51 protein-coding genes (1 of these 51 only partly in view) are annotated in these 55600 nt (G+C 73.2%); 22 read left to right on the top strand and 29 right to left on the bottom strand.

The genetic code is table 11. From position 1 onward, the window contains the following. Window positions 1–54: 54 nt before the first annotated feature. Window positions 55–429 (top strand): hypothetical protein, encoded by a 375-nt coding sequence (locus OIE51_RS11595; protein WP_326597494.1) that lies wholly within the window; start codon window positions 55–57, stop codon window positions 427–429. A gap of 483 nt (window positions 430–912) precedes the next feature. Here OIE51_RS11595 and OIE51_RS11590 read toward each other — a convergent pair whose 3' ends face one another. From OIE51_RS11590 to OIE51_RS11575, 4 genes are all read right to left on the bottom strand, one after another. After that, the gene (locus OIE51_RS11590) at window positions 913–2958 is read right to left on the bottom strand and encodes a beta-galactosidase (protein ID WP_326597492.1); all 2046 of its coding nucleotides are present in this window, start codon (window positions 2956–2958) and stop codon (window positions 913–915) included. A 159-nt stretch (window positions 2959–3117) separates the two neighbouring features. Further along, window positions 3118–4455: an ABC transporter substrate-binding protein gene (locus OIE51_RS11585; protein WP_326597490.1), complete on the bottom strand. Its 1338-nt coding sequence runs from the start codon at window positions 4453–4455 to the stop codon at window positions 3118–3120. A gap of 52 nt (window positions 4456–4507) precedes the next feature. Then, a complete protein-coding gene (locus OIE51_RS11580; RefSeq protein WP_326597488.1) occupies window positions 4508–5446 on the bottom strand; it encodes a carbohydrate ABC transporter permease in 939 nt (312 codons plus the stop codon). Between the two features lie 5 nt (window positions 5447–5451). Then, a complete protein-coding gene (locus OIE51_RS11575) occupies window positions 5452–6369 on the bottom strand; it encodes a carbohydrate ABC transporter permease (RefSeq protein WP_326597486.1) in 918 nt (305 codons plus the stop codon). 175 nt (window positions 6370–6544) lie between these two features. Here OIE51_RS11575 and OIE51_RS11570 point away from each other — a divergent pair, with 175 nt between their 5' ends. The 4 genes from OIE51_RS11570 to OIE51_RS11555 all read left to right on the top strand — a co-directional run bounded on the left by OIE51_RS11570 (window position 6545) and on the right by OIE51_RS11555 (window position 10617). Beyond that, on the top strand, window positions 6545–7588 hold the full coding sequence (locus OIE51_RS11570; RefSeq protein WP_326600602.1) for a LacI family DNA-binding transcriptional regulator: 1044 nt from the start codon (window positions 6545–6547) through the stop codon (window positions 7586–7588). A 285-nt stretch (window positions 7589–7873) separates the two neighbouring features. Continuing rightward, entirely contained in the window at window positions 7874–8929 is a 1056-nt protein-coding gene (gene galT, locus OIE51_RS11565; RefSeq protein WP_326597485.1) for a galactose-1-phosphate uridylyltransferase, read from the top strand. Between the two features lie 97 nt (window positions 8930–9026). Next, window positions 9027–10166 (top strand): galactokinase, encoded by a 1140-nt coding sequence (gene galK, locus OIE51_RS11560; RefSeq protein ID WP_326597483.1) that lies wholly within the window; start codon window positions 9027–9029, stop codon window positions 10164–10166. 298 nt (window positions 10167–10464) lie between these two features. After that, window positions 10465–10617, top strand: a complete 153-nt coding sequence (locus tag OIE51_RS11555; RefSeq protein ID WP_326597482.1) for a hypothetical protein — start codon at window positions 10465–10467, stop codon at window positions 10615–10617. Window positions 10618–10895: 278 nt separating this feature from the next. Here the strand turns inward: OIE51_RS11555 and OIE51_RS11550 are convergent, their stop codons facing one another. Then, window positions 10896–12557, bottom strand: a complete 1662-nt coding sequence (locus OIE51_RS11550) for a DNA repair helicase XPB (protein ID WP_326597480.1) — start codon at window positions 12555–12557, stop codon at window positions 10896–10898. Between the two features lie 112 nt (window positions 12558–12669). On the opposite strand from OIE51_RS11550, the gene OIE51_RS11545 reads away from it, so the two are divergent. Next, the gene (locus OIE51_RS11545) at window positions 12670–13311 is read left to right on the top strand and encodes a VanZ family protein (protein WP_326597478.1); all 642 of its coding nucleotides are present in this window, start codon (window positions 12670–12672) and stop codon (window positions 13309–13311) included. Window positions 13312–13641: 330 nt separating this feature from the next. Here OIE51_RS11545 and OIE51_RS11540 read toward each other — a convergent pair whose 3' ends face one another. Continuing rightward, window positions 13642–14457, bottom strand: coding sequence for a M23 family metallopeptidase (locus OIE51_RS11540; protein WP_326597476.1), 816 nt, complete (start codon window positions 14455–14457; stop codon window positions 13642–13644). Window positions 14458–14538: 81 nt separating this feature from the next. Next, a complete protein-coding gene (locus OIE51_RS11535; protein WP_326597474.1) occupies window positions 14539–16923 on the bottom strand; it encodes a helicase-associated domain-containing protein in 2385 nt (794 codons plus the stop codon). Window positions 16924–17124: 201 nt separating this feature from the next. Between OIE51_RS11535 and OIE51_RS11530 the strand changes: the two genes are divergently transcribed. Further along, window positions 17125–17979, top strand: coding sequence for a helix-turn-helix domain-containing protein (locus tag OIE51_RS11530; RefSeq protein ID WP_326597472.1), 855 nt, complete (start codon window positions 17125–17127; stop codon window positions 17977–17979). Between the two features lie 80 nt (window positions 17980–18059). Further along, on the top strand, window positions 18060–18290 hold the full coding sequence (locus tag OIE51_RS11525; protein WP_326597470.1) for a DUF397 domain-containing protein: 231 nt from the start codon (window positions 18060–18062) through the stop codon (window positions 18288–18290). Here OIE51_RS11525 and OIE51_RS11520 read toward each other — a convergent pair. Beyond that, window positions 18263–19258 carry a hypothetical protein gene (locus OIE51_RS11520; protein WP_326597469.1) on the bottom strand — a complete coding sequence of 332 codons (996 nt, stop codon included), beginning with the start codon at window positions 19256–19258 and terminating at the stop codon, window positions 18263–18265. The two genes, OIE51_RS11525 and OIE51_RS11520, sit on opposite strands and share 28 nt — an antisense overlap. A 363-nt stretch (window positions 19259–19621) precedes the next feature. Between OIE51_RS11520 and OIE51_RS11515 the strand changes: the two genes are divergently transcribed. Beyond that, complete coding sequence (locus tag OIE51_RS11515) at window positions 19622–20416, top strand: response regulator transcription factor (protein ID WP_326597468.1); 795 nt, start codon at window positions 19622–19624, stop codon at window positions 20414–20416. 158 nt (window positions 20417–20574) lie between these two features. Beyond that, complete coding sequence (locus OIE51_RS11510) at window positions 20575–20898, top strand: hypothetical protein (RefSeq protein ID WP_326597467.1); 324 nt, start codon at window positions 20575–20577, stop codon at window positions 20896–20898. Here the strand turns inward: OIE51_RS11510 and OIE51_RS11505 are convergent. The 5 genes from OIE51_RS11505 to OIE51_RS11485 all read right to left on the bottom strand — a co-directional run bounded on the left by OIE51_RS11505 (window position 20895) and on the right by OIE51_RS11485 (window position 26444). Beyond that, on the bottom strand, window positions 20895–22439 hold the full coding sequence (locus OIE51_RS11505; RefSeq protein WP_326597466.1) for a hypothetical protein: 1545 nt from the start codon (window positions 22437–22439) through the stop codon (window positions 20895–20897). The two genes, OIE51_RS11510 and OIE51_RS11505, sit on opposite strands and share 4 nt — an antisense overlap. 192 nt (window positions 22440–22631) lie before the next feature. Continuing rightward, the gene (locus OIE51_RS11500) at window positions 22632–23597 is read right to left on the bottom strand and encodes an ABC transporter substrate-binding protein (RefSeq protein ID WP_326597464.1); all 966 of its coding nucleotides are present in this window, start codon (window positions 23595–23597) and stop codon (window positions 22632–22634) included. After that, entirely contained in the window at window positions 23594–24427 is an 834-nt protein-coding gene (locus OIE51_RS11495; RefSeq protein ID WP_326597462.1) for an ABC transporter ATP-binding protein, read from the bottom strand. The genes OIE51_RS11500 and OIE51_RS11495 overlap by 4 nt, the downstream gene beginning before the upstream one ends. After that, entirely contained in the window at window positions 24424–25470 is a 1047-nt protein-coding gene (locus OIE51_RS11490) for a FecCD family ABC transporter permease (protein ID WP_326597461.1), read from the bottom strand. Before OIE51_RS11490 ends, OIE51_RS11495 begins: the two co-directional genes overlap by 4 nt. Beyond that, window positions 25467–26444 (bottom strand): FecCD family ABC transporter permease, encoded by a 978-nt coding sequence (locus tag OIE51_RS11485; RefSeq protein WP_326600601.1) that lies wholly within the window; start codon window positions 26442–26444, stop codon window positions 25467–25469. Before OIE51_RS11485 ends, OIE51_RS11490 begins: the two co-directional genes overlap by 4 nt. 156 nt (window positions 26445–26600) lie before the next feature. Here OIE51_RS11485 and OIE51_RS11480 point away from each other — a divergent pair, with 156 nt between their 5' ends. After that, complete coding sequence (locus tag OIE51_RS11480; protein WP_326597459.1) at window positions 26601–27248, top strand: HAD family hydrolase; 648 nt, start codon at window positions 26601–26603, stop codon at window positions 27246–27248. Here OIE51_RS11480 and OIE51_RS11475 read toward each other — a convergent pair. Next, a complete protein-coding gene (locus OIE51_RS11475) occupies window positions 27227–27478 on the bottom strand; it encodes a hypothetical protein (RefSeq protein ID WP_326597457.1) in 252 nt (83 codons plus the stop codon). The genes OIE51_RS11480 and OIE51_RS11475 overlap by 22 nt on opposite strands. A 164-nt stretch (window positions 27479–27642) precedes the next feature. Here OIE51_RS11475 and OIE51_RS11470 point away from each other — a divergent pair, with 164 nt between their 5' ends. Further along, window positions 27643–28026: a cold shock domain-containing protein gene (locus OIE51_RS11470; RefSeq protein WP_326597456.1), complete on the top strand. Its 384-nt coding sequence runs from the start codon at window positions 27643–27645 to the stop codon at window positions 28024–28026. 1 nt (window position 28027) lies between these two features. On the opposite strand, the gene OIE51_RS11465 is transcribed toward OIE51_RS11470, so the two are convergent. The 4 genes from OIE51_RS11465 to OIE51_RS11450 are packed head-to-tail and all read right to left on the bottom strand — an operon-like array spanning window position 28028 to window position 31679. Then, window positions 28028–28912, bottom strand: coding sequence for a 1,4-dihydroxy-6-naphthoate synthase (locus OIE51_RS11465; RefSeq protein WP_326597455.1), 885 nt, complete (start codon window positions 28910–28912; stop codon window positions 28028–28030). Continuing rightward, complete coding sequence (locus tag OIE51_RS11460; RefSeq protein ID WP_326597454.1) at window positions 28873–29646, bottom strand: futalosine hydrolase; 774 nt, start codon at window positions 29644–29646, stop codon at window positions 28873–28875. Before OIE51_RS11460 ends, OIE51_RS11465 begins: the two co-directional genes overlap by 40 nt. Window positions 29647–29663: 17 nt before the next feature. After that, window positions 29664–30254 carry a hypothetical protein gene (locus tag OIE51_RS11455; protein ID WP_326597453.1) on the bottom strand — a complete coding sequence of 197 codons (591 nt, stop codon included), beginning with the start codon at window positions 30252–30254 and terminating at the stop codon, window positions 29664–29666. A 27-nt stretch (window positions 30255–30281) separates the two neighbouring features. Next, a complete protein-coding gene (locus tag OIE51_RS11450) occupies window positions 30282–31679 on the bottom strand; it encodes an MFS transporter (protein WP_326597452.1) in 1398 nt (465 codons plus the stop codon). 268 nt (window positions 31680–31947) lie between these two features. On the opposite strand from OIE51_RS11450, the gene OIE51_RS11445 reads away from it, so the two are divergent. The 3 genes from OIE51_RS11445 to OIE51_RS11435 all read left to right on the top strand — a co-directional run bounded on the left by OIE51_RS11445 (window position 31948) and on the right by OIE51_RS11435 (window position 36757). Next, a complete protein-coding gene (locus OIE51_RS11445) occupies window positions 31948–32751 on the top strand; it encodes a DUF3027 domain-containing protein (protein WP_326597451.1) in 804 nt (267 codons plus the stop codon). Between the two features lie 71 nt (window positions 32752–32822). Then, window positions 32823–35972: a sacsin N-terminal ATP-binding-like domain-containing protein gene (locus tag OIE51_RS11440; protein ID WP_326597449.1), complete on the top strand. Its 3150-nt coding sequence runs from the start codon at window positions 32823–32825 to the stop codon at window positions 35970–35972. Window positions 35973–36016: 44 nt separating this feature from the next. After that, window positions 36017–36757 carry an endo alpha-1,4 polygalactosaminidase gene (locus OIE51_RS11435; RefSeq protein WP_326600600.1) on the top strand — a complete coding sequence of 247 codons (741 nt, stop codon included), beginning with the start codon at window positions 36017–36019 and terminating at the stop codon, window positions 36755–36757. A gap of 40 nt (window positions 36758–36797) precedes the next feature. On the opposite strand, the gene OIE51_RS11430 is transcribed toward OIE51_RS11435, so the two are convergent. Continuing rightward, complete coding sequence (locus OIE51_RS11430) at window positions 36798–37073, bottom strand: DUF2530 domain-containing protein (RefSeq protein ID WP_326597447.1); 276 nt, start codon at window positions 37071–37073, stop codon at window positions 36798–36800. Window positions 37074–37163: 90 nt separating this feature from the next. Here OIE51_RS11430 and OIE51_RS11425 point away from each other — a divergent pair, with 90 nt between their 5' ends. Then, window positions 37164–37607, top strand: a complete 444-nt coding sequence (locus OIE51_RS11425; RefSeq protein ID WP_326597445.1) for a MarR family winged helix-turn-helix transcriptional regulator — start codon at window positions 37164–37166, stop codon at window positions 37605–37607. 89 nt (window positions 37608–37696) lie between these two features. Next, the gene (locus OIE51_RS11420) at window positions 37697–39031 is read left to right on the top strand and encodes an MFS transporter (protein ID WP_326597444.1); all 1335 of its coding nucleotides are present in this window, start codon (window positions 37697–37699) and stop codon (window positions 39029–39031) included. Here OIE51_RS11420 and OIE51_RS11415 read toward each other — a convergent pair. After that, entirely contained in the window at window positions 39021–39527 is a 507-nt protein-coding gene (locus OIE51_RS11415; protein WP_326597442.1) for a GNAT family N-acetyltransferase, read from the bottom strand. The two genes, OIE51_RS11420 and OIE51_RS11415, sit on opposite strands and share 11 nt — an antisense overlap. 36 nt (window positions 39528–39563) lie before the next feature. Between OIE51_RS11415 and thpR the strand changes: the two genes are divergently transcribed. Beyond that, window positions 39564–40115 (top strand): RNA 2',3'-cyclic phosphodiesterase, encoded by a 552-nt coding sequence (gene thpR, locus OIE51_RS11410; RefSeq protein ID WP_326597441.1) that lies wholly within the window; start codon window positions 39564–39566, stop codon window positions 40113–40115. Between the two features lie 166 nt (window positions 40116–40281). Here the strand turns inward: thpR and OIE51_RS11405 are convergent, their stop codons facing one another. Continuing rightward, window positions 40282–41262, bottom strand: a complete 981-nt coding sequence (locus OIE51_RS11405; protein WP_326597439.1) for an aldo/keto reductase — start codon at window positions 41260–41262, stop codon at window positions 40282–40284. A 90-nt stretch (window positions 41263–41352) separates the two neighbouring features. Between OIE51_RS11405 and OIE51_RS11400 the strand changes: the two genes are divergently transcribed. Next, window positions 41353–42432, top strand: coding sequence for a hypothetical protein (locus tag OIE51_RS11400; RefSeq protein WP_326597437.1), 1080 nt, complete (start codon window positions 41353–41355; stop codon window positions 42430–42432). Between the two features lie 168 nt (window positions 42433–42600). Here OIE51_RS11400 and serC read toward each other — a convergent pair whose 3' ends face one another. From serC to OIE51_RS11370, 6 genes are all read right to left on the bottom strand, one after another. Further along, window positions 42601–43719, bottom strand: a complete 1119-nt coding sequence (serC, locus tag OIE51_RS11395; RefSeq protein ID WP_326597435.1) for a phosphoserine transaminase — start codon at window positions 43717–43719, stop codon at window positions 42601–42603. A 71-nt stretch (window positions 43720–43790) separates the two neighbouring features. Further along, on the bottom strand, window positions 43791–45038 hold the full coding sequence (locus tag OIE51_RS11390; RefSeq protein ID WP_326597433.1) for a cytochrome P450: 1248 nt from the start codon (window positions 45036–45038) through the stop codon (window positions 43791–43793). Continuing rightward, on the bottom strand, window positions 45035–45646 hold the full coding sequence (locus OIE51_RS11385; protein WP_326597431.1) for a GTP-binding protein: 612 nt from the start codon (window positions 45644–45646) through the stop codon (window positions 45035–45037). The genes OIE51_RS11390 and OIE51_RS11385 overlap by 4 nt, the downstream gene beginning before the upstream one ends. After that, entirely contained in the window at window positions 45627–45986 is a 360-nt protein-coding gene (locus tag OIE51_RS11380; RefSeq protein ID WP_326597429.1) for a DUF742 domain-containing protein, read from the bottom strand. The genes OIE51_RS11385 and OIE51_RS11380 overlap by 20 nt, the downstream gene beginning before the upstream one ends. Further along, complete coding sequence (locus tag OIE51_RS11375) at window positions 45983–46420, bottom strand: roadblock/LC7 domain-containing protein (protein WP_326597427.1); 438 nt, start codon at window positions 46418–46420, stop codon at window positions 45983–45985. Before OIE51_RS11375 ends, OIE51_RS11380 begins: the two co-directional genes overlap by 4 nt. After that, window positions 46417–48042: a sensor histidine kinase gene (locus OIE51_RS11370; RefSeq protein ID WP_326597425.1), complete on the bottom strand. Its 1626-nt coding sequence runs from the start codon at window positions 48040–48042 to the stop codon at window positions 46417–46419. The genes OIE51_RS11375 and OIE51_RS11370 overlap by 4 nt, the downstream gene beginning before the upstream one ends. Before the next feature lie 184 nt (window positions 48043–48226). On the opposite strand from OIE51_RS11370, the gene OIE51_RS11365 reads away from it, so the two are divergent. Further along, window positions 48227–51034, top strand: a complete 2808-nt coding sequence (locus tag OIE51_RS11365; RefSeq protein ID WP_326597423.1) for an FAD-binding and (Fe-S)-binding domain-containing protein — start codon at window positions 48227–48229, stop codon at window positions 51032–51034. Between the two features lie 396 nt (window positions 51035–51430). Here the strand turns inward: OIE51_RS11365 and OIE51_RS11360 are convergent, their stop codons facing one another. Then, entirely contained in the window at window positions 51431–52522 is a 1092-nt protein-coding gene (locus OIE51_RS11360; protein ID WP_326597421.1) for a citrate synthase 2, read from the bottom strand. Window positions 52523–52721: 199 nt separating this feature from the next. Here OIE51_RS11360 and pdxH point away from each other — a divergent pair, with 199 nt between their 5' ends. Together pdxH and OIE51_RS11350 are read left to right on the top strand one after the other, a co-directional pair. After that, a complete protein-coding gene (gene pdxH / locus OIE51_RS11355; RefSeq protein ID WP_326600599.1) occupies window positions 52722–53345 on the top strand; it encodes a pyridoxamine 5'-phosphate oxidase in 624 nt (207 codons plus the stop codon). Between the two features lie 454 nt (window positions 53346–53799). Then, complete coding sequence (locus OIE51_RS11350; protein ID WP_326597419.1) at window positions 53800–55179, top strand: PAS domain-containing protein; 1380 nt, start codon at window positions 53800–53802, stop codon at window positions 55177–55179. Window positions 55180–55191: 12 nt separating this feature from the next. Here OIE51_RS11350 and OIE51_RS11345 read toward each other — a convergent pair whose 3' ends face one another. Further along, on the bottom strand, window positions 55192–55600 hold the 3' portion of the coding sequence (locus OIE51_RS11345; RefSeq protein WP_326597418.1) for an SIS domain-containing protein. 347 nt of this gene lie beyond the right edge of the window; the window shows 409 of its 756 coding nt (coding positions 348–756); its start codon lies beyond the right edge, outside the window — the gene reads right to left on this strand; it ends in the stop codon at window positions 55192–55194.

Below are 55600 nucleotides of genomic sequence, written 5' to 3'. Positions count from 1 at the left end.
GACACCGTGTCCCGGGCACCGGGAAGCACACCCAATCGAAAGGAACCACCGATCATGGCCAACCTCGAAGCCTCATTGAAGGAAGCGCTGACAGCCATTGAGGGCAGCATCGGGGCCGCCGTCGTCGACTACACCAGCGGGATGGCCCTGGGTACGGTCGGTGGTGGCAAGGAGCTGGACCTGACGGTCGCCGCCGCGGCCAACACCGACGTCGTCCGCGCCAAGGTGCGCGCCATGGAACTCCTCGGCCTCAAGGACGAGATCGAGGACATACTGATCACCCTGGGGAGCCAGTACCACCTGATCAGACCGCTCCCCGGGCGCGCGGGCGCGGGCCTGTTCTTCTACCTGGCGTTGGACAAGGGCCGGTCCAACCTCGCGATGGCCCGGCACCAGCTCCGGAAGATCGGGCAGGAGCTGACCGTCTGACGGATAAGGGTCCCCGGCGGCACCGGCCTCGTTCCTCATGGCCGGTGCCGCCGGCGGCGTGGCGGGAGACCCATCCCGCCGACGCCGAGCGGGTTCCGCGGTGGCTTCGTCCGGGCGATATCGACTGGCGGAGCTCTTGATATCAAGACCGTGGGTCCCCTCCGCGGAGCCGAACAGATGCGACCCGCCACGCCATGATGTGCGAGTGGTACAGCCGCTCGCGGCGCGGGATCGCGCCTTTCTCCCCGTGAGGGGCCATGTCGCACGTGGCGACGATCCTCAGCTTGTACTCCGCCGGGGAAGTCCGCCGTTTCGGGCGCGGCGCCGGTCCTGGTCGGGGTTGGTGGTAGCGGCCATGCCGGGGTCTGCTCCTGTCTCGCCCCTCCAGACCGTCCCGGCACACCGGGCGTCTCGGCCGAGCGCGTTCGGCCCGAGCGTTGGTGCTGGGTAGATCCTGGTCGGTCCGGGTCTGTGAGGACTCTTCTATCCGGTCGGCCGTCGCAGCACGGTCACGCCGCGTGGCGTGAGGGCGAGTGGACCTCCGGGGGACCGCGTGCCTCCGGCCAGCACGTCGCCGGTGACGTCCGGGAGCGTGACCGGCTCGTCGGTGCGGTTCACCAGGAACCAGTAGTCCGCGTCGCGGCCGGCGCGGACGGCGAGTTCGACCCGGCCGCGGGCGTTCGGGGGCAGCTCGCTGTTCACTCCCGCCTTCTCGCACAGCCGGGTGAGGAGGGCGGGAAGCTGCTGCGGGCCGAGCCGGGTCGAGATATAGGAGGCCGAGCCGCCGCCCGCCGGGCGGCGGGTGATCGCGGGCCGCCCGGCGCGGGCGCCAGTGGCGTAGCGGGCGAGCACGTCGACGGTCGGGTCCGTGACGGTGATGTCGTCGGTCCACAGCGTGCCGGTGGCGCCGTCATCGAGCTGGACGGTCTCCTTCTCCAGCAGCGGGGCGAACTCCTCGATGCGGATGCCGAGCAGGTGCCGCAGGGGGCCGGGGTAGCCGCCGAGCCAGACGTGGTCGTTCTCGTCGACGATGCCGGAGAAGTAGGTGGTGACCAGGTGCCCGCCGCCTTCCACATAGCGGGTCAGCTCCTTGGCGAACGGCTCGGGTAGCACGTGCAGCACGGGTGCGACGAGGAGGTCGTAGCCGTCCAGGGAGGTGCCGCGCGGGATGACGTCGGCGCGCACGCCCAGCGCGAGGAAGGCGGAGTACCAGTCCAGCGCCTCCTGGTGGTAGCACAGCAGGGAGGTGGGGTGGGAGTCCTGCTCGCTGGCCCACCACGACTCCCAGTCGAAGAGGATCGCCGCTCGGGCCGGCCGGCGCGCCGACTCCGCGACCGGGGCGAGGTCACGCAGGGTGCGGCCGAGTTCGGTGACCGAGCGGAACACCTCGCTGTCGGGACCGGCGTGCGGGACCATGGCGGAGTGGTACTTCTCGGCGCCGGCGGCCGACTGGCGCCACTGGAAGAAGCAGACGGCGTCGGCGCCGTGGGCCACGTGCAGCAGGGAGTCGCGGGCCAGCTCGCCCGGTTCCTTGGCCCGGTTGACGGGCTGCCAGTTGACGGCGCTGGTGGAGTGCTCCATGAGGAACCAGGGCCGTCCCCCGGCGAGGTTGCCGGTGAGGTTGGCGGAGAAGGACAGCTCGTCCAGGGCCTGCGCCCGGGGGACGACGTAGTGGTCGTTGGAGACGAAGTCGACCTCGGCGGCCCAGTCGGCGTAGTTCATACCCTTGGCCGCGACCACCATGAAGTTGGTGGTGGCCGGTACGTCCGGGGTGATGGCGCGCAGGATGTCGCGTTCGGCCCGCAGGTAGTCCTTCAGGGCGTCGGAGGAGAAACGCTTGAAGTCGAGCTGCTGGGTGGGGTTGGGGTGGGTGGCCGCGAGCCGTGGCGGGAGTATCTGGTCCCAGTCGGTGTAGCGCTGGGACCAGAAGGCGGTGCCCCAGGCGTGGTTGAGCGCGTTGAGATCGCCGTATCGGGTGCGCAGCCACTGCCGGAAGGCGCGGGCGGCGTCATCGGAGTAGTCGTAGACGTTGTGGCAGCCGAGCTCGTTGGAGATGTGCCAGGCGACCAGGGCGGGGTGGTTCGCGTAGCGCTCGGCCATGACCGTGACCAGCCGCAGCGCGTGTTCGCGGAACACCGGGGAGGTGGGCCGCCAGTGCTGGCGGGCCCCGGGCCACAGGACGCTGCCGTCCGAGGTGACGGGCAGGATCTCGGGGTGTTCGGTGGTCAGCCACGGCGGAGGTGAGGCGGTGGCGGTCGCCAGGTCGACGCCGATGCCGCCGGCGTGCAGCAGATCCATCACCTCGTCGAGCCAGGCGAAGTCCCAGATATCGCGCTCGGGCTGGATACGCGCCCAGGAGAAGATCGCGAGGGAGACGATGGTGACGCCGGCCTCGCGCATCAGGCGGATGTCCTCGTCCCAGACCTCGCGTGGCCATTGGTCCGGGTTGTAGTCGGCGCCGTAGGCCAGCCGCGGTGCGGTGTCGTCGGCGTGCCGGCGCAGCCAGCGTGGCGTCGAGACGCGGGACATCAGATTCTCCTTGGGTGGTGGGTGACGGATGCGCCGGCCGACGAGGGGCTCAGGGCGGCGCCGGGGAGGGCCGTGGGGCGCGGTCCCCCGGGACCGCTCGGGTCCCGGGGAGCCGTGGGGCCGATCTGGCCCGGCTTGGGCGACGTGCCTTGAGGCCGGCTAGTCGCGGACGTCGAAGCCCTGTTGGCCGCCGTACTCGATGCTTTCCGCCTGCCAGGCGGCGAGCCCTTCGGCGAAGGTCGTGTGGGAGACATACGCCTGGCCGACGGTGTCGTTGAAGATCGAGTTGGCATATGCCTGATAGGGCAGCCACGACCAGTCCTCACGGATGTTCGCGGCGGATTCGGCGAAGATCTCGTTGGCCCGCTGGCCGCCGAAGTACGCGAACTCGGTGGCGAGGAACTCCTCGGAGTCCAGGATCGCGGTGGCGGCCGGGAAGGCACCGGCGTCGACGCGGGTCTGCACTCCGTCGCCCGCCAGGGCGTAGTCGAGGAAGGCGTAGGCAAGCTCCTTGTTGTCGCTGGCCGAGGGGATGGCGAGCGAGCTGCCGCCCATTTCGGCGCTCGCGTTCGCGCCTTCCTCCCACTGCGGTGCGGGGGCGACCCGCCACGAGCCGGCGCCGTCCGGCACGCCCGACTCCAGGTTGGGCGGCATCCAGGCGCCCATGACGAGCGTGGCGATGCTGCCGTCGTTCAGGCCCTGGTACCACTCGTCGCTCCACGCGGTGATGGGCGCGAGCAGGTCGTCGTCGACGAGCTGCTGCCAGGTCTCGGCGAACGCGGTGGAGCCCGCGTCCGTGAAGTCGACCGTCACCTCGGTGCCCTCGACGGTGTAGGGCCGACCGCCCGCCTGCCAGATCATGCTGGTGCTGAGGGGGGCGTCCCCGGTGTCGGCCCCGATGTACACGTCGGGGTCCGCCTCATGCAGCGCGCGGCCCGCCTCGACGTACTCCTGCCAGGTGGTCGGGACCTCGATGCCGTGCTCGTCGAAGACGTCCTGGTTGTAATAGAGGGCGATCGGCCCGAAGTCCATGGGCAGTCCGTGGATGCCCTCGCCCTGGTGGACGGCGGCCCAGGGACGCGGGGCGTAGGCGCCCTCCAGATCGGCGGCTCCCATGGACGTCAGGTCGGTGAGCGAGTCGGAGATGGCGAACTGGCTCAGCGCGTAGTACTCGATGTGCACCACATCGGGCACACCGGATCCGGCCGATATCGCGTTCTGCAGCGCGGTGTACTCGGTGGTGTTGACTCCGGCGTTGACCAGGTTCACCTTCACGTTCGGGTACTCGGCCTCGAAGTCCTCCACGACCTGTTCGAGGGTCGGCTCCCAAGCCCACACCGTGATCTCGCCGCCCTCCGCCAGGGCCGCCCGTACGTCGTCCGGCGACGCGCCGCCGTCCGACGCGCCGCCGCCGGAGGAGCCGCACGCCGTCAGACCGAGCAGCAGAACGCATGCCAGGCCGGCGCCGCGTATGAAGGGGCGTGCTGTCGTCATCATGATGGTTCTCTCACTTCGTTGTCAGAGCGGGACGGGGACAGGGGAGGGGTTCTCATTCCTTGACGCTCCCGGCGGCCAGCCCCGACTGCCAGTAGCGCTGGAGCAGCAGGAACGCGGCGACCAGCGGCACGATGGTCAGTAGCGAACCGGCGATGACGAGGTTGAAGACCGCCTCGCCGCCGACCGTCGAGGCTTGGGCGTTCCAGGAGTTGAGCCCGAGGGTCAGCGGATACCAGTCGGGGTCCTTGATCATGATCAGCGGCAGGAAGTAGTTGTTCCACGTGGCGACCATGGTGAACAGCGAGACGGTGACGATTCCCGGGGCCAGCAGGGGCAGGACGACGCGGAAGAACGTCCGCAGCTCGCCGGCGCCGTCGATGCGGGCGGCTTCGAGGAGTTCGGTGGGGACGGCCTCGGTGGTGAAGACCCACATGAGATACAGGCCGAAGGGGGAGATCAGGGACGGGATGATCACCGCCCACGGGGTGTTGGTCAGGCCCATCTTGCTGAACATCAGGAAGGTGGGCACGGCCAGCGCGGTGCCGGGGACGGCCACCGCGCCGATCACGACGGCGAAGACCGCCCGTCTGCCGGGGAAGTCGAACTTGGCCAGCGCGTAGCCGCCCATCACCGCGAGGAACGTGGCGCCGCCCGCGCCGAGCACCACGTAGAGCACGGTGTTGAGTAGCCAGCGCGTGAAGATGCCATCGTCGTAGGTGAGTGTGTCCCCGATGTTGTCGAAGAACGCGAAGTCGCCGCTGAACCACAGTCCGAAGGAGTTCAGGAGGCTCTCCTGCGTCTTGGTCGCGTTGATGACCAGCCACACCAGCGGGACAAGGGCGTAGAGGAGGACCAGTCCGGTGAGCAGCGTGAGCGGCACGCTGCGCCGGGGTTGGCGGGCGGTGTCCGCGGCACGGCGGGGCTGCCGGAGCCGGCCGGCGGGAGAACGGTGAGTGCCGACGGGCCGGGTGGTGGTGGCTGATGTGCTCATCGCGCTCACCGTTCCTTTCGCATGCCGCGGAGCTGAACGACATACGCGACGATCATGGTGAGGACGCCCATGACGATCGCGACCGTCGCCGCGTAGTTGTGCTGTTGTCCGGCGAACGACAGCGAGTAGGTGAGGAGGTTGGGAGTGAAGTCGCTGTTGATGGCGTTGGGGGCCAGGCTGCGCAGAATGCTCGGTTCGTTGAAGAGCTGGAACGACCCGATGATCGAGAACATCGTCGCGATCACCAGCGCGCCGCGGATCGCCGGCAGTTTGATCGCCGTGATCACGCGCCACTCCCCGGCGCCGTCGAGTTCGGCGGCCTCGTAGAGCGAGTGCGGGATGACGCGCAGGGCCGAGTAGAAGATCAGCATGTTGTAGCCGACGAACTCCCAGGTCACGATGTTGCCGATGGCGGCCAGGACCCAGTCGGGGGAGAGCGGATTGGGCAGGGAGGTGCCGAGCGTGTCGTTGATGCTCCCGACGAGTCCGAACCGGGGGCCGTACATGAAGCCCCACATCAGGGCGGCGACCACCGCGGGGACGGCATAGGGCAGGAAGATGGCGATGCGGCAGAAGTCCTTGCCGTAGAGACGTCCGCTGTCCAGGGCCAGGGCGACCAGGAGCGCGATGAACAGCATGATCGGTACCTGGATGGCGAGGAACAGGCCCACCCGGCTCACGGAGGACCAGAACGCCGCGTCCTCCAGGGCTCGTTGGTAGTTGTCGAGGCCGACGAACGACGTGCCGCCGATGAGCTGGTCCCGGTAGAGGCTCAGGTAGATCGAGTAGCCGATCGGGGCCAGGAAGACGAGGGCGAAGACCGCCATGAACGGCCCGATGAACGCCGGCCCCGCCCAGCGACGCCTGCGGTGATATGCCCGGGATGGGGCCCGGTGCCTCGGGGATATCGACAACGTTGTCATGCGCGTCCCTCGCTCATCGGTCGGCTCCGACAGGATGGGTACGGAAACTCCGGGCATGTGAAGCCGGTATGTTTACGTAAACATCGATGTGGCGTGATGTTTGCATTGCTCTGGCGTGAGCGTCAAGAGGTGAAGAGGATGTCGTCGGATGGGTGAGAGGGCGGGGGCGGGTCACATGGGGCAGGGTGCCGACGCGGATGGCACGGCACAGCGGAAGCGCGTGTCGATGGCGGATGTCGCCCGCCTGGCGGGGGTCTCCTCGCAGACCGTCTCCCGCGTCTCGAACGGTCACTCCGCGGTGGTGGAGGCGACGCGGCAACGGGTTCTCGCCGCGATGGCGGAGCTCGGCTACCGGCCCAACAGCGCGGCCCGCGCCCTGAAACGGGGTGAGTTCCGCACCATCGGCGTGATCCTGTTCAATCTCTCGTCCACGGGGAATGTGCGCACGCTGGAGGCCATCGCGGACTCCGCCGTGCGGGAGGGCTACGCGATCACCCTGCTGCCGGTCGCCGTCCCGACCCAGGACGAGATGCGCGGCGCCTTCACGCGACTCAGCGAGATGGCCGTCGACGCGTGCATCGTGATCATGGAGAGGCACCTGCTGGACGCCGCGACGGTCTCCCTGCCGCCGAGGGTGCACGTCGTGGTCGCCGACTCCGACGCCGGTGACCGCTACAGCGTCGTCGACATCGACCAGGTCGGCGGCGCCACGGAGGCCGTGCGGCACCTGCTCGATCTCGGGCACCGTACGGTCTGGCACGTCGCCGGCCCCGAGGAGTCGCTCGCCGCCCAGCGGCGCGCCGAGGCGTGGCGGACCGCGCTGCGCGAGGCGGGACGGGTCGTGCCCGCGCTGGTACGGGGCGACTGGTCGGCCGAGTCCGGCTACCGCGCGGGTCTCCGACTGGCCGACGAGCCGGACTGCACGGCGGTGTTCACGGCCAATGACCAGATGGCGCTGGGCCTCCTCCGCGCCCTGCACGAAAAGGGCAGGGTCGTGCCGCGCGACATCAGCGTCGTCGGGTTCGACGACATCCCGGAGGCCGGGTCGTTCATTCCCCCACTCACCACCATCAACCAGGACTTCGCCCAGGTGGGCCGTCTCCTGGTGGCAGGTGTGCTCCGGAAGATCCGGGGGCGGTCCACCGAACGTGAGATGACGCTCGTGCCCGCCCGGATCGTGATCCGTGACAGCACCGCTCCGCCGCCCGGGCGCCGGTGACCGCACCGGTTGTCTCCGGCGTCGCCCCCCTCGTGCGACGGGTGCGGACAGGTCCGTCGTGCGGGTGCGGGTGCGGGTGCGGGTGCCGTGCCTGACTGACCGACCACGTCGGTCGGTCGGCGTGCCATCCGACCCGGCTACGGGACATCCGGCACGGCCGGCTCGGCCGTGGGCGGCGGGCCCTGCTGCCGCCGACGTTGACAGTCATCTCCCGGCGTGCTTCATTATGTTTGACTCTGTTCGATACTGCTGATCTCTGTCGGCTTGATGCTGAGGCTCTGGGAAATGAAGAGGACCACGACTCGGCTGGCCGACGGCCGTGAGCTGATCTACTACGATTCCGCGGACGACGCGCCGGACCGTGACGTGCCCGATCGTCGGCCGCTCGCCCCCGTCGCCGCCATGTCCGAGGTGCGGCGTGATCCGTTGCGTGACGAGCTGGTGGGTTATGCGGCGCACCGGCAGTCCCGTACGTATCTTCCGCCGGCCGATCAGTGTCCGCTGTGTCCGTCGCGGGGTGACCGGCTCGGTGAGATACCGGCGGGGGATTACGAGGTGGCGGTCTTCGAGAACCGCTTCCCGTCCTTCGGCGGCGCCGCGGGCCGTTGCGAGGTGGTGTGCTTCACCTCCGACCACCACGCGTCGTTCGCGGGGCTGTCCGGGGAGCGGGTCGCGCTGGTGCTGGACGCCTGGACCGACCGCACTCGTGACCTGGCCGGGCATCCCGGTGTTCAGCAGGTGTACTGCTTCGAGAACCGCGGCGCCGAGATCGGTGTCACCCTGGCCCACCCGCACGGCCAGATCTACGGCTACCCGTACATCACGCCGGTGACGGCCCGGGCCCTGCGCTCGGTCGCCGCCCACAAGCGGGCGACCGGCGGGGCCAACCTCTACGACGACCTGCTGGCCGCCGAGCGCGCCGACGGCCGGCGCGTGGTGCTGGAGACGGAGCGTTGGACGGCGTTCGTGCCGCGTGCCGCGCGCTGGCCCTACGAGGTGCACCTCTATCCCCGGCGCCGGGTCCCGGACCTGCCCGCGCTGGACGACGCCGAGCGGGCCGGGTTCCCCGGCGTCTATCTGGAGCTGCTGCGGCGTTTCGACCGCCTCTTCGGCCCCGATGCGCCGCCGACGCCGTACATCGCCGGCTGGCACCAGGCCCCGGTCGGGATCGGCGCCGAGGCGCGCGGGGACTTCGCGCTGCGCCTGGAGCTGTTCACCGTCCGCCGCAGCTCCGACAAGCTGAAGTATCTCGCCGGCTCGGAGTCCGGTATGGGCGCGTTCGTGAGCGACGTACTGCCGGAGGCCGCCGCCGACCGGCTTCGAGAGGTGGCGACCCGGTGAGCGGGTACGCGGTGACCCGTGGCGCGGGGAATCCCGGGAAGATCGTGCCGGCGGAGTCCGGAGTTCCGGCCGCCGCCCTGCCCGAGGACCAGGGGCGATGGTGAGGCACGAGGAGCTGTACGGTGCCGAGCCCGACGGCCTGTGGGCGGCCCCGGGCCGGGTCAACCTGATCGGCGAGCACACCGACTACAACGACGGTCTGGTCCTGCCCCTGGCCCTGCCGCACACCACCAGAGCCGCCGTCTCCCGCCGCGCCCACCGCCGACTGCGCCTGTACTCCGCGCAGATGCCGGCCGCCGGCCCGGTCGACCTCGACCTCGACGCGCTGACCGTCGGCGCGGTGACCGGCTGGGCGGCCTACCCCGCGGGAGTGGCCTGGGCGCTGCGCGAGGACGGCCACGACCTCGGGGGCCTGGACATCCTCTTCGACTCCGACGTCCCCGTCGGCGCGGGCCTGTCCTCCTCCGCCGCGCTGGAGGTCGTCACCGCCCTGGCGCTGAGCGACCTCTTCGGTCTCGGCCTGGCACCCGATGCCCTGGCCCGCGTCGCCCAGCGCGCGGAGAACGACTTCGCCGGCGTCCCCAGCGGCATCCTCGACCAGATGGCCTCCGCCTGCTGCACCGCCGGACACGTCCTGCGTCTGGACACAAGGGACTTGGGCATGCGCCAGGTCCCCTTCGCCATGGCTCGGGAGGGCCTGCGGCTGCTGGTGGTCGACACCGGCGTGCGCCACGCGCACGCCGAGGGCGCCTACGCCGGCCGCCGCGCCGAGTGCGAAACGGGCGCGGCGGCTCTCGGCGTCCCGGCGCTGCGCGACGTTCCGTACGAGGGACTGGACGAGGCCCTGACCCGGCTGCCCGACGAGACCCTCCGCCGCCGCGTCCGGCACGTCGTGACGGAGAACCACCGGGTGGAACGGGTCTCCGCGCTCCTCGACGCGGGCCGCGCCCGCGAGATCGGGCCGCTGCTCACCGCCGGACACGCCTCGCTGCGCGACGACTTCGAGGTCTCCTGCCCCGAACTCGACCTCGTCGTCACCACCGCCACCTCCGCCGGCGCGCTCGGCGCCCGCATGACCGGCGGCGGCTTCGGAGGATCAGCCATCGTGCTGGTGGACGCCGACGCCACCGAGGCGACCGGCAAGGCTGTCCTGGACGCCTTCACGGGAGTCGGCCATCACCCACCGCGCGTCTTCGAGGCGATCCCCTCATCCGGAGCCCAGCGGCTCCCGATGTGACGGTTCCGTGCCCGATGGGGCGCCTCGACGGGACAGCCCGAAGCACCTCGCATGAGGACTTCCTCGCCGAACCGCGCGGGGAGGGCACGGGGCCGTGAGCAAGGTCGAATGGCTGCCACAGGCCCCGTCCGGCAAGGCTGAGCTTCCGCCGCGATCCGCCGCCGCAGGCGCCTGACCTCCGGGTCGCCCGCCGTCGTCCCCTAGGGGATCGGTGATCCGGAGGGCTGAGGCGCGGGGGCGGGCCGATCAGTCCGTGGGCCGATGCCGTGCGGGGGTGGCCAGGAGCAGCCTTGATGCCATGACCACCGTATCCGTGCACCCATCCGCCGCCCCCTCCGCGCACCACGCCCGGCACGCGCTGGGCAACGCCCTGCGCACCGTCCGCGTGGTCGCGGGCGTCACGTTCGAGGTCGTGATCCTCGGCCGCGTCGACCCCCGCGAGCCGCGCTAGCTCAGACCGACGCGGCCGGCCTTCAACGCGGCGAGAAGGGCCGCGAGGCGAGCGGAGTCAGTGGGGAGGGCCGCTTGGGGCCCCTGGCCTTCGCGGAGGAGAGCAACGCATCGCCCCCGGCCGGGAACTCCACGCATGCGCCGCTCCCCGAACCACCGTTTGAAGCTGGACTTCTGCCACGTCAGGTCCCGCATCGCCGCCTTCCCGCCGGCCGTACAGCAGGTGCCGTCGCCGCCAGGTCCGGCGGATCGCCCGGGGATCACGACGTCGTGTCCGTGTCAGACCTCGTCCATCTCCTCGCCCGGGGACGTCAGTTCGCCCGCGTCCATGATCCGGTAGGCGTAGCCCTGTTCGGCCAGGAAGCGCTGGCGGTGGGCCGCGAACTCCTGGTCGACCGTGTCGCGGGCCACCACCGAGTAGAAGCGCGCCTCGTGACCGTCCGCCTTGGGGCGCAGGACGCGGCCGAGGCGCTGGGCCTCCTCCTGGCGGGAGCCGAACGTGCCGGAGACCTGGATGGCGACCGTGGCCTCCGGGAGGTCGATCGAGAAGTTCGCCACCTTGGAGACGACCAGCACCTGGAGCTCGCCCGCGCGGAACGCCTCGAACAGCTTCTCGCGCTGCGCGTTGCTCGTCTCGCCCTTGATCACCGGGGCGCCCAGCAGCTCGCCCAGCTCGTCCAGCTGGTCGATGTACTGGCCGATCACCAGCGTCTGCTCGCCCAGGTGGCGGCGGACCAGCGACTGGGTGATGCGCCGCTTGGAGTCGGTCGTCGCGCAGAAGCGGTACCGCTCCTCGGGCTCGGCCATGGCGTACGCCAGCCGCTCCGACTCGGTCAGGTCGACCCTGACCTCCACGCAGTCGGCGGGCGCGATGTACCCCTGGGCCTCGATCTCCTTCCACGGCGCGTCGAACCGCTTGGGCCCGATCAGCGAGAAGACGTCCGACTCGCGGCCGTCCTCCCGTACCAGCGTGGCGGTCAGCCCGAGCCGGCGGCGGGCCTGGAGGTCGGCGGTGAACTTGAAGACCGGCGCGGGCAGCAGATGCACCTCGTCGTAGATGATCAGGCCCCAGTCACGGGAGTCGAACAGCTCCAGGTGAGGGAAGACGCCCTTCCGTTTGGTGGTCAGCACCTGGTACGTCGCGATGGTGACCGGCCGGACTTCCTTGCGGGCGCCGCTGTACTCGCCGACCTCGTCCTCCGTCAGCGACGTGCGGCGCACCAGCTCGGCCTTCCACTGCCGGGCCGAGACGGTGTTGGTGACGAGGATCAGTGTGGTCGAACGCGCCCGCGCCATCGCCCCGGCGCCGACCAGCGTCTTGCCCGCGCCGCACGGCAGCACGACGACGCCCGAGCCGCCGTGCCAGAAGCCGGTGACAGCCTGTTCCTGGTACGGCCGCAGCTTCCAGCCGTCCTCCCGCAGGTCGATCGGGTGCGCCTCGCCGTCCACATACCCGGCGAGGTCCTCGGCCGGCCAGCCCAGCTTGAGCAGCGCCTGCTTGATCTGGCCGCGCTCGGACGGGTGAACGGCGACCGTGTCCGGGTCCAGGCGGGCGCCGACCAGCGGTTTGACGCGCTTGGAGCGCAGGATCTCCTCCAGCACCGGCCGGTCGGTGGACTGGAGGACCAGACCGTGCGCCGGGTGCTTGAAGAGGCTGAGCCGCCCGTAGCGGGCCATGGTCTCCGCCACGTCCACCAGAAGGGCCTGTGGCACGGGATAGCGGGAGTACGTGACGAGCGCGTCCACGACCTGCTCGGCGTCGTGCCCGGCGGCGCGGGCGTTCCACAGGCCGAGCGGGGTCACCCGGTAGGTGTGGACATGCTCGGGCGCCCGCTCCAGCTCGGCGAACGGCGCGATGACCCGGCGGCAGTCCTCGGCCTGCTCGTGGTCGACCTCAAGCAGCAGCGTTTTGTCGCTCTGCACGATGAGCGGACCGTTCACGTGATGCCTTCCTTCGCGGTGCGGTGCCGTGCGGCGGGGCCAAACCACCAGTGTCCCGCATCGGGCGGCGGGTAGGCGGTCGGAGATGGGCTGTCGGCCGAAGGGGGTAACGATGTCGCGTCTGACGCTGTTCCGGTCGGCGCGGAGCGAGGAGCCCGGGACCCGTGCCGCCGGGCCCGTGCTGCAACGGGGATCGTGGGGGGCCGTCCTCGCGCGGGCCGCGGTGCTGGCGGTGGCCTTCGTGTGCATGGTCGCGTTCGCCGTGGCGCTCGCCCAGGTCACGCTCGTGCCCTCGCCCGGCTCGGCGGAGCTGGTCCACTCCAACCTGCGGCCCGGCCATTCGATCCGCACCTATCTCGACCAGCCCTCCCGGTTCGACACCGTCCGGCAGATCGGCGGCAACGTGCTGCTCGGCCTGCCGTTCGGCGTCCTGCTGCCGATGCTCTTCCCGCGCACCCGGGGGCTGCTGCGGGTGGTCGTGGTCACAGCGCTGGTCATGGTGATGGTGGAGATCTCGCAGGGCCTGATCGTCGAGGGCCGCACCTTCGACATCGACGACGTGATCCTCAACACGACGGGCGCGCTGATCGGCTATCTCCTGCTCGGCCGGCGGCTGGGCCGGGCGCTGCATCCGCGCCGTCACCACTGGTGGCACGCGTGGACCCGGCGGCCGGGGCGGGCTCCGGGGTCGGGGTCCGGGTCGGGGTCCGGGTCGGGATCGGAGCGGGGGGCGGAGCGGGCCGCCGGGGAGTGAGGCAGCGGCGGGCGAGCAGCCGTGCCGCGAGGAGGACCGGGTCGGGCTCGCCGGCCGTCTCGTCGTCGCCCGGCGGCTGGAGCTCGAGCGCCGCCGGGAAGCCGTCGGCGCGGACCACCGGGACCACGCGGGCGGCCATCCCGGGCCGGCACGCACCGGTCGCGGTGAGCTTCCAGCGCGTCATCGTCCACTCGGCCAGCCCGGGGCAGCCCGGAGATCCAGGCGCGGTCGGCTTCGCCGTCGAAGTGGGCGTGGTACGCGGCCAGTTCGGCCGGAACGGTGATCGGACTCAAGATGGCGCTGGCACTCGTTCGGCTGTTCGTTCGCGGCTCAGCAGTCGGGGATGACCGTGCCGTTGTTGTCCCTGGCCTCGTCGTTACCCCACCGGCTGAGGAAATAGGCGGGAACGTAGGCCCCGCGTCCGTTCCCGCCGGGATAGGTCTCGTCCAGATCGGTGCGCAGCCACCAGTGGTTGTATCCGTAGGCGCCGCTGTAGTTCTCTCCCCAGACCTTGCAGTACACGTAGTTGGTGCCCGCGTAGAGGGCGCCCTGCGGCGAGGTGGTGGAGGCGGTGGCGTAACCGTCGGTCCGGGCGAAGGTGTCCACCCAGTACTTGGCGGTGCTGCCGCCGCAACCGTTGTCGCTGGTCAGGTAGTTGACGTAGTACGAGGACGGATACGGCAGCGACTGGCCGTTGATCACGATGTTCTGGCCGACGCCGTTGTAGAGCTGTTCGTAATGGATGTGCGGGCCGCTGGAGTTGCCGGTCGATCCGGTGGTGCCGATCTGCTGGCCCTGGTTGACGAACTGGCCGGTGGCGACGGAGTAGGCGTTGAGGTGGAAGTAGTAGGTCTTCCAGCCGCCGCCGTGGTCGATGACGATGTACTGCCCCGCCCCGCCGGGCTGGTTGTAGCGGGTGGCGGTGCCGGCGGCGGAGGCGAGAACGGGGGCGTTGTTGGTGGTGCCGCCGTCGCCGCGGACGAAGTCCAGCGCGCGGCGCACCTCGGCCGAGTGGTGGCTGTAGGTCCACTGCTGCCCGCAGGCGAACGGCGCCTTGAAGGTGGGCGCGGCCTGGGCGGGCGGCGCGGTCAGCACGGTGGCGAACAGGGCTCCGAGTGCGAGCAGGGCGACTCGTATCGAGCGCATGGGGGTCCTCCCGCGTAGATCCAAGGGGCGAGACGGATCTACCCGGAGTGCTCATGACACATGCCCGGGACCCGGCGGCCCCTACTCCCGGAGCGTGATGCCGCCCGTGATCCGGTGCAGGGGGTACGTGCGGATCTCGTCCGCCGTGTGGTCGAACGCCGTGACGAAGCCGGCTTCCACCCGAACGGGGGACAGCACGCGCTGCGTGGCCACCCCGTCCGCGCCGACGTAGCCGATCCACACCAGCGCGCCGTCGCCCGCCGCCGCGCGGAGGGTGGTCAGGGTCTCCTCCGGGGGCGTGCGGGGCGGTGGGCCGGTGGGCTCCGGCACCCGTCCTCCCGACGGGCGGGGGGCCTCGCCCCGCGCGTGGTCGCCGGCCCGGATCGCCCGCACGGCGGCGGTCAGCAGCGTGTCGTCGGCCGGCGGTGGGCTGTCCGGGGCCGGCTCGGGGGCGGTGCGCGGCGGCGTGCGGCGGGTCCGCGGGCGCAGTGACAGCACGGTGCCCTCGACCGACTCGGCGGCCGGGGCGAAGCCGATCTCGCGCAGCCGTTCCAGCAGGATGTCGGGCCGGGAGGCGGAGATCGCGACGGTCGGCGCGAGGCGGCGCAGCCGCAGCGGCTCGGCGCGGCGGTCCGCGAGGAGCTGGGTCAGCAGCGCCTCGTCGTCGCAGCGCACATAGCTCGACGCGGCCCCGACGCGCAGCCGCCCGTGCCGTCGCGCCATGTCGTCCACGAGATACGTCAGGGGTTGCGGCACGGGGGTGCGGGAGTGGTCGGCGAGGAACGTGTGCAGGTCGTCGGACGTCCATCCGGCGTCCAGCGCGCGGCGCACCGAGCCGGGCGTGAACCGGTAGACCGTCGCGCCGCCCCGGGACTCCACGTCGGCGGCCACCGCCATCGCCTGGCGCAGCTCCCGGCACAGCGGCCCGGGGGCGATCGCGGTCAGATCGGCCTGGACCAGGATGTGGTCCACGGCCTCCGGCAGGAGCGGGGCGAGCCGCTCGGCCGCGTCCTCCTCCCCGGGCGCGGTGTCCAGCAGCGGGCGGACGAACGACGCCAGCGCGCCGCGTCCGGTGACGCCCAGGTACTCGGCCTCGGCCACCACGGCCCCGCACAGCAGCGTCCGCGAGTCCTCCGGCAGCCGGCGCGGCAGCTCCCAGCGGACGCGCTCCTGCACGTCCCCGGGGCGTGGGGCGCCGCCCTCGGGCAGGGAGGCGAGCAGGTCGAGCACATGGCGGCGCACCTCGACGGTCGGTCCGCGGTCGAGCCCGGGGCCGAGCGCCGCCAGCAGCCGGCCCTTGCTGTCACGGGTGCCGACCAGGCCCGGGACGCGGGTCGCGGTCAGCCAGGCGGTCGCCAGCCGCGTCCACCGCGCCGCGGGCGACAGCTCCAGCCAGGCGTCGTACGCGGGGGTCGGCGCGTACCGCTCGTCCACCTCGCCGTCGGCGGCCAGCAGCCCGGCCGCGTAGGTGAGCTCCACCCAGAACGCGGCCTCCGGCTCGGGCATGTCCAGGGTCACGGCCAGGCGCTTGAGGTCGCGCACGGCCAGCCCGCCGGTGCGCATGACGGACGGCGCCTCCGTTTCCCACGAGGTCAGCAGCTCCTCGACGACCGTCAGCGCCGAGTAGGCCGCGCCGCCCGCCGCGGCGTCGACGGCCGGCGGCGGGAGCTGGGCGCGCAGGGCCGGCCACGGCGGGTGGGGCCGCAGCTCGCGGTGGGCGTGGCCGCCGCGCAGGTGCAGCGCGACCTCGCGGGGCAGGACGACGGTGCCGGGGGCGGCGGGCATCAGCAGGCCGCGGTCGAGGAGCAGGCGCACGTGCGGTCCGGGGCGGTGGGAGACCTCGCCGTAGGGCGGGCCCCAGGCCAGGCGGTCCAGGACGGCGCGGGCCTGGGGTCCGGCGTCCTCCAGCAGCGCGCCCAGCCGGGTCCGGTCGGTGAACAGCCCGGCGAGCGCCGACAGCGCGCTGACCGGGTCGTGGCTCGGCGGCAGTCCGGCGTTGACCAGCAGCTCCTGCATCCGGCTGGGCGAGATGCCCGCCGCCGCCTCCGCGAGGGTGGGGCCGAGGCCGGTCCCGCTGGGTCTGGCGGCGGTGGGCGCGAGCAGCTCCTGCGCGGTGCGCACCAGCCGCAGCGCCTCCGGCCTGCCCCACAGCAGGGCGCGGGCGCGCAGCGTGGCCAGCGCGTGCGGCAGCCGCTCGGCGCCGCCGGGCAGCAGGGCGGCGAGCGCGGGATACGGGCACGGGTGCGGCGCGACGGCCAGCGCCTCGGCGGTCTGGAGGGTGAACGTGTCGAGCCGTTCCAGCGCGCGTGTCACCGACGCCCGGGTCCCGGCGCGGGTCGCGAGCTGGGACAGGTCGCCGGGCAGCGGCGAGAGCAGGTCCGCCCTGGCGCGCAGCAGTCCGGCCAGCTCGGCGTCGGAGCGCGAGCGCAGCTCGTCGGCGAGGGTGCGGGGGCCGGTGCTGGTCATCCGACCAACGGTAGCGGTACCCAGGTCCCGTACGCACCGGATGAACAGAACATGCCGCTGAACAGCGCTCTACGCCCCCGTGACATGGGGGGCATTATTGCACCGGGGCAACTGTGCAAAGGGGGAAGCGTAGGCGAGTGGACTCGGGGGGTGAGGGGGCGGCAGACTCGGGGACCAGCCGACGGAAGGACAGAACAGACGATGCCGCCGAGGGAGAATCCGACCGCCCGCCAGGCGCGGCTGGGCGCGGAGTTGCGCAAACTGCGCGAGCGGGCGGGCAGAACGGCCAGGGAGGCCGCGGGCATGCTCGGCACCGACCAGGGGAAGATCAGCCACATAGAGTCGGGGCGGATCGGCGTCAGTGAGGAGCGCATCCGGAAGCTGGCCACCTTCTATTCCTGCTCCGACCAGGCCCTCCTGAACACCCTCTGCGCCATGGCCCGGGAGCACCGGGGGCAGTTCTGGTGGGATGAATACCGTGGCATCCTTGCTCCCGGATTTCTCGATGTCGCGGAAATGGAGTACCACGCGGTATCGATGCAGTTCGTGCATACCGTGTCCGTTCCCGGCCTGTTCCAGACCGAGGACTACGCGCGGGCGCTGTTCCGGGGCGTCTTCCCGGAGCTGCCGTCGGAGGAGGCCGAGGCCCGCACCGAGCTGCGGATGCGGCGGAAGATCGTCCTGGAGCGGGAGGCACCGCCGCCGCTCGACGCCTTCATCCACGAGGCCGCGCTGCGCATGCGCTTCGGCGGCCGGAAGGTCGTCCGGGCGCAGCTCGAACACCTGATGGCGCTCAGTGAGCGACCCCATGTGACCGTGCGGGTCATCCCGTTCACCAATGAGGACTTCTTCGAGGCCACCCAGCCCGTCACCTACGCGGCCGGGCCGGTGCCGCAGCTCGACACCGTGCAGGTCGACACGCCCCGGGGCGGCGGCTTCCTCGACACGGACGCCGAACTGGCGGGATACCGGATGTTCTTCGACCGCGCCGGCAAGGTGACACTGAACCCGGAGGAGTCCCGGCAGCTCATCCACCACATCGCGCGCGAACTGTGAGCACGGGAGAGCGGTGAGTCCCATGGAGCCGGTGAGACCCGTGAGATCCACGCGATCCACGCGAATGCTGAGGGGCGATGATGACCTCTGTTCCGACCCGGTGGCAGCGCTCCTCCTTCTCCAGCGGCGCGGAGGGCACCTGTGTGGAGCTGGCCCAGCATGACGCCGGGCTGCTGTTGAGGGAGAGCGACGCGCCCCGGTCCGTCGTCATGACCAGCGCGGCCCGGCTGGCCGCGCTGCTCGGCGGGGTGAAGGGCGGACGGTTCGACGGCCTGAGCGCACGTCAGGAAGCGTCGGCCGGCGGGCGGTGACGCCGGGCGCGGTAGAAGAGGAACGACGCGCTGGCGACGGCCGCGCCGCGCAGCAGCCAGGGGAAGTGGTCGGCGAACAGCTCTTGGGCCTGTCCGTCCGCCAGCGTGGCGCCCCAGTACCCGCCCGTCCGGCCGGCGAGCCAGGCCGCGTAGCCGCCGGCGATCAGCGCGGGCATGCCCAGCGTCGCCCATCGCGCCTCGCGGCGGCTGAGCCGTGGCGACCAGTACGCCGCCGCCCAGCCGAGGCCGAGCACCACGACCGAGCCCACCACCGTGCCCGCCAGCAGCAGCGCGACGCCGAGCAGCTCGACCGGCCCGCCGACGCGCCTGCCGCGCAGCGCCGCGCCGGCCAGCCGCCGCGCGGGGGACGGCCCCTTCCCGACGATCGGCCCGGGTCCGGCACCGGACGCCTCCCCGGCCTCCTGCTCCGGCCCCCCTTCCTCCCGCTCCCGCTCCTTCTCCGGCTCGGGCTCGGGCCTCGGGCGGAGCACGTCGGGGTTCTCGATGCCGCCCCGGAAGGCGCCGATCGGTCCATCCGGCCAGAATCCGTCCGGTCGCCCGAGCCAGCCGGAGTCCCCTCCGAACGGTCCGCCGGCCGGCGTCTCGAACGGCGTCTCCAACGGCGTGCCGGGCGCGGCCGACGCCCCGGCCCGGCCCGGGCCGGGCGACCCCACGGGCGCGCGCGGCCCCGGCACGGGCGCGGACGGACCGGGGGCGGACCGACCGGGGGCGGGGGGGTCGGAGACGGCCTCGGCCACCAGGTCCTCCGGCCGTCCCATCCGCCCGAGGATGCGCCGCACGGCGGCCTGACTCTCGGCACCGCCGGCGGCGGCCCGCTGCTTGCCGATCTCGTCGCGCAGCCGGTTCACGAGCGTCGCCCGCTGAGCCGCCGACATGCTCGTGCCGTGGGCGAGATCGCCGACACGGCTCAGATAGTCGAATACGAGCTTTTCACCTTCGATGCCCACACCAACTGCCCCTGCGTCCACCGGTCCGGAACCCGATGCACGATGCTACGGCCCTCCCGCCCCCGCTGACCACGGCGTCACCCGGACCGTGCCGTCCGCCCGCCCCGCCGCCGCCCGAACACCCGCCCGGTCAGGCTTCCTTCACCCGCCCACCCCCCGCGCGCAGGGGGGCGGGCAAGGCCGATCGGGCCCTGGCACCGGGGGGAACGCCGTTGTTCATCGCGGGTTCACCGAAGGCCGTACAACCCGCTACCCGAGGCTCGTTACATGGTGAACGTCCTTGACGGACCCCGACACCACGCCCCGGGAGCCGCACCTTGGCAACTGGCCTTACTGCCGCGACCGACAGCGAGGGAGAGCGCCATGGGCGCCTGGTTGAGCACCACGCGACCGAGAAGTGCGTCCGCCGCGGACGAGCTGGTGGATGACCCGGCGGGCGAGCATGTCGTTCCGGCGCGGACCCGGATACCGCTCGGCTCCGACCCCGTCGTGCTCCTCGCGGACGCCGACGAACGGATCCGGCAGGGGCTGTCCGCCCAGCTCGCCAAGTATCAGGTGTCGGTGGTGCACTGCGCGGACGGGGCGACCGCGCTGCTGGAGGCGGGGCTGCGCAAGCCCGACGTGCTGCTCGTCTCCGCCGACCTGCCGGTGATCGACGGCGCGACCGTGCTGCGGCTGGTGCGGCGGCGGCTGTCCATCCCGGTGGTGCTCGGCGTGGGCCCCGACGACACGGCCCAGGTCGCGCCCGCGCTCGCCGCCGGCGCCAGCGCCTGCGTCGCCCGCCCCTACCGCCCGCGCGAGGTCGCGCAGTTGCTCAGCCTGGCCGACCGGGGCGCGCGCGGCTGGGACCAGCCGCTGGTCTGCGGCCCGCTGACGCTGGACCCCAGCACGTACGAGGTGCGGATGCACGGGATGTCCACGGCCCGGCTGCCGCTGCGCGAGTTTCAGCTCCTGCATCTCCTGATGCTGCACGCGGAGAAGGTCATCACCCGCGACCGCATCCGCGCCGAGCTGTGGGGTGAGGGCGCCCGGCGGTCGAACACCATCACCGTTCACATTCGCCGCCTTCGCGAGCGCCTCGGTGACGACCCGCATCACCCCGAGATCATCCAGACCGTGCGGGGTGTCGGTTACCGTCTCGTACCGCCCAGTAGCTGATCAGAGCCACCCGGCCCGGTGGACGACCACCGGGCCGGGCGGCGTCCGGCCCGGCCCTCTCACGGTCTCTTCCCGGGTGTGCGCTCGGGGCCGGCCCCGACGGCCTCTGGTACGTCAACCCGTCCTACGCGCCGCGCGACGGCCTGGCGACGGCCCGGGTGGTCAACGAGGACGGCACCCCGATCGAACCGACCCTGGCCGCCACCGCCGCCGCCTGTGAAGAGGCGGAGATCCCGGACGACTTCCCGTTCTCCATCGATGACATCGGCGGCGACGGCTCCCCGATCACGGGCGCCAACTGGGTCCTCGCCTATGAGTGCGGCCACGGCAACGACACGGCCGACGTCCTGCGCGACTTCTGGGCCTGGGCCCCGACCCCGTCCGGGGGACCCCCATGCGCCCGAGGACGGTCCGGCGGCTTGCGATCGCACGCGCCGGACGCCGTGGGCGGTCGGACGCCCCCCTTCGAAGACGGGCCCTAGACGTCGGTGCCGCCGCCCGGCAGCAGGTCGTCCTCGGTGATGTAGGAGCAGTAGGTGTAGATGTAGTCGGGGTCGAACGAGTCGGCCTCGGCCAGGTGCCGGGTCTCCTCGCCGGGTGAACGGTGCAGGAAGTAGTAGTCCCCGGCCGGGAGTTCCAGGGTCGTGCTCGGGTAGTCGACGCCGCTCTCCGAGCAGGCGCTGTCCCCGGGGTCGCCGGGGTAGAGGGAGCAGTCGCCGCACGCCGCCACCCGCTCGGAGCCGGTGCGCGGGCCGGTGAAGAGCAGCTCCAGCTCGTACGGGGAGTCGTTGAAGACCTCCAGGGTGATCACGGCACCGCCCGTCGAGCCGGAAGTCGGTGGCAACTCCTCGCCCGCCGAGGGCAGTTCTTCCGCGATCTCGGCCGCGATCAGGATGTCCCCGGCCCGGTCGACCCGTTCGTGGTCGGGGTAGTCGTCCACCAGCTCGGTGAGCACGTCCCCGGCGCCGCCGAAGTCGCCGGCGAGGAAGCTGGTGGTGCCGCACTGGTACAGGCCCTCGGGCACGGGCTCCGCGCCGTCGGCGGCCATCTCGCCGAACGCGGCGCCCGGGAGGTCGCCGAACAGCTGGTTGAGGGACCGCAGTCGCTCCAGCGCCTCGCAGGGCGCGTCCCCGCCGAGGGCCTCGATCACGTCGCGCTGCCGCTCGCCCAGCTCGTCGGGGAGCGCCGCGGCGTACTCCGACTCGGCGTGGTCCTGGAGCAGTTCGGTCAGCGGTGCCCTGGCCGCCGACACGTCGGACCGTTCGGCGCGCAGCAGCCCGCAGCCGTGCAGCGGCTCGGGCAGCTCCCCCCGCGCCCGCTCCGCCAGCCGCTCCGCCTCGGCGTCCTCGAACTCGTCCGGCAACCCCCGGAAGAACCGTAGCGGGTCGAGCACGGCACACGGGTCGTCCGCCGAACCGCCGCCGGTGGCCCGCCCGTACAGGTCGTCCACCCGGTCCGGCACGTCACCGGCCGCGTCCGTCGAGGGGTACTCGGCCCGCACGGCCAGATACTCGGTGAGCGCGGAGCGGTACGACTCCTCGGCCGACTCGAACGGCTCCCCGGCCGCCCGGTCCACCAACACGTCGGCGGCGGCGAGCCGTTCCTGGAGGTCGTCCTCCAGCGCCTGCTCCTGGGCGCGGTCGAAGAACACGAAGCCCCCGGCCGGAAGCGCCAACAGCAGCACCCCGGCGGTGAGGGGCAGCCACCGCCCCGGCCCCGGCGCCCGCCGGGCCAGCCGCCAGCCGTCCAGCGCGCTCAGCACCAGCCACCCCGCGTAGAGCGCGGCCCACAGGCCGGCGATGCCCTCGGCCTCGACGGGCAGCGCGAGGAAGAGCAGGGCCGCGGTGACGGCCCAGCTCGGTATGGCCCGCCGCCAGCGCCGCAGATAGACGTAACCCGCGCCCAGTCCACTGAGGTTGAGCAATGCGGCGATCACCGCGATCCACGGGTCGCGCGGCAGGCCAACCGTCGGCGGGGCCACGGGCGGCGGCGGTATCGGACTGCCGAAACCGGGAACGGTCACATCGGCCCCCTTGAGAGTCCCGGACTGCTACTACCCACGGATAAACGGACGGTGACCCCGCCAGTACGGTTCCAGCACCCCGGGCATCGGCCGGAATCCGGCCGCCCACACCCGGTGGACACTATCTCCCAGCCGGCCGGGTCCCCTCCCGATGGGGGGCGTTCGGGGCGGGGGCCGCGGGGGCCGCGGGGGTCACGGGGCCAGGTGCCCTTGGAGCTCGTCCAGGATCTGGTCGGCCGCCGTGTAGCCGATGCCCAGGAACCAGAGCTGGTCGTTCACGTGGAACGCCCGGTCGTTTTGGACCGCCGTCAGGTCGTCCCACAGGGGGCCGCCGACCGCGGCCTCCTCGCCGGAGGCGTCGGGGGCGCCGTAGGAGGTGTAGAAGATGACGTCACCGTCGGCCTGGTCGACCTGCTCCGGGCTCACCTCCACCGCGAAGCCGTCCTCCGCCTCGTCCGCGATCGCGGGGCGGCCGAGGCCGAGGTCCTCCAGGATGGTGCCGATGTAGTTCTCCCGGCCGTAGAGCCGGGTGTTGCCGCCCTCGATGAAGCGCAGCATGCTGACCTCGGTGTCGGCCGCCACCTCCGGGCCGCCGATCGCCTCGGTCACCTCCGCGACGTGCGTCTCGTACTCGGCGACGACGGCCTCGGCCTCCTCCGTCCTGTTCAGCGCGTCGGCGTGCACGAGGAAGTTCTCCTTCCAGGGCGCGCCCACGGTCTCGGTGAAGACGGTCGGGGCGATCGCGGACAGCTCGTCGTAGCGCTGCTCGTCGCGCACCTTGCTGCCGATGATCAGGTCGGGCTCCAGCTCGTGGATGGCCTCCAGGTTCGGCGCGGCGATCGCGCCGACGTTCTCGATGCCGGCCAGCTGGTCCTCGGGCAGGTAGTCGAGGAACTCGGCGTTGACATCGGCCTGCACGGCGCCGACCGGGGTGACGCCGAGCGTGATCAGGCTGTCCAGCTCCGCCGTGTCCAGGACGACGACGCGCTGCGGGTCCTCCGGCACCTCGACCGGGCCCATCGCCGTCTCGACGGTTCGGGTACCGCTCTCGCCGGACGTCTCGTTGGCGTCGTCGGCGGAGTCGTCGTCGCCGGCGCACGCGCTGAGGCCGAGCGTGGCGGCGAGCACGAGGGTGGTGGCGGTGATACGGCGGTTCATCTGATGGGTGCCTTTCTCATGTGCGGGGTGCCCGTGGCGCGCGGGCGGGGGACAGGTGCGCCGGGGACGACGAGCGGTGAACCGGTCACCGGGTCGGGGATGATGACGGCTTCGAGGCCGAAGACGTGGCGGACCAACTCGGCGGTGACGACCTCGCCGGGCCGTCCGGCGGCGGCGATCCGGCCGTCCTTCATGGCCACCAGATAGTCGGCGTACCGGGCCGCCTGGTTGAGGTCGTGCAGCACGGTGACGACAGTCCTCTCCAACTGGCGGACTAGATTGAGGACTTCGACCTGGTGGGCGATGTCGAGGAAGGTGGTGGGCTCGTCCAGCAGCAGCAGGTCCGTCTCCTGGGCCAGCGCCATGGCGATCCACACCCGCTGCCGCTGCCCGCCGGACAGCGCGTCGACCGGGCGCTCCGCGAGCGCGGTGACGTCGGTCAGCGCCATCGCCTCGGTCACCGCCCGCTCGTCCGCCTCGGACCACTGCTGCCACCATCGCTGATGCGGCTGGCGGCCACGGGAGACCAGGTCGGCGACGGTGATCGCCTCCGGCGCGACCGGTGACTGCGGCAGCAGCCCGAGCGTCCGCGCGATCCGCCGGGTCGGCACGCGCGACAGCTCCTGCCCGTCGAGCAGCACCGCGCCGCCGCGCGGCTTGAGCAATCGGCCCAGGGCGCGCAGCGTGGTCGACTTCCCGCAGGCGTTGGGGCCGACGATGACGGTCACCTCGCCGTCCGGGATGTCCAGGTTGAGTCCCTCGACCACGGCGGCGCGGGACTCGTCGTAGCCAAGGGTCAGTTCGCGGGCGCTGAGCCGGTGGTCGGTCACGAACGGCCTCCCGTGCGGTTGTTGACGATGAGCCAGAGCAGATAGGGCGCGCCGACCGCCGCCGTGACGACGCCCACGGCCAGCTCGGTGGGGGAGAAGACCAGTCGGGCCAGCACATCGGCCAGGACGGTGATGAACGCGCCCGCGAGCGCCGAACACAGCAGCGGGATCTGGGCGGTCCGGGTCAGGCGCCGGGCGATCTGCGGCGCGAGCAGCGCCACGAAGTCCACCGGCCCGGCGGCGCCGGTGGCCAGCGCGGCCAGCAGTACGCCGAGGGTGGCCAGGCCGAGCCTGACCGGCCCGAGCCGGACGCCGAGCGCGGTGGCCGTGTCGTCGTCCAGCACGACGGTCCGCTGCGCGCGGGCGGCCCACAGCACGGCCGGCAGCAGGAGCAGCAGCGCCCAGCCGAGCGGCACCGCCTCCTCGTAGCCGCGGCCGTTGAGCGATCCGGTCATCCATACGGTGGCCTGCTGGGCGACTGTGTAGTCGCCCTTGGTGAGGAAGAGTTGGGTGATCGAGCGCAGGGCGACGGCGAAGCCGATGCCGATCAGGACGAATCGGCCCGCGTGCAACCCCCCGCGCCACGCGAAGAGATAGACGAGCCCGGCGGCCAGCAGCCCGCCAGCGACCGACCAGTACGGCAGCACGGTGGCGGACCCCACGCCGTAGGTCATCGCCCCGACCGTCACGGCGGCGGCGCCGTGGGTGACGCCGATGACGTCGGGGCTGGCGAGCGGGTTGCGGGCGACGGTCTGGATCAGCGCCCCGGCGACCCCGAGCGCGGCGCCGACGAGCAGCCCGACCGTGAGGCGCGGCAGCCGCAGCGTGCCGATGACGAACTCGTCGGAGGACGACAGCCCGAACACCACGCGCAGCGCCTGGTCGGGCGCGACGGCCGACTCGCCGAGACAGAGCGCGGCGAGACAGGCGGCGGCGAGCGCGACGGCGAGTCCGGCCGCGACGGCGGTCGCCCGTCGGTGGACGAGGAACGAGGCACGGCGCCGCCGCGCGACGACGTACCCGGCGGGCACGGTGGCGGTCATGTGGCGGCTCCCGTCCGGCGGACCAGGTAGACCAGGAAGGGGACGCCGATCAGCGCGGTCGTCACGCCCGCCGGGATCTCGGAGGGCGGGAAGACGATCCGGCCGGCCACGTCCGCGACCAGCAGCACGACCGGACCGAGCAGCGCCGCCATCGGGAGCAGCCAGCGGTGCGAGGAGCCGACCAGGGCCCGGGCGATGTGCGGAACGGCCAGGCCGACGAAGGCGATCGGGCCGGCCGCCGCGACCCCCGCGCCGGTGAGCACCGCGGCGCCCAGGCCGCCGGTGACGCGGACCAGGGCCACGTTCTGGCCCAGCCCGCGCGCCACGTCGTCGCCGAGGGCCAGCGCGTCCAGGCCCCGGGCCGCCGCGATCACCAGCACCGTCCCGGCCAGCAGGAACGGCCAGATCTGCCCGGCTATCTCCGCGTCCCGCCCGGAGAGCGAGCCGATCTGCCAGAACCGGAACTCGTCCAGCGTGGCCGCCTGCGTCGTCAGCACGGCGGCGATCACGGACGCGAGCAGCGCGTTGATCGCCGCGCCGGCCAGGGCCAGCTTCACCGGCGAGGCGCCGTCCCGGCCGCGCGCCGCGACCGCGTACACGGCGACGGCCGCGAGCCCGGCCCCGGCGAAGGCGTACCAGACGTAACCGGCCAGGGTGTGCACTCCGGCGTAGGCGATGGCGAGGACGACGGCGACCGACGCGCCCTGGCTGACGCCGAGGATGCCCGGCTCCGCGATGGGGTTGCGGGTCAGGCCCTGCATCACCGCGCCCGCCATGCCGAGGGCCGCCCCGACCATCAGGCCGATGAGCGTGCGCGGCAGCCGCAGCTCGGTCACCACCTCCGCGTCCGGGCCGGTGCCGTCGAGGAACAACGCCCGCCACACCTCGTCGGGCGCGATCGAACGGCTGCCGACCGCGAGGCTCAGCACCACCGCCAGCCCCACGCCCACCGCCGCGGCGGTCACCAGACCCATCCGCGAACGGGCGCGCGAGCGCGGCGGATTCTCAACGGCTTGCATCCTGCGGGTCCCCGAGGTCGAGTGCGGCGGTGTGACGGAGCGAGGGGGTGGAGCGTCTAGTTAGGTTAGGCGATCCTAACCAAAGGGATGTGCTGGGGGCACAATAGCGGCATGCCGTCTTCTCCGCAGTCCCTCTCGCGCACACCCGCCCCGACCGTCGGGTTCGACCTCGACATGACGCTCATCGACTCCCGGCCCGGCATCAAGGCCGCCTACGAGGCGCTGACCGCGGAGACCGGCGTGTACGTCGACGCCGAGCTGGCCATCACCCGCCTCGGGCCGCCGCTGGAGGAGGAGTTGGCGCACTGGTTTCCCGCCGCCGACATCCCCGCCGTCGGTGACCTGTACCGCACGCTGTACGTGACGCACGCCATCCGCGCCGTCCCGGCGATGTCCGGCGCCCGGGAGGCCATCGCCGCCGTGCGCGGCCACGGCGGCCGGGCCGTCGTCGTCACCGCCAAGTACCAGCCGAACGCCAAGCTGCACATCGAGCACCTCGGCCTCGAACCGGACGCCGTCATCGGCTCGCTCTGGGCCGAGGCCAAGGCGCAGGCGCTGCGCGACCACGACGCGACCGTGTACGTCGGGGACCACACCGGGGACGTGCGCGGCGCCAAGGCCGCCGGCGCGCTGTCGGTCGCCGTGCCGACCGGGCCGTGCCCCGAGGCGGAGCTGCGGGCGGCGGGCGCCGACGTGGTGCTGCCCGACCTCGCCGCTTTCCCGGCCTGGCTGGCGGGCTACCTCGCCGAGCGCCCCTGAGCCGCCCGGTCCCGCCGCCGCTGATGCGCGATCGAACGCACCAGCCCGGCGCCCGCGATCAGGAACCCGACACCCATCAGCATCGACACCACATACGCGGCCGTGGGCAGCGGGTCCGCGCCGATGAACAGCGGAATCACGGTGACCAGCGTCGCCACCGCGCCGACGGCGAAGACGACGCCGCCCACGCGCACCAGCAGGTCTCCGGGTTTGCTCGCGTATCCACTCACCCGTCCAGGGTCGCAGGCGCGCATACTCGCCACGACCCGGGGGCAGTGATCCTCCGAAACGGCCCGGCGGCATCTTGTCACCGGGCCGGGGGCGATTAGCCTGGGAGGTGGCGGGTCCAGCGGCCCGCCCCATCGTTGTGGAACGAGTGCGAGGACGAGGACACGTGCCTACCGGCAAGGTCAAGTGGTTCAACAGTGAGAAGGGCTTCGGCTTCCTCTCCCGTGACGACGGCGGCGATGTCTTCGTGCACTCCTCCGCGTTGCCCGGCGGGGTGGACGTGCTGCGGCCCGGACAGCGCGTCGAGTTCGGCGTCGTCGCGGGTCAGCGGGGCGACCAGGCCCTGTCGGTGGTGCTGCTCGACCCCATGCCCTCGGTCGCCGTCGCGCAGCGGCGCAAGCCGGACGAGCTGGCCTCGATCGTGCAGGACCTGACCACGCTCCTCGACGGCGTCTCCCAGCAGCTCGAACGCGGCCGTTACCCGGACCGGCAGAACGGCCGGAAGATCGCCGGGATGCTGCGCGCCGTGGCCGACCAGCTGGACGTCTGACCTACCGGGGGGACAGCGACGCCAGCCGGGCCTCCGGCACCCGCGGCACCAGGCCCTCGTCGGCCGCGCGCGTCAGCAGCTCCCGCACCGCCGCGTAGCCCGCCTCGCCCAGATCCGCGGTGAACTCGTTGACATACAGGCCGATATGAGCGTCCGCCACCGCCGGGTCCATCTCCTGGGCGTGCTCCAGAACGTAGTCCTGACTGGCCGCCGGATCGGCCCACGCCCGGCGCACCGACGCCCTGATGGACTCGATGACGGCGCGCAGCCGCTCCTCGCCCAGGGAGCGCTTGGCGATGATCGCGCCCAGGGGGATGGGGTGTCCGGTGGTCCCCTCCCAGAACTCGCCGAGATCCGCGAGCTGGTGGAGCCCGAAGCGCGGATAGGTGAACCGCGCCTCGTGGATCACGAGCCCCGCGTCCACCCGGCCGTCGCGCACCGCGGGCATGATCTCGTGGAACGGCATCACCCGCACCTCACCGACCCCGCCCGGCACCCGGGCCGCCGCCCAGAGCCGGAACAGCAGGTAGGCGGTGGACCGTTCGCCCGGGACCGCCACGCTCTTCCCCGCCAGGGCGGCTGGCTCCAGCGGCCCGGGCGCCAGCACCAGCGGCCCGCAGCCGCGTCCCAGGGCGCCGCCGCAGGGCAGCAGCGCGTACTCGTCCAGGACCCATGGCAGCACCGCGTAGGAGACCTTGAGGATGTCGCCCTCGCCGCGCTCGGCCAGCCCGTTGGTGATGTCGATGTCCGCGAAGCCGACCTCGACGGCGGGTGCCGCGGGCACCAGACCGTGGGCCCAGGCGTGGAAGACGAACGTGTCGTTGGGGCAGGGCGAGTACGAGATGTTCAACGGCCGCCGTTGTGCGGGGAGTTCCTCATCGGCCACGGTCCCTCACGGTCCTTCCAGGTGTCGACTACCGGCCATAGCGCGGCGAACGCGTCCGTCAGCGCGCGCAGCGCCTCCGGGATACGCCAGGTGGCGCGGTCGCGTGGGCCGACGGAGTTGGAAACGGTGCGGATCTCCAGCACCGGAACGCCGTGCAGGGCGGCGGCCGTCGCCACGCCGAACCCCTCCATCGCCTCGGCCGCCGCGCCCTGGTGCCGCGCGGCCAGCTCGGTGGCGCGGTCGGCGGTGCCGGTGACGGTCGAGACGGTCAGCACCGGCCCGTACGTGGCGCCGAGCGCGGCGGCGGCCGACTTCGCGAGGGTGGGCGGCGGTTGGTGGGCGACGATGCCGAAGCCGAGCTCGGCCACGTCCGAGAAGCCCTCGGGCGTCTGCGCGCCGAGATCGGCGGCCATGATCGAGGAGGCGACGACCGTGCCCTCGACGGTCGTCGGCGAGGCGAATCCGCCCGCGATACCGGCCGAGATCACCAGGTCGTAGGGCTCGCCCCGGCCGGGCGCCAGCGCCAGCGATGTCGCGGCCCCCGCGGCGGCGGCGGCCGGGCCGACCCCGGCGGCGACCGCGTCCACCACGACCCGGGTGTGCAGCGGACATACCCGCAGCACCTCGGGCCGGACGCCCGGCAGGGGCACGGCGCCCCGGGCGACGGACCGCGTCACCGCGTCACGCTCCGAGGAGACGGCGGTGACGACCAGAACGCGCGTCAGGCCGGTCATACGAGGCGGCGCCGCCGTCAGTCCTGGGGTTCGAGTTCGAGGTTCCACACGCCCTCGAACGAGCCGAACAGCTTCTCCTGGTACTCCTCCTGGGACGAGGACGACCAGATCTCCTCCATGTCGTAGTCCTCGCTCACCTGTGCCACGACGATCCGCAGGGTGTCGCGCTCCGGCACCTGGCCGGGCGACTGCTGCCGCATCACCTGGTACAGGTCGTCCACGGCGAACGTCTCGTAGGTCGTGGTGTACGGCTCCGCCTCGTACGGCTGACCCTGATAGAAGATCAGCCAGCCGGTGTCGGCGATCTCCGGGTCCACGCCGACGCGGAAGGTGTCGCCGGTCTCCACGGAGATGACCGGCACGCCGTCCTCGCTCTCGACGCAGGACTGCGCCCGCTCGGCGCCCAGCGGCTCGCCGTCGTCCCAGCAGTCGTCGGCGGCCTCGTGCGACTCGGTGCTCGTCCCGACCGTGAAGCTGGCGTGCGGCCCCGGCTTGTCGCACGCGGAGAGGGCGACGAGTCCCAGCGAAACAGCGCCGATGGCGAAGGTGGTACGGGCGGCCCGGCGGCCCCCCAGCCGTCGGATGCACTTCGTGGCGTACGCAGTCATGCGGGCAGGTTAACCCGGCGGCGTGGCTCACTTGACGCGGGGGTGCGGCGAGCCGCGCCGCGCCGCGGACACGAGACTTCTGATGGTCGTGGCCGTGCCCACCAGCACCAGGCAGGCCGCGACCGTCATGCCCAGTGTGCCGTCCAGCGGCAGCGAGATCCCGATCGCGCCACCCCCGACCCACGCCATCTGCAACGACGTCTCGGAGCGGGCGAACGCCGAGGTCCGCACCACCTCCGGCACGTCCCGCTGGATCATCGCGTCCAGCGACAGCTTGCCCAGCGCCTGGCAGATCCCGGCCGCCGCGCAGACCGCCACGACCGTCACCGACGTGTAGCTCGTGGCCGCCGCGACCGTGCAGGAGAGCGCGAGGATCAGGACCATCAGCAGGATCAGCTCGGGGGCGCGGTCGCGCAGCCAGTTCCCCAGCAGGTTGCCCAGCGCGTTGCCCGTGCCGGCCGCGACACCGACCACGCCGAGGGAGAAGGCGGCGGTGAGCCCGGGCAGCGGCTCGTCGCGCAGCAGGAACGCCAGATAGAAGAGCAGGAAGCCGGAGAGCGACCGCAGCCCGGCGTTGGCCACCAGCGCCTTGAACACCGGCGAGTCGATGCCGCGCAGCCCGCCGGGCCGCCCCTCTTCCGCGTCGCGCGACATCCCGGCCCTGGCCTGGGCCAGCTCGGCCAGGTGCACCTTGCGCTCGTCGCGCGCCAGATCCACCTGGTGCGGCAGCCGGAAGGAGAGGATCGCGCCCAGCACGGTGATCGCGCAGGCGCCGTACAGCGGCCACTCCTGCCCTATGGCGTTCAGCCCCAGGCCGATGGGCGCGGCGACGCCCGCCGCGATGAGGCCGGTGAGGGTGATCCGGGCGTTCGCCTTGACCAGCGAGATCCGGGCGGGCAGCAGGCGGGGGACGGCCACCGAGCGGACGATGTTGTACGCCTTGGAACACACCATCACGCCGAGCGCCGCCGGATACAGCTCCAGGCCGCCGCCCGCCACCGCGCTCGCGATCACCAGCGCCAGCAGCCCGCGTGCCAGCAGCGCGCCCGCCATGGCGGCGCGGCGACCGTGCGGGAGACGGTCCAGCAGCGGGCCGATCACGGGGGCGAGGAGGATGAACGGGGCCATGGTGACGGCGAGATACAGCGCGACCCGGCCGCGCGCCTCGTCGGTGGGCACCGAGAAGAAGATGGTGGAGGCCAGCGCCATCGTGACGAGCATGTCGCCCATGGAGTGAACGGCGTGCAGCTCGATCAGCTTGGCCAGCCCGGACTCCCCGGCCCCGTGCGCGTGCGTCGCGCGGCGGATGCGGCGGCCCAGCGCGATCGGCACCCCCGGGATGGCGCGACCGGTCGCCCGTACCGCCCGGAAAAGCCCGGAGCCGGACCCGGTCTTCAGCTCGGACGATCCGCCAGCAGCAGCCACGGCTCCCAAGCCTAAGGGCAGAACGGAGCCCGCTTCCTCCTTCTCGCGGCCCCTTTACAGGGGTTTACGAGAAGAGTCGCTGTTTCGCGGTCCATGCACAGGCTCCCTGGCCCGTGCGGTAGCGTGGGTGGACGGTGCGCCTTGTCTCGTTCAGCCCGACGTCGCAGCGGTCCCAGCGTCCGCTCCGTCGGCCCGTTCTCCCCCAGGCTTCGCTCGGGGGTAGTCCAAGGCGCCCGCTCGCGACAATGGCGGCGTAGGAGAGTTTCTTGTGAGTGGTGCTGGGACCGGGACCGGGACGCGAAGCCAGAGCCCTGACCGGCTGTGCGCCGACGCGGTGGAGCTCGCGCGGGACGCCGCGGCGCAGGCCGCGTATCCGCACCCGCTCGGGGAGTATCTGGGGGCCGTCGCCGAGGGTGACCGGCTCGTCACCCATCTCTTCGCGAGCGAGGAGCCCGGCTATCCGGGCTGGCACTGGGGCGTCACGGTCGCCCGCGCCGCGCGGGCCCGTTATGTCACGGTGGACGAGGTCACGCTGATGCCCGGCTCGGAGGCGCTGCTGGCCCCCGAGTGGGTGCCGTGGAGCGAACGGCTGCGCCCCGGCGACCTCGGCCCCGGCGACCTGCTGCCGGCCGAGAGCGACGACCCGCGCCTGGACCCGGGGTTCGCCGGTCCCGGCGAGGAGATCATCGAGGAGCGGGCCGCCGAGGAGGGCGAGCTGATCCGGCGCGGCGGCGTCGCCGACATCGCCGGGGAACTGGGCCTCGGCCGGCGCCGGGTGCTGTCCTGGTACGGCCTCCAGGACGCCGCCGACCGCTGGGAGGAGGGCTTCGGCCCCGAGTCCCCGATGGCGCAGGCGGCCCCGGCGAGCTGTCTGAGCTGCGGGTTCCTGATGCCGATGGCGGGCGCGCTGCGGCAGGCGTTCGGAGTGTGCGCCAACGAGTTCTCCCCGGCGGACGGGCACGTGGTCTCGCTCGCCTACGGCTGCGGCGCGCACTCGGAGGCGGCCGTCACCCCGAGGCCCGCGCAGCCGGCCCCGCCCGTGATCGACCACCTGGCGGCCGATCCCCTGTAGGGCTCCGGTCCGGGGCTCCCGGCGAGCGGCTCGTTCCGACCGGTCCGGTACCAACCGGTACTGTCGCACCCGTGACCACCGACGACCTGTTCGACCCGTTCGGCACCGGGCGGCTGCGGCGCACCGTCCTGAGCGCGTGGACCGATTCCCCGGCGCGGTTCCGGGAGGACGCCAACGCGGAGGAGGACCTGGCCCGGGGCGGTTACCGCGACCGGCTGGTCATCGAGCTGGCCCAGAACGCCGCCGACGCCGCCGCCCGGGCCGGGCAGCCGGGACGGCTGCGGCTCGCGCTGCACGACGGGGTCCTCGTCGTCGCCAACACCGGCTCGCCGCTGGACGCGGCGGGTGTCGAGTCGCTGTCCACGCTGCGCGCCTCCGCCAAGCGCGACATGGCGGTGGGCGTGGGCCGGTTCGGTGTCGGCTTCGCGGCCGTGCTCGCCGTCAGCGACGCCCCGGCGATCGCGAGCGCGGCGGGCGGCGTGCGCTGGTCCCTGGCGGAGGCGACCGGGCTGGCGCGCGAGGCGGCCGGGGAGAACGCGAAGCTGGTGGCCGAGCTGGACCGCAGGGCGGGCCACCGGCACGCCGTTCCGCTGCTGCGGCTACCGTTCCCCGCCGCGGCCTCCGAGGTGCCCGAGGTGCCCGAGGGCTTCGACACGGTCGTCACGCTGCCGCTGCGCGACGCGGCGGCCGAGGACCTGGCGACCCGGCTGCTCGACGCGGTGGACGACACCCTGCTGCTGACCCTGCCGGGCCTGGACGAGGTCACCGTCGAGACGGCGCGCGGCGCGCGGACGCTGGCGCGGCGGCAGTTCGGCCCGTACACGCAGATCACCGAGGAGCCGGGCCCGGCCGGCAGCGCGGTCCGCTCCACCCGCTGGCGGGTGGTGACCGACCGCGGCGAGGCCGACCCGGCGCTCTTCGCGGACCGGCCGCTGGAGGAGCGCGAGCGCCGCCACTGGTCGGTCACCTGGGCCGTGCCCGTGGACGCCGAGGGCGCCCCGGCCGCGCCGGTCAGCCCGCCCGTCGTGCACGCGCCGACCCCGACCGACGACCCGCTCGGCCTTCCCGCGCTGCTGATCGCGAGTTTCCCGTTGGAGCCGACCCGGCGCCACGTCGCGCCGGGGCCGCTGACGGACTTCCTGACCGGCCGCGCGGCGGACGCCTACGCGGCGCTGCTGGCGGACTGGCGGCCGGTCACCAGTGAGACGCTGAGCCTGGTGCCGGGCCCGCTGGGCCGGGGCGAGCTCGACGGCGCGCTGCGGCAGGCGCTGCTGGAACGGCTGCCGTCCACCGCCTTCCTGCCCAGCGCGGCGGCGGCCGGTGCCACCGAGCCGGTGGTCGCCGACGACCCGGAGAGCGAGATCCCCGTCGCGCTGCGCCCGGTCGAGGCCGAGTTGGTCGAGCGGGCCGGCGCCGAGACCGTCGCCGTGCTGGCCGAGCTGTTCCCCGTGCTGCTGCCCGCCGGGCTGGAACGGCGGGCCGAGCTGCGGGTGCTGGAGGTCGCCCGGGTCTCCCTGGGCGAGATCATCGACCGGCTGGCGGGCGTCGAACGCCCGCCCACCTGGTGGTGGCGCCTGTACGAGTCGCTGGCCGGCGTCGATCCCGAGCTGCTGCACGGGCTGCCGGTGCCACTGGCGGACGGCCGCACCACGGTCGGGCCGCGCCGCGCCCTGCTGCCCGTCCCCGGCACCGAGCCGGCCGGGCTGGGCCGCCTCGGCCTGAAGGTGGCCCACCCCGAGGCCGCCCACCCGCTGCTGGAGAAGCTGGGCGCGAACCCGGCCACTCCGCGCGCGGTGCTGGACACCCCGCAGGTGCGCGCCGCCGTCGCCGCCTCGGCGGACATGGACGTGTGGGACGAGGACGCCGTGCCCGCCGCCGAGCTGGCCGAGACGGTCCTCGGCCTGGTGCGGGACGCCGGCCTGGCACCCGGCGACCTGCCCTGGCTGGCCGCGCTGGCGCTGCCGGACGAGGACGGCGAGCTGACCCCGGCCGGTGAGCTGGTCTACCCCGGCAGCCCGTTCCAGCGGGTCATCCGCGACGGCGAGCTCGCCGCGTGCGACGCCGAGCTGGCCGCCCGCTGGGGCGAGCAGCCGCTGACGGCCGTCGGCGTGCAGGCGGACTTCGCGCTGATACGGGCCGCCGACGTCGTGCTGGACCCGGACGAGCTGGAGCCGCGCGACGGGGGGTACGCCGAGCCCGACGACGTGGGGCTGCTGGACGCGGTGGACGTGTGGTGCGAGGACACCCTCGACGCGCTCGGCGACAGCCCGCTGCCGCCGGTCGCCGCCGAGGTGATGGCCGTGCGGGACCTGGAGCTGGTGGACGACGGCCAGTGGCCGGCGGTGCTCTCCCTGCTGTCCCGGCCGCCGTTCCGCGAGGCGCTGACCACGCCGGTGCGGGTGCGGATGCCGGACGGCGGCGTGGAGCGGGCCCGGTCGTACACCGCCTGGTGGCTGCGCGGCGCGCCCGTGCTGGACGGCCGCCGCCCGGCCGGGCTGCGTTCGGCGGGCGGCGATCCACTGCTGGCCGGTCTGTACGAGGACGCGGACACGGCGGACGCCGACGCGGAGGTGCTGCACGCTCTCGGGGTGCGCACCACGGCCCGCGCGCTGCTGGCCGAGCCGGGCGGCGCGGCCGATCTGCTGGCCCGCCTCGCCGACCCGGCCGTGACCGTGACAGCGGCCCGGCTGCACGGTCTGTACGCCCTGCTGGCCGAGCTGGACCCGGACGAGGTGACGCTCCCCGACGAGCTGCGCGCCGTCGTGGACGGCTCGTCGCGGGTCGTGGACGCCGCCGAGGCCCTGGTCGCGGACGCCCCCGACCTGCTCCCGCTGGCCGCCGGCCGGCCGCTGCTGCCGGTGCCGCCCGCCCGCGCCGCCGACCTGGCCGCCGTGCTGGACGTGCGCCCGCTGAGCGCCGCCCTCCCGGCCGAGCCGCCGGGCGAGGGCGGGACGCCGCGCGAGGTGCCCGAGGAGGCCCGCGCCATTCTCGGCCCGGCCACCCCGGCCATGTATGTGGAGTACGACGAGCTGGTGATCGACGGCACGGAGCTGGCCTGGCGCCTGACGCCCGGCGGCACGCTGCACGCCGCGACCTTCGAGGGCCTGGCCGCCGGCCTGGCCTGGGCGACCGGCCAGTGGCCCCGGCGCTTTGAGCTCGCCGCCCTGCTGGAGGACCCCTCCCGGGCGGAGGAGCTGCGGACGGCCCGGTGGTTCGACTGACCCCGATACGGCCCCGCGCGGCCGTGCCGGCCGCGCTGCTGCTGATGGCGACGGCCGCCTGTTCCGCCGACTCCCCGGACGGGGACGGACGGTGGCGGCCGGAGCCCGGGACGGCGTGGCATTGGCAGCTCTCCGGCGCCCTCGACCTGACCGTGGACGTCCCGGTCTATGACATCGACGGTTTCGAGTCCGGCGCCTCGGACGTCGCCGCGCTGCACGACCGGGACGTGCGGGTCATCTGCTACGTCAACGCGGGCGCCTGGGAGGACTTCCGCCCGGACGCCGGCGACTTCCCCCTGGCGCTGCTCGGCGAGGGCAACGGCTGGGAGGGCGAACGCTGGCTGGACATCCGCGACCTGGACGCCCTGCGCCCGCTGATGGCCGAGCGGTTCGACATGTGCCGGAACAAGGGCTTCGACGCGGTCGAGCCGGACCTCCTCGACGGCTATCTCAACGCCACCGGCTTCCCCCTGACCGCCGCCGACCAGCTCGCCTACAACCGGATGATCGCCGACCTCGCCCACGACCGCGGCCTGTCCGTCGGCCTGAAGAACGACCTGCCGCAGATCCCGGAGCTGGTCGATGAGTTCGACTTCGCGGTCAACGAGGAGTGCGCCGAGTTCGGCGAGTGTGCCGCGCTCACTCCGTTCATCGAGGCCGGCAAGGCGGTCTTCCACGTCGAGTACGCCCTGTCCGCCGCCGAGTTCTGCCCGGAGACCACGGCCCTCGGCCTCAGCTCGATGGCCAAGAACCTCGATCTGGACGCCTGGCGCGACCCCTGCTGACGGCGCGCGACGGAGCGGGTCCAGTGAATCGCGGGCCCGGTCAGTCGTCCTGATCGCGTTGCCGCGCGGCCTGAGCCCGGAGGGCGGCTTCGCGGCGGCGCGCGTACCAGAGCCCGAAGAGCCCGAGTCCCGTGCCGACGAGGCAGGTCCAGATGAACCAGTCGTGCCCGTGGTCGGCATACCAGCCGTAGAACGGGACCTGGGCCACGAAGAGGGCGGCCCACACGACGGTGCCGACGAGGACCGTGGCGCCCACGTCGCCCTCCAGGGGCTCGGGCGCCTCTCTTTTGCCGTTGGTCCACTCGCCCCAGCGCATGCGCTCAGACTACCCGGGTACCGGGAATGTACAGGCGCGTATCATCGTCATATATTTTGTTAGGAAAGCTAACGAGCGATGGTGGTGCTCATGCCCAACGCGAAGCTGGACGGCCGCGAGGACGTCGAGGCGGTGAACACGCTGCGCATCGGCGTGCAGCGGCTCTCCCGCCGTATGCGCCACCTGAACGCCGACCGCGCGCTCAGCCTCGCCGAGCTGTCCGCGCTCGGCACGATCGCCCGCTGCGGGGCCATGACCCCCGGGGAGCTGGCCCGCAAGGAGCACGTGCAGCCGCCGTCCATGACCCGCATCATCGCGTTGCTCCAGAGCCGCGGCCTGGTCCGCATGGAGCCGCACACCGAGGACCGCAGGCAGAAGCTCGTCGTCGCCACCGATCAGGCCGAGGCCATGATCGAGACGAGCCGCGCCGAGCGGAACGCCTGGCTGGCCCGGCTGGCCGCCGAGCTGGACGATGAGGAGTGGGCCGCCCTGCGCGCGGCGGCGCCCGTTCTGCACAAGCTCGCGCACATCTAGCGCCGCACCGCGCCCCTCCGCACGGCGCGCCTCCGCACGGCACATCGATCCACGGCACACCGACCGCACCCGCACAAAGGAGTGTTCCCTTGAGTCCGGGACCCGGAGCAGACTCCGCACCCGCATCCCTGACCAGCACCGAGAAGATATCCACCTTCAGCTCCCTCCGGGTCCGCAACTTCCGGATCCACCTCCTGGGCTCGTCGATATCCAACATCGGGACCTGGATGCAGCGCATCGCCCAGGACTGGCTGGTCCACACCCTCACCGGCTCGGCCGCCGCGGTCGGCGTCACGACCGCGCTCCAGTTCCTCCCGATGCTGCTGTTCGGCCTCTACGGCGGCGTCCTCGCCGATCGCTTCGACAAGCGCAAGCTGCTGCTCGGCACCCAGTCCGCCCTCGGGCTGACCGGCCTGATCCTGGCCGCCCTGACGCTCAGCGGCGCGGTGGAGGTCTGGCACGTGTACGTGCTGGCGTTCGCCGTCGGCCTCGCGACCGTCGTGGACAACCCGGCCCGCCAGGCGTTCGTCTCCGAGATGGTCGGCCCGCATCTGTTGCGCAACGCCGTCTCGCTCGGCTCCGCCAACTTCCAGTCCGCCCGGCTGATCGGCCCCGCCGTCGCCGGTGTGGTCATCACCACGGTCGGCGCCGGCTGGGCGTTCCTCTACAACGGGCTGTCGTTCCTCGCCCCTCTCGTCGGCCTGCTGCTGATGCGCCCGGCCGAGCTGTCCCGGACCCGGCGTACGCCGCGCGGCAAGGGGCAGCTGCGCGAGGGCCTGCGGTACGTCGGCAGCCGGCCCGAGCTGCTGTGGCCCATCGTGCTGCTCGGCTTCGTCGGCACCTTCGGCTACAACTTCCCGATCTGGCTCGTCGCCTTCACCGACCGCGTCTTCCACGCCGAGGCGGGCACCTACGGCCTGCTGAACTCGCTGATCGCCGCCGGCTCCGTGGCCGGTGCCCTGCTGGCGGCCCGGCGCGGCAGCCGCCGGACGCGGTTCATCGTGGCCGCCGCCGCGGTCTTCGGCGTGCTGCTGATGGTCGCCGCCGCGGCCCCCGCGTTCGTCGTCTTCGCCGCGCTGATGCCGCTCGTCGGGCTGGCCGCCATGACGTTCCAGGTGACCGCGAACGCCAGCATCCAGCTCGCCAGCGACCCGGCCATGCGGGGCCGGGTGATCAGCCTGATGATGATGGTCTTCGTCGGCGGCACCCCGATCGGGGCGCCGCTGATGGGCTGGCTGACCGACGAGCTCGGCGCCCGGGTCGGGCTGCTGGCGGGCGGCGCGGTGTGCGCGGTCTCGGCGGTCGGGGTCGGGCTGGTGCTGGCCCGGATCGGCGGCCTGCGGCTGCGCGTCAGCCTCCGCGCGGGCCGGCGCGGCGTGGCGCTGGTGCCGCGCGACCCGGAGGAGCTGACCGCTACGGCGTGACCCGCCGCGCCAGGATCTGGCCCGGCCAGTCGCCCACGGTGAAGCGCTCGGTGGGGGAGAAGCCCTGGGCGCGGTAGTACGCCACGAGGCGGCCGTCGTCGCCCGCGTAGCAGTCGACCCGCAGCAGGCCGATCCCCTGCCGCCGGGTCTCCTCGACGGCGTGCGCGAGCAGCGCGGCCCCCACGCCGCGCCCCGCGAAACGGCGGTCGGTGACCAGCAGGTGCACGTATACCTCGGGTTCACCGGCGGGCGCGAGGTACGTGCCGGGGCCCGGGGTGAGGGTGAGCGTGCCAGCCGGCTCGCCGGCGATCTCGGCCAGCCACGGGGTGCCGGACGCCACGATCTCCCGGACCCGCTCCACCGCCTTCGGCCGCGTCGACCACGGCTCGGTGCCCCACTGCCCGGCGCGGCCCCGGGACACCAGCCACTCCACGGCGCCGTCGAGCATGCCCAGGATGAGGGGGATGTCGTCCCCGCCGCCCTGTCTGATCTTCATATGGGCGATGCTAGGCCAGATGAGGGAGGAGCCCCGATGAGACTGTTCGTCGCCTTGCTGCCGCCGGACGCCGCCGCCGCCGAAGTGGCCCTCGCCGCGCGGGAGGCGCGGGCCCTGCCCGGCGCGGACGCGCTGCGCTGGAACGAACCGGCCGGCTGGCACGTGACGTTGGCGTTCTACGGTGAGACCGACGCCGCGCTGCTGCCCGCCCTGGGCGAACGGCTCGCCGCGGTGGCGCGCGCCCACGCGCCGTTCACGCTGCGGCTGGCGGGCGGCGGCTCGTTCGGTGACCGGGCGCTGTGGGCCGGGGTCGCGGGCGACACCGGGGCGCTGGCCGCGCTGACCGCGCTCGCGGCGGCGACGGACGAGGCGGGCCGCGCCACCGGCACCCCCGGCGGCCGGCACCACGACGCCTACCGCCCGCATCTGACCCTGGCCGGCGGCGGCCCGGGCACGTCCATGGTCCCCTTCGTCACGGCCCTGACGCCGTTCACCGGCTCGCCCTGGCCGGCCGACCGGATCGTGCTGCTGAGCAGTGACGAGGAGCACCGCTACACCGCTCGGGGCACCTGGCCGCTGACGCCCTGAGCGCCCGCCCACCGCGCGGCGCCTTCCGGCGCGGGGCGTACCGTAGGCGGCGTGGACGCGAAGACTCGGACCCGGATCGTGACGGCCGCTCTCGTTCTCCTGCTGGCCGTGGTGGCCCTGGCGGCGGTCTTCGGCTGAGCCGCCGCCAGGGCGCGGTGTCACGGTGTCACCAGGCGAACGCCTCCGGGGACCGGCCGGGGCCGGGGAAGATCTCGTCGAGCGCCTTCAGCACGTCCTCGCCGAGCTCCAGCTCCACCGCGCGGAGCGCCGAGTCGAGCTGCTCGCGCACGCGCGGGCCGACGATCGGGCCGGTGACGCCGGGGCGGGTGAGCAGCCACGCCAGGGCGACCTCACCGGGGGCCAGGCCGTTCTTGTCGAGCAGGTCCTCGTACGCCTGCACCTGCTCACGCAGCGCGCTGTTCGACAGGGCGTTGGCCGTCCGGCCGCCGCCGCCCTCGCGCTCCTTGCGGATCGCGCCGCCCAGCAGCCCGCCGTGCAGCGGCGACCACGGGATGACGCCCAGCCCGTAGCCCTCGGCGGCCGGGATGACCTCCATCTCGGCGCGGCGCTCGGCCAGGTTGTACAGGCACTGCTCGCTGACCAGCCCCAGCGAGCTCCGCCGGGCCGCCGCCTCGTTGGCGCCGGCGATGTGCCAGCCCGCGAAGTTGCTCGATCCGGCGTAGAGGATCTTGCCCTGCGTCACCAGGACGTCGATGGCCTGCCAGATCTCCTCCCACGGCGTGTGGCGGTCCACGTGGTGGAACTGGTACAGGTCGATGTAGTCCGTCCCCAACCGCTTGAGGCTGGCGTCGACGGCGCGCCGGATGTTCACGGCGGACAGGAGGTCGAAGTTCGGCCAGGGCCGCCCATCCGCTGCTATGTTCGCGTACACCTTGGTGGCCAGCACGACCTTGTCGCGCCGCCCGCCACCCTTCGCGAACCAGCTGCCGATGATCTCCTCGGTGCGGCCCTTGGTCTCGGGCCCCCCGTAGACGTTCGCCGTGTCGAAGAAGTTGACCCCCTTCTCCAGTGCGGCGTCCATGATCGCGTGACTGTCCGCCTCGTCGGTGAATTCACCGAAGTTCATGGTCCCCAGGACTAGTCGGCTGACCTTGAGACCCGTGCGTCCGAGCTGTGTGTACCTCATGGACCCCAGCCAACGCCGTGGAGTGCGCTCTAGGCAAGGAAATACGCACCGCCGTCGGCCCGCCCGACGGGCGATGGCAGGCTTGGGCGCATGTCCACTTGGATCACGCCGCGCCGCGCCGCCGCTGCGACGGCCGCGACCGCGGCGATCGTCGCACTGCTCGCGGGCGGCCCGCCGGCCGCCGCCGCGGACGAGGCACCCGCCGCCTTCACGATCGACGATCCGCGCGTCATCGAGTCGAGTGGGCTCCAGGCCAGCGAACGCCACCCCGGCGTCTACTGGACGCACAACGACAGCGAGGACGCCGCCGCGATCTACGCCGTGGACAGCGCCACGGGCGAAACGGTGGCCACCGTCACCCTGAGCGGTATCACCGCCCGCGACATCGAGGCCATCTCGCTGGGCCCCGACGGCGACCTGTACATCGGCGACATCGGGGACAACTTCGACGGCGGCTGGTCCGAGGTCTGGATCTACCGGATACCCGAGCCGGAGCGGCTGGCCGACACCGCCGTGACGCCCACGGTCCACACCGTCCAGTACGAGGACGGGCCCCGGGACGCCGAGGCGCTGATGGTCCACCCGGTCACCGGCCGGGTCTACATCGCCAGCAAGAAACAGGACGGCAGCGGCGCCCTGTACGCGGGCCCGGAGGAGCTGTCCGGGACCGCGCCGAACGTCTTCGCGCGCGTCGCGGACACGGACCTGTGGGTGACGGACGGCGCGTTCTCGCCCGACGGCACCCGGCTGCTGCTGCGCGGCTACTTCACCGCCCAGATGTACGAGTGGCGTGCCGACGAGCCGGCCGAGCTGGCGCGACGGGTGATCCCGCCGAGCCAGCTACAGGGCGAGTCGGTCACGTTCACGCGGGACGGCCGGACGCTGATGTTCGGCTCGGAGGGCCAGGGCAGCGAGGTCGAGCCGGTGGAACTGCGCGGCGAGCTGCTGCCGGAGAGCGCCGCCGAGGCGGAGGCGGCCGAGGAAGAGGCGGAAGAGGAGGCGTCCGGGGAGCCGGCACCGGGCGAGGGCGGGGACGAGGGGAACACGGACGACGACGGGGACGGCGGTGGGCTCTCCTCCCCGGTGTTGATGGCCCTGGCCGTCGGAGCAGTGGTCGTCTTCGGCGTCCGCCGCGTGATGTCCGGCGGTGGCGGGGGGAAGGACGGCTGAGCCGCGGCGCGCGGTCAGCCAGGTGCGGACGAGGGCCACAATCTCGGCCGGCGGACCACACCCGCCGAAACTCGGGAAGCGCCGGAAACGGCGGAAACGGCGACGCGATCCCGCGTCGGCGTTCCGCCGTGTTCCGTGCTCCGCGTCGGCCGGCGCGGAGCGATACGGCTAGAGGCGCTCGATCACGTAGTCCACACAGCGCGTCAGGGCCTCGACATCCGCCGGGTCCACGGCGGGGAACATCGCGACCCGGAGCTGGTTGCGGCCCAGCTTGCGGTACGGCTCGGTGTCCACGATCCCATTCGCGCGCAGCACCTTGGCGACCGCCGCCGCGTCGATCCCGTCCGCGAAGTCGATGGTGCCCACCACCTGGGACCGCTCGGCCGGGGCGGTGACGAACGGGGTGGCGTACTCCGACTTGTCCGCCCACGTGTACAGCCGCGACGACGAGTCCGCCGTGCGCTCCACCGCCCAGTCCAGGCCGCCCTGCCCGTTGATCCAGGCGAGCTGGCTCTCCAGCAGGAACAGCGTGGACAGCGCCGGGGTGTTGTAGGTCTGGTTCTTCCGCGAGTTGTCGATCGCGGTGGGCAGCGAGAAGAACTCCGGGATGTGACGGCCGGAGGCGGCGATCCGCTCCGTGCGCTCCACGGCCGCCGGGGAGAAGACCGCGACCCACAGCCCGCCGTCCGCCGCGAAGGACTTCTGCGGCGCGAAGTAGTAGACGTCGGTCTCGGTGATGTCGACCGGCAGGCCGCCCGCGCCCGAGGTGGCGTCCACCAGCACCAGCGAGCCCTTGTCGGCGCCCGGCACCCGCTCGATCGGGGCGGCCACGCCGGTGGAGGTCTCGTTGTGGGTCAGGCAGTACGAGTCGGCGCCGCGCTCGGCGCGCGGGGCCGGGTGCGTGCCGGCGTCCGCGGTGATCACGGTCGGCTCGTCCAGCCACGGCGCCTTGCTGGCGGCCGTGGCGAACTTGGAGGAGAACTCGCCGAACGACAGGTGCTGTGACTTGGCCTCGATCAGCCCGTGCGTCGCCACGTCCCAGAAGGCGGTGGAGCCACCGTTGCCGAGCACCACCTCGTACTCCTCCGGCAGCGAGAACAGCTCCCGCACGCCGTCGCGGACCCGGCCGACCAAGTCCTTGACGGGGGCTTGGCGGTGGGAGGTGCCGAGCAGGGAGGTGCCGGTCGCGGCCAGGGCGCTGAGCGCCTCGGTACGGACCTTGGAAGGGCCCGATCCGAACCGGCCGTCGGCGGGTTTGATGTCAGCGGGAATCTGGATATCGGCCACGAGGCGGAGCGTAGCCCCTCCCACGGCCCCGCCGCACATCGACCGGTGGGTAACTCCGGTCACGCCGGAGGTCATGGCCGGATGGGGGTCGACGGGGTGAACCGGACGGGCAGCGCGGACAGGCCGCGCAGGAACGGCGACCGCCGCCGGACCAGCTCTTCGGGCGGCACCGCGAGGTCCATGTCGGGCAGCCGGTCGAGCAGCACCTCGATACCGGTGCGGGCGATGATCTCGGCGATCTCCTGGGCCGGGAACGGGCAGCGGAACTCGCCGTGGCTGAAGGAGAAGTGGGCCTGGTGCCCGCCGGTGTGCGGGTGCCCGGCGTACCGCACGTGCGGGTCGCCGTGGGCGCCCTGGAGGCCGAGCAGCAGCATGTCCCCGGCCAGCAGGCGCTGGCCGCCCAGGTGGGTGTCGCGGGCGGCCCAGCGCCCGGCGAGGATCTGGGTGGGGGTGTCCTCCCACAGCACCAGGTTCATCGCGTCGCCGACGCTGCGCCGGCCACCGGTCAGCGAGGCGGCGAACCGGTCGTCGGTGAGCATCGCGACCAGGGTGTTCCCGATCCAGTCGGCCGTGGGCTGGTGGCCGGCCGCGATGACGGCGGCCAGGTCGAGCACGTACTCCTCGTCGCTGAAGCCCCCGGGGTGGGTCAGCATCCGGGACGTCACGTCGGCGCCCGGCACCGCGCGTTTGGCGGCGACCAGCCGCCGCATGGCGGCGCCGAGGTCCTGGTGGCCGGCGACCGCGTCATCGCCGCCGGCGGCCAGCGCGTTGAGCGCCCCCGCCAGTGCCGGGCACTCCGCGTCCGGCACGCCGATCATCCGGCCGAGCACGTGGATCGGCAGCAGCCCGGCGTAGCCGTCGATCAGCTCGGCCTCGCCCTGGCCGCAGAAGGTGTCGACGAGCGCGTCCGCGACCTCCTCGGCGTGCCGGCGGAGCTGGAAGGTGTCGACGGCCTCCAGCGCGGGCACCACCATGTCCACGTGCCGCTTGTGCTCATGGCCGACCGTGTAGTGGATCGACGGCTGCCGCCGGTTGATCATGGCCAGCAGCGGCCAGTCGCGCGGCACGCGCGGCCACTGGTTCCACAGGCCCGGGTCGCGGGGGAAGAGCGCGGAGTCGCCGATGACGTGGTGCAGCTCGCGGTAGCCGATCACCAGCCAGGCGGGGATGTCGCCGGGCAGCGCGACCGGGACCACCGGGCCGTGCCGCTGCCGCAGCTCCCGGTGCAGCGGCCCGGGATCGGTGTGGAACCGGGGCCCGGCGAGCGGCACGGCATCCGGCGCCAGTCCCGGTATCGGCGGTTTGGGGGTGGTGCTCACGGCGTGGTCTCCCGGTCGGCGGCGAGCGTGTAGAGGTATCTGACGAGGGTGAGCAGGACCGCCTTGCACGAGCGGCGCGAGCGGGCGTCGCAGTCGACCAGCGGCACGTGGTCGGGCAGGTCCAGCGCCTCGCGGACCTGTTCCAGGCTGTGGGCCGGGCCGCCGAAGTGGTTGCGGGCCACGATGAACGGCGTGCCGTGCTGCTCCAGCCGGTCGATGGCGTACCAGGAGTCGGCCAGCCGGCGGGTGTCCACCAGCACGACGGCGCCGAGGGTGCCGATGAACAGCCGCTCCCACAGGAACCAGAACCGCTCCTGGCCGGGGGCGCCGAAGAGATAGAGCACGGTGCGCTCGTTGAGGCTGATCCGGCCGAAGTCGAACGCGACGGTGGTCGACGTCTTGTCGCGCACGGCGGAGATGTCGTCCACGCCCTCGCCGGCCCGGGTCATGATCTCTTCGGTGTTCAGCGGGCGGATGTCGCTGACCGCGCGGACCAGGGTGGTCTTGCCGACGCCGAAGCCACCGGTGATGACGATCTTCAGGCCGTTGTCCGCGCTTCTGCCCAGGGGGGTGCGTTCGGTCCAGCGGTCAGAGCTTGCGGAGTCCAACGAGAACCTGCTCAAGGAGTCGGGGGTCGGGCGGAGCCACGTCGCGCGCGGCGAGGGTGGAGGGGTGGCGGACGGTGACGCGGTCGGTGGCGAGGAGATCGCTGAGCAGGATCTTGACGATCGTCACCGGCAGCCGCAGCTCGGCGGCGATTTCCACGACGGCGGTCGGGCTGCGGCACATGCGCAGAATCCTGACGTGCTCCGACTGCATGCCCGCGGTCGGCTCCGACTCGCTCACCACCAGCGTGACCAGGTCGAAAGCGTCCGTGCCGGCCCGGCTGCGGCCCCCGGTGAGGGTGTACAGCCGGTCGGGGTCGTCGTCCCGGCCGGGGCGGATCATGCCGGTCCGCCGCCCTTGACGAACGCCCTGGGGGGTGCGACGAGATGGTCGGCGAGCTGTTCCACCAGCTCGCTCATGTTGTGCCCGACCAGCCCGGCGTCGGCGGTCTCCGCCGCGACGATCGCCAGATGGGCGCCGTGTCCGGCCTCCACGATGAACAGCAGGCCGCCGTAGAACTCCGTCATCGACTGCCGCACGCCGCCGGTCCCGTCGCCGAATTCCATGGAGGCGCCGTGCGACAGGCTCTGCATGCCGGCCGCGATCGCGGCGAGCTGATCGGCCTGGTCGGCCGTCAGACTCGGGGTCCGGCACAGCTTCAGCCCGTCCCGCGAGAGCAGCAGCGCGTGCCGCGCGCCGGGCGTTCGGGAGAGCAGGCTCTCCAGCAGCCAGTCGAGTCTGTCCCCGGTGGTGCCGGTGGCCGACGGTGCTGTCATGGGGTGTCGTCCTCCGGATGCGGTGAGGGAGTGGGGGAGGACGAGGGGGTCGGTGACGACGGGGATGCCGGGGACGTCGGGGACGCCGGGGACGGGAAGCCGAGGCCATCGGTGCCGTTGGCGCCGCCGTTCTGGCCCTGCTCGCGGCCCTGCACGGCGCGGCGGAACGCGCCGAAGCGGGCGGCGGATTCGGCCGCGGAGTGGGCGGCGGGGGTCGACGGGCGCGGGCGGGAGGGCAGGTCCTGGCCGGGGGCCTCCGCGCGGGCCCGGCCTCGGCGCCGCTTGGGCAGCCCGGTCCGGCTGAGCTCGGCGATGTCGTCGTCGGTGGCGGGGGAGTGCTCGTCGGTCGCGCGCGGCAGCGCGATCTGCTCGGGCGCGGCCTCGACGGGCGTCGCGGGCGAGGGGACGTGTCCGGCGGCGGGCCCGGCGGTGGCCGCCGCGATGGCGGGGACGGGCGCATGCGCGGGAACGGGCGTCTGCGCGGGGACAGGCGCCTGCGCGGGGACGGGCGCCGGAGTCGGCGCGGGCTTCGGACGGCTGATCAGCTCCTGCGGGATCATCATCAGCGCGCCGGTGCCGCCGCGGGCGGAGGGCCGGAAGGACACCTTCAGCCCGTGCTTGCGGGCGAGGCAGCCGACGACGGCCAGGCCGAGCCGGGTCCCGGACAGGGTGGTCAGGTCCAACGGCTCGGCGGAGACGGCGCGTTCGGCGCGGCGCAGGGCCACATCGCTCATCACCAGGCCGCTGTCCTCAACGGTGAGGACGACGCCGACCGGTACCTCCTCGGCGTAGACGTGGATTTCAGCGGTGGGCGGCGAGAAGTTCGCCGCGTTATCGAGGAGTTCGGCCAGTGCGTGCATCACGCCCTCGGCGGCGTGGCCGGTGATGGCGACGCTGACCGTGGAGTGCAGCCTGACCCGCTGGTAGCCCCCGATACGACCCATGGCGCCGCGCAGGATGCTCTCCATCACGATCGGCTTGGTCCAGCGTCGTCCCGAACGGGCGCCCGTCAGCACGGCGATGCTGTCGGCCAGTCGGCCCGCCTGGGCCGTGCGGTGGTCGATGTGCAGCAGGTCGCCGAGCACGTTCTCGTCGCCGTGCCGGTGCTCCATCTCGCGCAGGTCGGCCAGCATGCTGGTGGTCAGCGCCTGCATCCGGCCGGCCGCGTTGGCGCAGGCGGCCATGGCGGCGGCCTTGCTCGCCTCGCCGTGGCCGACCTCGGTCGCCAGGGTGCGCATGACCCGGGCCGCGGCCTCGTCGTCCGGCGCCGGGACCGCCGCCAGCACCGCGTCGGCCGAGGCTCCGGCGCGCAGCCGCCGGACCACGTCGGGCACGGTCTCGTCGACGAACTGTCGGATGGTCGCCTCGCGCGCGTCCAGACCGCGCCGCAGCCGCCGGTACCGGGTCAGGCCCCACGCCGCGGTCGTCACGGCCGCGCACACCACGGCCGCGCCCGCGCCCGCGCCCCAGGCGAGGGGGATCTCGTACGACTCGGGTGCCGTGTACACCGCCGCCAGCCAGGCCATTCCCGTGGCGGCCAGCGAGATGAGGAGTGCCAGCAGGGACTGTCGCACGGGAGGACGCTCCGTCCGTCGGCGTGTCGGCGGAGTGTGCGCTGTCATCGTCGAGGACCTCGCGGACGGGAAGGGAGCGCTGCCAATCCCGCCACACTATAGGTGAGTTGCCGAACGCGCAGGCAAAGCCTGTTATAGGGATGAGCGTTCCTTCTGTGCGTCTTCATGCACAAGTGATCGTTGTGACGGGTGGTCCGGGGGAACCGGCTGGGCGGGGTGGCACGCTGGGGGGATGGCTGTGGACGGGGAACGGGCGCGGGAGCTGGCCGCCGAGCTGCGCGCGGAGGTGCGCGGCGAGGTCGCGTTCGACGCGGGGAGCCGGGCGCTGGTCACCATGGACGCCTCCAACTACCGGCGGATCCCGGTCGGCGTGGTCGCCCCGCGCGACGCGGACGACGTGGCGGCGGCGCTCGCCGTCTGCCGGGCGCACGGCGTGCCCGTGACCGCGCGCGGCGGCGGTACCAGCATCGCCGGGCAGGCCACCGGGACCGGCGTCGTGCTGGACTTCACCCGCCACATGAACCGCGTGCTCGCGCTCGACCCCGCCGCCCGCACCGCCGTCGTCCAGCCCGGCGTCGTCTGCGACGCGCTGCGCGCCGCCGCCGCGCCGCACGGGCTGACGTTCGGTCCTGATCCGTCGACGCACGGCCGTTGCACGCTCGGCGGGATGATCGGGAACAATTCCTGCGGCTCCCACTCCGTCGCCTGGGGCACCACCGCCGACAACGTGCACGCCCTCGATGTCCTCACCTACCGGGGCGAGCGCGCCCGCCTCGCGCGCGGCACCGACGGGGGCGGCGGCGTTCCCGGGCCGCTGCGCGCGGCCGTCGAGAGCCTGGTCGCGGACCGGCTCGCCCTGCTCCGCACCGGCTTCCCCGATCTGCCGCGCCGCATCTCCGGCTACGCGCTGGACGAGCTGCTGCCGGAGCGGGGCCGGGACTGGGCCCGCGCGTTCACCGGGAGCGAGGGCACGCTCGGCGTTCTGACCGGGGCCACCGTCCGGCTGATCCGGCCCCCGGCCGCGCGGGCGCTGGCCGTGCTCGGCTATCCGGACGAGAGCGCGGCGGCCGACGCGGCGGCCGGGCTGCTGCCGCACGGGCCGCTGACCGTCGAGGGCATGGCCGCCGACCTGGTCGGCAAGGCCGCCGCCGCGCTGCCGCCGGGCGGCGCCTGGCTGTTCGCCGAGGTCGGCGGCGAGAGCGACGGCGAGGCCGGGGCGCGCGCCGCCGCGCTGTGCCGCGCGGCGGTCGGCGACACCACCGGCCACGCCGTGGTCACCGATCCGGTGGCCCAACGGGCGCTGTGGCGCGTGCGGGAGGACGCCGCAGGCGTGGCGACGCGGCGGCCGGACGGCGCCGAGGCATGGCCGGGATGGGAGGACTGCGCGGTGCCGCCGACCCGGCTCGGCAGCTATCTCCGGGAGTTCCGGGGGCTGTTGCGCGATCACGGCCTGCGCGGCACGCCGTACGGGCACTTCGGGGAGGGCTGCGTCCACGTCCGCATCGACTTCGACCTGCTGTCGTCTCAGGGCATCGCGCGCTTCCGGGAGTTCGGTCAGGAGCTGGCCACGCTGGTGATCGCCCACGGCGGCTCGCTGTCCGGCGAGCACGGCGACGGGATGGCCCGCGCCGAGCTGCTGCCGCGCATGTACGGGGACGAACTCGTCGCCGCCTTCGGCCGATTCAAGGACGCCTGGGATCCCGATGGCGGCCTCAACCCGGGGGTGCTGGTCCGCCCGGCCCGCCTGGACGAGCACCTGCGCTTCGTCGGGCTGCCCACCGCGCCGGTGCCCGTCGCGTTCGCCTACCCGGACGACGGCGGCGACTTCGGGGCGGCCGTCCGCCGCTGCGTCGGCGTCGCCAAGTGCCGTGAGACGACGGCCGGTCCGCACGTCATGTGTCCCTCCTTCCGGGCCACCGGCGAGGAGCGCCACTCCACCCGGGGGCGCGCCCGGCTGCTGCACGAGATGCTGACCGGTGAGATCGTCACCGACGGCTGGCGCTCGGCGGAGGTGCGCGACGCGCTCGACCTGTGTCTGTCGTGCAAGGGGTGCCGGTCGGACTGTCCGGTCGGCGTCGACATGGCCACCTACAAGGCCGAGTTCCTCCACCACCACTACGCCGGGCGACGCCGGCCCGTCGCCCACTACGCGCTGGGCCGGCTGCCGCGCTGGCTCGCCCTGACCGCCGCGCTGCGCCTGGCGCCCCTGGCCAACGCGGCGACGCACGTGCCGCCGCTGGCCGCGCTCGCCAAGCGCCTCGGCGGTGTCGCGCCCGAACGGACCGTCCCGCCGATCGCGCGGCAGCCGTTCACCCGCTGGTGGCGTGGCCGGGAGGGCGGCGGGGTCGGCCGCCCGGTGGTGCTCTTCCCCGACACGTTCACCAACTACCTGTCCCCGGAGGCCGGCCGCGCAGCCGTCACCGTGCTGACCGCCGCCGGGCTGCGCCCCGAGGTGCCCGGGGAAGCGGTGTGCTGCGGGCTGACCTACGTCACCACCGGCCAACTCGACCAGGCGCGCGCGGTGATGCGCCGCACCCTGGACCGGCTGCCGCCGGGGCTGCCCGTCACCGTCCTCGAACCGCCGTGCGCGGCGGCTCTGCGCACGGACCTCCCCGAGCTGCTTCCCGACGACCCGCGCGCCCGCGAACTCGCCGGGCGCGTCCGTACGTTCGCCGAGACGCTCCGGGAGCACGCCCCCGGCTGGACCCCGCCGCGCCTGGACCGCCCGGTCGCCGGACAGACGCACTGCCACCAGCACGCGGTCCTCGGCGACGCCGCCGACCGGGAGCTGCGCGAACGAGCGGGCCTGACCGGCTCGTTGTCCACCGGCTGCTGCGGCCTGGCGGGCAACTTCGGCTTCGAGGAGGGACATTACGAGGTATCCGTGGCCTGCGCGGAGGACCAGCTCCTGCCCGCCGTCCGTGCCGCACCCGTCGGCACCGTGCTGCTGGCCGACGGCTACTCCTGCCGTGTCCAACTGGCCCAGCTCACCGGCCACCAGGCCCACCACCTGGCCGAAGCCCTGGCGAACGCGCTCTGACGGTCACGCCTCTGTCACGGCATCCACCTCCCCGCCCGGCGACGGCGACGGCCGCAGCTGCTTCGACCTGGCCGCGAACTCCGCGGCGGCCCCCGGCGGTTCACCCAACGCCCGACGCCCGACGCCCGACGCCCGACGCCCGACGCCCGACGGCCGGCGAACGGCAGCTCGGCCGTCGGCGTGACGATCCGCACCCGCCGCGCGTTGCCCGGGGTCCTGGGGCGGGAGGACGAAGGCGCTCTCGGAGCAGTCGAACTCCTTGACCAGCGCCCGCGCCCGGGCCGCCGACCGACCCCGGGCCTCGGGCACGACGGCGAGCTGGTTCCCACCGAGGCCGGTCCGTGAAAACGTCCGCGAGGCAAAGGTGTAGTCCATTGACCACGCCTTACATGCGGCTCAGTCCGCGTAGCCCTCCACCTCGCGCGGGTCGCGCGGCGGCGGGCCGACGTAGCGGGCGGAGGGGCGGATCAGGCGGCCGGTGCGCTTCTGCTCCAGGATGTGCGCCGACCAGCCCGCCGTGCGGGCGCAGGTGAACATCGCCGTGAACATGTGCGCCGGTACCTCCGCGAAGTCGAGCATGATCGCCGCCCAGAACTCCACGTTCGTCGCCAGCACCCGGTCCGGGCGGCGCGCGCCCAGCTCCTCCAGTGCCGCCCGCTCCAGCGCCTCCGCGACCTCGAAGCGCGGCGCGCCCAGCTCCTTCGCGGTGCGCCGCAGCACCCGCGCCCGGGGGTCCTCGGCGCGGTAGACGCGGTGGCCGAAGCCCATCAGCCGCTCGCCCGCGTCCAGCTTGCGCCGCACATAGTCCTCGGCGTCGCCGGTCCGCTCGATCTCCTCGATCATGTGCAGCACGCGGGAGGGCGCCCCGCCGTGCAGCGGACCGGACATCGCGCCGACCGCGCCCGACAGCGCCGCCGCCACGTCGGCGCCGGTGGAGGCGATGACGCGGGCGGTGAACGTCGAGGCGTTCATGCCGTGCTCGGCGGCCGACGTCCAGTAGGCGTCGAGCGCCGCGACGTGCGAGGGGTCGGGCTCGCCGCGCCAGCGGCGCAGGAACCGCTCGGTAACGGTGGTCGCCTTGTCGATCTCGCGCTGCGGCACCATCGGCAGCCCGGAGCCGCGCGCCGACTGGGCGACGAAGCTGAGCGCCAGCACGGCGGCGCGGGCCAGGTCGTCCCGGGCCTGGGCCGCGTCGATGTCGAGCAGCGGCTTGAGTCCCCAGACGGGCGCGAGCATGGCGAGCGCCGCCTGCACGTCGACCCGCACGTCCCCGGAACGGATCGGGATCGGGAACGGCTCGGCGGGCGGCAGTCCGGGCGTGAACGCCCCGTCCACGAGCAGCCCCCACACCTTGCCGAACGGCACGTGCCCGACCAGGTCCTCGATGTCCACGCCCCGGTATCTGAGGGCGCCGCCTGCACGGTCGGGTTCGGCGATCTCCGTCTCGAACGCCACGACTCCTTCGAGTCCGGGAGAGAACTCGGACATCTGGCTGCTCCTTATGCCTTATGCACGGTAAGCGCGGTAAGTCTGGCCGTCACCTTAACTGTGGGTGTCCGCGGCCCGCAGAGCGCGGGTCGAATCTCCGGTGCGTCCGCCACTGTCAGCCGTATGTTGCAAGATATGGGCCGTGTCCCACGCCGAGAACTCCGACAACCTCCCCAGCTCCCCGCTCGACCCCGCCGCGATGCGCGCCAGGTACCGCGCGGCCGGGCTCGACGAGAAGTTCCTCGCCGCCGATCCCTTCGAGCAGTTCGAGCAGTGGTTCGCACACGCCGCCGAGAGCGGCCTCCACGAGCCGAACGCGATGGTGCTCTCGACCGCCGACCCCACCGCCCGGCCCAGCTCCCGCACGGTCCTGCTGAAGCAGTTCGACCGGCGGGGCTTCGTCTTCTTCACGAACTACGGCTCGCGCAAGGGCCGCGAGATCGACGCGAACCCGCACGTCTCGCTCCTCTTCCCCTGGCACGGCGTCGCCCGCCAGGTGATCGTCGCCGGGACCGCCGAGCGGACCGGGCGCGACGAGACCGCCGCGTACTTCAGGACCCGGCCGCACGGCTCGCAGCTCGGCGCGTGGGCGAGCGAACAGTCCTCGAAGGTCGCCTCGCGTGCCCAGCTCGACCAGCTCTACGCCGAGCTCGCGGAGCGCTACCCGGAGAGCGAGGACGTGCCCGCGCCGCCGCGGTGGGGCGGGTACCGGGTGGTGCCGGAGACCGTCGAGTTCTGGCAGGGCCGGGAGAACCGCCTGCACGACCGGCTGCGCTACGTCCGCCAGGGGAAGGGCTGGATCGTGGAGCGCCTCTGCCCGTAGGGATGTGATGCGGGACACGGGGGCACCGGGGCACGGGGGCACGGGGGCACCGGGACACCGGGACACCGGGACACCGGGACACCGGGACACAAAAAACGATCCGCGGGCCTTTGGTCCCCGGAAGGCGCTAAGCGCCCGCCGGGGAGCCGGCCGGACGACACCGGCGGCCCGCGGATCGGGTGACTGCTTGGGATTGGCCGGCGACGCCGGCTCCACAACTCGTGGGACGACGGCCGCTAGGCCGCAGTCACCTCACGCGTCCGGTTGTCATACATCTGCCGAACCACCTCCCTTCTCGTGTACCCCGAACGTTAGGCGCGCCCCCGGCGGCACCACAACTACATTTCGGTGCGGCAACGAGATTTACCGAAACCCTATGTGACCGACGTCACCATGGAGTTGAATGGACCGGCGCAAGCGACCGGCGCTCACTCTCCTGTGCAGGGGGTACTAGGTGACCTCACATTCCGAGACTCAGTCCGACCATCGCGCCTCCGACAGCCGTTTACTGTCCACTCTGCTCGACGGCATGGACTCCGCCCTCTTCGCCGTGGACACCGGCGGGCGCGTCACCCACTGGAACCGGCAGGCCGAGCGGCTGCTGGGCTGGTCGGCCGAGGAGGCCGTCGGCCGTGCCGGGCTCGGCGGCTGGGCCGTGCGCGACGCCGACGCGGCCGACGTGCGGAAGCGTCTGCTCGCCGTGCTGGCCCCGGCCACGGAGGACGATCCGCGCCAGGTGGAGGAGTTCGCCTTGCTGCGGCGCGACGGCGGCCGGGTGCTCGTGCGGGCGCAGACCACGGTGATCCGGGACGCGGCCGGCCGCCCGGCGGGGGTGACCTGCGCGTTCGGCGAGGTCCACGCGCGGCTGGACCTGGAGCGGAATCTCGCGCTGAGCCACGCGCTGCTGGCGGACTCGTCCTGGGCGATGGTGATCGTCGACGCGGATATGCGCACGGTCGCGGTGAACGACCGGGCCGCACGGGCGCTGGCCGTCACCCCGGTGGACATGCTCGGGGAGCCGCTCGCGGAGTTCTTCGGCGCGGGGCTCGAAGAGCTGGAGGGCGCCCTGGAGCAGACCCAGGTGTCGCAGGGGCCGAGCAGTCCCGTCGAGCTGTGGATCACGCTGCACGACGACGGATCGCGCGAGGACCCGCTCGGCGACCAGCGCGGCGGGCTGCCGGGCGGCCCGCGCCGCTGCCTGCTCAGCGGCTTCCTGCGGCTCGGCTCGCCGCTGGCCGCCGACTCGGAGGCGGCGCCCGCGCCGCTCGGCGTGGCCTGGCTCTTCCAGGACATCACCGAGTGCCGGCGGGTGGCACGCGACAAGGCCAGACGGTCGTTCCGCGACAGCCAGCTCGCCCGCGCGACGCGGGCGGCGGCCGAGTGCGAGGACCCGCTGGAGGCGGCGGTCCTGCACCTGCACTACGCGCTGGCGGGCTTCGCGGAGTACGCGCTGCTCGACGTCGTGGGGAATTCGGGGCTGGTGCGCATAGCCGAGAGCCCCGGCGCGTTCTGCGGCACCTCGGCCACCCATGGCGTGACGGTGCGGTACCGGCCGGGCCACCCCGCGCTCCAGGCGCTGGAGCGCTCCGTCGCGGTGCGCGCGACCGGCGGCATGGCGCGGCCGGGGTGGGCGGCGGAGCACCGGTGGCCGGAGGAGGCGGGGCACGCGCTGTGCGTGGTGCTGCGCAGCCGGGGCCGGAGCCTCGGCGTGCTGACGTTGCTGCGCGGCCTGGGCCGCCGCCCGTTCGACCGCGCCGACGTGGCGTATGGCGAGGATGTCGCGCTGCGTGTGGGCGCCGCGATCGACCTGGGGAATGTCGTCCCGGGAGGGTGACCGCGCCGGTCGCTACCGGCGCCAGAGGATCCGGTCGGCGTGCTCCGCGAAGACCTTCTCGTTCCAGTCGGCGCCGCCGTCCACGTTGGCCGAGCGCAGCAGCGGGGGCTCGGTGCCGCGCGCCGCCATGAGCCCGGTCGCCTCGGCGACGGTGGCCTGGAGCAGCGCGCAGGCCACGACGGTGGAGGCCGGGGCGAACGGGGCGCCGACGCGCTCGCTGGTGAGCGTCGCGTCCCCGACCGGGATGCCGCTGTCCAGGACCAGGTCGCAGTGGTCCTTGAGGAACGTGCCGGAGGGGTGCCGGGACACGGTCCGCGTGGCGTAGGCGACGGAGGTCACGCCGATCACCGCGAGCCCGCGCTCCCCGGCGTGCCGGGCCATCTCGACGGGCAGGGCGTTGCGGCCGGAGAGGGAGACGACG

It is taken from the genome of Streptomyces sp. NBC_01803, from assembly GCF_035917415.1.
Lineage (GTDB): Bacteria > Actinomycetota > Actinomycetes > Streptomycetales > Streptomycetaceae > Streptomyces.
Note: the sequence above shows the minus strand (reverse complement) of the source record. Positions and strands in the feature narration are given on the sequence as shown.

What these genes read in the sequence shown, in the direction of transcription:
- OIE51_RS11530 (WP_326597472.1), top strand. Translation starts at nt 17,125, where the DNA reads ATGCCGCCGAGGGAGAATCCGACCGCCCGCCAGGCGCGGCTGGGCGCG.
- OIE51_RS11525 (WP_326597470.1), top strand. Translation starts at nt 18,060, where the DNA reads ATGACCTCTGTTCCGACCCGGTGGCAGCGCTCCTCCTTCTCCAGCGGC.
- OIE51_RS11365 (WP_326597423.1), top strand. Translation starts at nt 48,227, where the DNA reads ATGGCTGTGGACGGGGAACGGGCGCGGGAGCTGGCCGCCGAGCTGCGC.
- OIE51_RS11515 (WP_326597468.1), top strand. Translation starts at nt 19,622, where the DNA reads ATGGGCGCCTGGTTGAGCACCACGCGACCGAGAAGTGCGTCCGCCGCG.
- OIE51_RS11540 (WP_326597476.1), bottom strand. Translation starts at nt 14,457, where the DNA reads ATGCGCTCGATACGAGTCGCCCTGCTCGCACTCGGAGCCCTGTTCGCC.
- OIE51_RS11425 (WP_326597445.1), top strand. Translation starts at nt 37,164, where the DNA reads ATGCCCAACGCGAAGCTGGACGGCCGCGAGGACGTCGAGGCGGTGAAC.
- OIE51_RS11500 (WP_326597464.1), bottom strand. Translation starts at nt 23,597, where the DNA reads ATGAACCGCCGTATCACCGCCACCACCCTCGTGCTCGCCGCCACGCTC.
- thpR (WP_326597441.1), top strand. Translation starts at nt 39,564, where the DNA reads ATGAGACTGTTCGTCGCCTTGCTGCCGCCGGACGCCGCCGCCGCCGAA.
- OIE51_RS11570 (WP_326600602.1), top strand. Translation starts at nt 6,545, where the DNA reads ATGGGGCAGGGTGCCGACGCGGATGGCACGGCACAGCGGAAGCGCGTG.
- OIE51_RS11480 (WP_326597459.1), top strand. Translation starts at nt 26,601, where the DNA reads ATGCCGTCTTCTCCGCAGTCCCTCTCGCGCACACCCGCCCCGACCGTC.
- galT (WP_326597485.1), top strand. Translation starts at nt 7,874, where the DNA reads ATGAAGAGGACCACGACTCGGCTGGCCGACGGCCGTGAGCTGATCTAC.
- OIE51_RS11455 (WP_326597453.1), bottom strand. Translation starts at nt 30,254, where the DNA reads ATGACTGCGTACGCCACGAAGTGCATCCGACGGCTGGGGGGCCGCCGG.
- OIE51_RS11400 (WP_326597437.1), top strand. Translation starts at nt 41,353, where the DNA reads ATGTCCACTTGGATCACGCCGCGCCGCGCCGCCGCTGCGACGGCCGCG.
- pdxH (WP_326600599.1), top strand. Translation starts at nt 52,722, where the DNA reads ATGCGCGCCAGGTACCGCGCGGCCGGGCTCGACGAGAAGTTCCTCGCC.
- OIE51_RS11575 (WP_326597486.1), bottom strand. Translation starts at nt 6,369, where the DNA reads ATGACAACGTTGTCGATATCCCCGAGGCACCGGGCCCCATCCCGGGCA.
- OIE51_RS11370 (WP_326597425.1), bottom strand. Translation starts at nt 48,042, where the DNA reads ATGACAGCGCACACTCCGCCGACACGCCGACGGACGGAGCGTCCTCCC.
- OIE51_RS11405 (WP_326597439.1), bottom strand. Translation starts at nt 41,262, where the DNA reads ATGAGGTACACACAGCTCGGACGCACGGGTCTCAAGGTCAGCCGACTA.
- OIE51_RS11585 (WP_326597490.1), bottom strand. Translation starts at nt 4,455, where the DNA reads ATGATGACGACAGCACGCCCCTTCATACGCGGCGCCGGCCTGGCATGC.
- galK (WP_326597483.1), top strand. Translation starts at nt 9,027, where the DNA reads ATGGTGAGGCACGAGGAGCTGTACGGTGCCGAGCCCGACGGCCTGTGG.
- OIE51_RS11430 (WP_326597447.1), bottom strand. Translation starts at nt 37,073, where the DNA reads ATGCGCTGGGGCGAGTGGACCAACGGCAAAAGAGAGGCGCCCGAGCCC.
- OIE51_RS11485 (WP_326600601.1), bottom strand. Translation starts at nt 26,444, where the DNA reads ATGGGTCTGGTGACCGCCGCGGCGGTGGGCGTGGGGCTGGCGGTGGTG.
- OIE51_RS11380 (WP_326597429.1), bottom strand. Translation starts at nt 45,986, where the DNA reads ATGATCCGCCCCGGCCGGGACGACGACCCCGACCGGCTGTACACCCTC.
- OIE51_RS11360 (WP_326597421.1), bottom strand. Translation starts at nt 52,522, where the DNA reads ATGTCCGAGTTCTCTCCCGGACTCGAAGGAGTCGTGGCGTTCGAGACG.
- OIE51_RS11435 (WP_326600600.1), top strand. Translation starts at nt 36,017, where the DNA reads ATGGCGACGGCCGCCTGTTCCGCCGACTCCCCGGACGGGGACGGACGG.
- OIE51_RS11595 (WP_326597494.1), top strand. Translation starts at nt 55, where the DNA reads ATGGCCAACCTCGAAGCCTCATTGAAGGAAGCGCTGACAGCCATTGAG.
- OIE51_RS11415 (WP_326597442.1), bottom strand. Translation starts at nt 39,527, where the DNA reads ATGAAGATCAGACAGGGCGGCGGGGACGACATCCCCCTCATCCTGGGC.
- OIE51_RS11490 (WP_326597461.1), bottom strand. Translation starts at nt 25,470, where the DNA reads ATGACCGCCACCGTGCCCGCCGGGTACGTCGTCGCGCGGCGGCGCCGT.
- OIE51_RS11545 (WP_326597478.1), top strand. Translation starts at nt 12,670, where the DNA reads ATGTCGCGTCTGACGCTGTTCCGGTCGGCGCGGAGCGAGGAGCCCGGG.
- OIE51_RS11375 (WP_326597427.1), bottom strand. Translation starts at nt 46,420, where the DNA reads ATGACAGCACCGTCGGCCACCGGCACCACCGGGGACAGACTCGACTGG.
- OIE51_RS11580 (WP_326597488.1), bottom strand. Translation starts at nt 5,446, where the DNA reads ATGAGCACATCAGCCACCACCACCCGGCCCGTCGGCACTCACCGTTCT.
- OIE51_RS11590 (WP_326597492.1), bottom strand. Translation starts at nt 2,958, where the DNA reads ATGTCCCGCGTCTCGACGCCACGCTGGCTGCGCCGGCACGCCGACGAC.
- OIE51_RS11535 (WP_326597474.1), bottom strand. Translation starts at nt 16,923, where the DNA reads ATGACCAGCACCGGCCCCCGCACCCTCGCCGACGAGCTGCGCTCGCGC.
- OIE51_RS11555 (WP_326597482.1), top strand. Translation starts at nt 10,465, where the DNA reads ATGACCACCGTATCCGTGCACCCATCCGCCGCCCCCTCCGCGCACCAC.
- OIE51_RS11460 (WP_326597454.1), bottom strand. Translation starts at nt 29,646, where the DNA reads ATGACCGGCCTGACGCGCGTTCTGGTCGTCACCGCCGTCTCCTCGGAG.